The 41,893-nt window shown below is 68.2% G+C and carries 46 protein-coding genes and 1 other RNA gene; 14 read left to right on the top strand and 33 right to left on the bottom strand.

Annotated elements, in window-relative coordinates; translation table 11 throughout:
• The 8 genes from V6M56_RS10845 to V6M56_RS10810 all read right to left on the bottom strand — a co-directional run.
• Positions 1–555: malonyl-CoA decarboxylase N-terminal domain-containing protein (locus tag V6M56_RS10845; RefSeq protein WP_332683573.1), on the bottom strand; the 555-nt coding region annotated here is incomplete at its 3' end.
• A 68-nt stretch (positions 556–623) separates the two neighbouring features.
• Positions 624–1,472 (bottom strand): pyridoxal kinase PdxY, encoded by an 849-nt coding sequence (pdxY, locus tag V6M56_RS10840; RefSeq protein ID WP_332683572.1) that lies wholly within the window; start codon positions 1,470–1,472, stop codon positions 624–626.
• Positions 1,473–1,569: 97 nt separating this feature from the next.
• Complete coding sequence (locus tag V6M56_RS10835; RefSeq protein WP_332683570.1) at positions 1,570–1,977, bottom strand: nuclear transport factor 2 family protein; 408 nt, start codon at positions 1,975–1,977, stop codon at positions 1,570–1,572.
• Positions 1,978–2,222: 245 nt separating this feature from the next.
• Complete coding sequence (locus tag V6M56_RS10830; RefSeq protein WP_332683568.1) at positions 2,223–3,254, bottom strand: ABC transporter substrate-binding protein; 1,032 nt, start codon at positions 3,252–3,254, stop codon at positions 2,223–2,225.
• Positions 3,255–3,351: 97 nt separating this feature from the next.
• Complete coding sequence (locus tag V6M56_RS10825) at positions 3,352–3,852, bottom strand: hypothetical protein (protein WP_332683566.1); 501 nt, start codon at positions 3,850–3,852, stop codon at positions 3,352–3,354.
• A 10-nt stretch (positions 3,853–3,862) separates the two neighbouring features.
• The gene (locus V6M56_RS10820) at positions 3,863–4,651 is read right to left on the bottom strand and encodes an ABC transporter permease (protein ID WP_332683565.1); all 789 of its coding nucleotides are present in this window, start codon (positions 4,649–4,651) and stop codon (positions 3,863–3,865) included.
• Positions 4,648–5,523: an ABC transporter ATP-binding protein gene (locus tag V6M56_RS10815; protein WP_332683562.1), complete on the bottom strand. Its 876-nt coding sequence runs from the start codon at positions 5,521–5,523 to the stop codon at positions 4,648–4,650. The genes V6M56_RS10820 and V6M56_RS10815 overlap by 4 nt, the downstream gene beginning before the upstream one ends.
• A 313-nt stretch (positions 5,524–5,836) precedes the next feature.
• The gene (locus tag V6M56_RS10810; protein WP_332683561.1) at positions 5,837–5,959 is read right to left on the bottom strand and encodes a hypothetical protein; all 123 of its coding nucleotides are present in this window, start codon (positions 5,957–5,959) and stop codon (positions 5,837–5,839) included.
• On the opposite strand from V6M56_RS10810, the gene V6M56_RS10805 reads away from it, so the two are divergent.
• Positions 5,958–6,494, top strand: coding sequence for a DedA family protein (locus V6M56_RS10805; protein WP_332683559.1), 537 nt, complete (start codon positions 5,958–5,960; stop codon positions 6,492–6,494). The genes V6M56_RS10810 and V6M56_RS10805 overlap by 2 nt on opposite strands.
• A gap of 220 nt (positions 6,495–6,714) precedes the next feature.
• Positions 6,715–7,083, top strand: a complete 369-nt coding sequence (locus tag V6M56_RS10800) for a ComEA family DNA-binding protein (RefSeq protein ID WP_332683558.1) — start codon at positions 6,715–6,717, stop codon at positions 7,081–7,083.
• Positions 7,084–7,410: 327 nt separating this feature from the next.
• On the opposite strand, the gene V6M56_RS10795 is transcribed toward V6M56_RS10800, so the two are convergent.
• The 4 genes from V6M56_RS10795 to V6M56_RS10780 all read right to left on the bottom strand — a co-directional run bounded on the left by V6M56_RS10795 (position 7,411) and on the right by V6M56_RS10780 (position 9,822).
• The gene (locus tag V6M56_RS10795; RefSeq protein WP_332683557.1) at positions 7,411–7,632 is read right to left on the bottom strand and encodes a hypothetical protein; all 222 of its coding nucleotides are present in this window, start codon (positions 7,630–7,632) and stop codon (positions 7,411–7,413) included.
• A gap of 35 nt (positions 7,633–7,667) precedes the next feature.
• On the bottom strand, positions 7,668–7,856 hold the full coding sequence (locus V6M56_RS10790) for a hypothetical protein (protein ID WP_332683556.1): 189 nt from the start codon (positions 7,854–7,856) through the stop codon (positions 7,668–7,670).
• Positions 7,857–8,007: 151 nt separating this feature from the next.
• Positions 8,008–9,027 carry a ketol-acid reductoisomerase gene (gene ilvC / locus V6M56_RS10785; protein WP_332683555.1) on the bottom strand — a complete coding sequence of 340 codons (1,020 nt, stop codon included), beginning with the start codon at positions 9,025–9,027 and terminating at the stop codon, positions 8,008–8,010.
• A gap of 126 nt (positions 9,028–9,153) precedes the next feature.
• Positions 9,154–9,822, bottom strand: coding sequence for a TetR/AcrR family transcriptional regulator C-terminal domain-containing protein (locus V6M56_RS10780; RefSeq protein ID WP_332683554.1), 669 nt, complete (start codon positions 9,820–9,822; stop codon positions 9,154–9,156).
• Between the two features lie 161 nt (positions 9,823–9,983).
• Here V6M56_RS10780 and V6M56_RS10775 point away from each other — a divergent pair, with 161 nt between their 5' ends.
• Positions 9,984–10,529, top strand: coding sequence for a DUF924 family protein (locus V6M56_RS10775; protein ID WP_332683553.1), 546 nt, complete (start codon positions 9,984–9,986; stop codon positions 10,527–10,529).
• A gap of 121 nt (positions 10,530–10,650) precedes the next feature.
• On the opposite strand, the gene V6M56_RS10770 is transcribed toward V6M56_RS10775, so the two are convergent.
• The 5 genes from V6M56_RS10770 to V6M56_RS10750 form a co-directional block, all read right to left on the bottom strand.
• Entirely contained in the window at positions 10,651–10,869 is a 219-nt protein-coding gene (locus V6M56_RS10770; RefSeq protein ID WP_332683552.1) for a hypothetical protein, read from the bottom strand.
• A gap of 7 nt (positions 10,870–10,876) precedes the next feature.
• Positions 10,877–11,413 carry an acetolactate synthase small subunit gene (gene ilvN / locus V6M56_RS10765; RefSeq protein WP_332683551.1) on the bottom strand — a complete coding sequence of 179 codons (537 nt, stop codon included), beginning with the start codon at positions 11,411–11,413 and terminating at the stop codon, positions 10,877–10,879.
• Between the two features lie 2 nt (positions 11,414–11,415).
• The gene (locus V6M56_RS10760; protein ID WP_332683550.1) at positions 11,416–12,123 is read right to left on the bottom strand and encodes a glutathione S-transferase family protein; all 708 of its coding nucleotides are present in this window, start codon (positions 12,121–12,123) and stop codon (positions 11,416–11,418) included.
• The gene (locus V6M56_RS10755) at positions 12,120–12,830 is read right to left on the bottom strand and encodes an aspartate/glutamate racemase family protein (RefSeq protein WP_332683549.1); all 711 of its coding nucleotides are present in this window, start codon (positions 12,828–12,830) and stop codon (positions 12,120–12,122) included. The genes V6M56_RS10760 and V6M56_RS10755 overlap by 4 nt, the downstream gene beginning before the upstream one ends.
• A gap of 175 nt (positions 12,831–13,005) precedes the next feature.
• Positions 13,006–14,769: an acetolactate synthase 3 large subunit gene (locus tag V6M56_RS10750; protein ID WP_332683548.1), complete on the bottom strand. Its 1,764-nt coding sequence runs from the start codon at positions 14,767–14,769 to the stop codon at positions 13,006–13,008.
• Between the two features lie 334 nt (positions 14,770–15,103).
• Between V6M56_RS10750 and V6M56_RS10745 the strand changes: the two genes are divergently transcribed.
• Positions 15,104–16,567: a GGDEF domain-containing protein gene (locus V6M56_RS10745; protein ID WP_332683547.1), complete on the top strand. Its 1,464-nt coding sequence runs from the start codon at positions 15,104–15,106 to the stop codon at positions 16,565–16,567.
• A gap of 10 nt (positions 16,568–16,577) precedes the next feature.
• Here the strand turns inward: V6M56_RS10745 and miaA are convergent, their stop codons facing one another.
• Entirely contained in the window at positions 16,578–17,522 is a 945-nt protein-coding gene (miaA, locus tag V6M56_RS10740) for a tRNA (adenosine(37)-N6)-dimethylallyltransferase MiaA (RefSeq protein ID WP_442881132.1), read from the bottom strand.
• 7 nt (positions 17,523–17,529) lie between these two features.
• On the opposite strand from miaA, the gene serB reads away from it, so the two are divergent.
• Positions 17,530–18,420, top strand: coding sequence for a phosphoserine phosphatase SerB (gene serB, locus V6M56_RS10735; RefSeq protein ID WP_332683579.1), 891 nt, complete (start codon positions 17,530–17,532; stop codon positions 18,418–18,420).
• Positions 18,421–18,541: 121 nt separating this feature from the next.
• Here serB and V6M56_RS10730 read toward each other — a convergent pair whose 3' ends face one another.
• The 8 genes from V6M56_RS10730 to V6M56_RS10695 all read right to left on the bottom strand — a co-directional run bounded on the left by V6M56_RS10730 (position 18,542) and on the right by V6M56_RS10695 (position 25,108).
• Positions 18,542–18,883, bottom strand: a complete 342-nt coding sequence (locus V6M56_RS10730) for a DHCW motif cupin fold protein (RefSeq protein WP_332683546.1) — start codon at positions 18,881–18,883, stop codon at positions 18,542–18,544.
• Between the two features lie 142 nt (positions 18,884–19,025).
• Positions 19,026–20,540, bottom strand: coding sequence for a DegQ family serine endoprotease (locus V6M56_RS10725; protein WP_332683545.1), 1,515 nt, complete (start codon positions 20,538–20,540; stop codon positions 19,026–19,028).
• A 270-nt stretch (positions 20,541–20,810) separates the two neighbouring features.
• Complete coding sequence (locus V6M56_RS10720) at positions 20,811–20,996, bottom strand: DUF2065 domain-containing protein (protein WP_332683544.1); 186 nt, start codon at positions 20,994–20,996, stop codon at positions 20,811–20,813.
• 24 nt (positions 20,997–21,020) lie between these two features.
• Positions 21,021–21,953, bottom strand: coding sequence for a protease modulator HflC (hflC, locus tag V6M56_RS10715; RefSeq protein ID WP_332683543.1), 933 nt, complete (start codon positions 21,951–21,953; stop codon positions 21,021–21,023).
• A complete protein-coding gene (gene hflK / locus V6M56_RS10710; RefSeq protein WP_332683542.1) occupies positions 21,950–23,122 on the bottom strand; it encodes an FtsH protease activity modulator HflK in 1,173 nt (390 codons plus the stop codon). The genes hflC and hflK overlap by 4 nt, the downstream gene beginning before the upstream one ends.
• A 165-nt stretch (positions 23,123–23,287) precedes the next feature.
• A complete protein-coding gene (locus tag V6M56_RS10705) occupies positions 23,288–23,803 on the bottom strand; it encodes a dihydrofolate reductase (RefSeq protein ID WP_332683541.1) in 516 nt (171 codons plus the stop codon).
• Between the two features lie 16 nt (positions 23,804–23,819).
• The gene (locus V6M56_RS10700) at positions 23,820–24,302 is read right to left on the bottom strand and encodes a GNAT family N-acetyltransferase (protein ID WP_332683539.1); all 483 of its coding nucleotides are present in this window, start codon (positions 24,300–24,302) and stop codon (positions 23,820–23,822) included.
• Positions 24,299–25,108, bottom strand: coding sequence for a thymidylate synthase (locus V6M56_RS10695; RefSeq protein ID WP_332683538.1), 810 nt, complete (start codon positions 25,106–25,108; stop codon positions 24,299–24,301). The genes V6M56_RS10700 and V6M56_RS10695 overlap by 4 nt, the downstream gene beginning before the upstream one ends.
• A gap of 232 nt (positions 25,109–25,340) precedes the next feature.
• Here V6M56_RS10695 and V6M56_RS10690 point away from each other — a divergent pair, with 232 nt between their 5' ends.
• From V6M56_RS10690 to V6M56_RS10665, 6 genes are all read left to right on the top strand, one after another.
• The gene (locus V6M56_RS10690; RefSeq protein WP_332683537.1) at positions 25,341–25,613 is read left to right on the top strand and encodes a PepSY domain-containing protein; all 273 of its coding nucleotides are present in this window, start codon (positions 25,341–25,343) and stop codon (positions 25,611–25,613) included.
• A 142-nt stretch (positions 25,614–25,755) separates the two neighbouring features.
• Positions 25,756–26,142, top strand: a transfer-messenger RNA (tmRNA) gene (ssrA, locus tag V6M56_RS10685).
• Between the two features lie 170 nt (positions 26,143–26,312).
• Positions 26,313–26,939, top strand: coding sequence for an SspB family protein (locus tag V6M56_RS10680; RefSeq protein ID WP_332683536.1), 627 nt, complete (start codon positions 26,313–26,315; stop codon positions 26,937–26,939).
• A gap of 10 nt (positions 26,940–26,949) precedes the next feature.
• Positions 26,950–28,344 carry a class II fumarate hydratase gene (gene fumC / locus V6M56_RS10675; RefSeq protein ID WP_332683534.1) on the top strand — a complete coding sequence of 465 codons (1,395 nt, stop codon included), beginning with the start codon at positions 26,950–26,952 and terminating at the stop codon, positions 28,342–28,344.
• Positions 28,345–28,347: 3 nt separating this feature from the next.
• On the top strand, positions 28,348–28,548 hold the full coding sequence (locus tag V6M56_RS10670) for a DUF4169 family protein (protein WP_332683533.1): 201 nt from the start codon (positions 28,348–28,350) through the stop codon (positions 28,546–28,548).
• On the top strand, positions 28,545–28,787 hold the full coding sequence (locus V6M56_RS10665; protein ID WP_332683532.1) for a ribbon-helix-helix domain-containing protein: 243 nt from the start codon (positions 28,545–28,547) through the stop codon (positions 28,785–28,787). Before V6M56_RS10670 ends, V6M56_RS10665 begins: the two co-directional genes overlap by 4 nt.
• Here V6M56_RS10665 and V6M56_RS10660 read toward each other — a convergent pair.
• Positions 28,771–29,679: a LysR family transcriptional regulator ArgP gene (locus V6M56_RS10660; protein ID WP_332683530.1), complete on the bottom strand. Its 909-nt coding sequence runs from the start codon at positions 29,677–29,679 to the stop codon at positions 28,771–28,773. The genes V6M56_RS10665 and V6M56_RS10660 overlap by 17 nt on opposite strands.
• A gap of 93 nt (positions 29,680–29,772) precedes the next feature.
• Here V6M56_RS10660 and V6M56_RS10655 point away from each other — a divergent pair, with 93 nt between their 5' ends.
• Entirely contained in the window at positions 29,773–30,381 is a 609-nt protein-coding gene (locus tag V6M56_RS10655) for a LysE/ArgO family amino acid transporter (RefSeq protein WP_332683528.1), read from the top strand.
• A 95-nt stretch (positions 30,382–30,476) separates the two neighbouring features.
• Here the strand turns inward: V6M56_RS10655 and V6M56_RS10650 are convergent, their stop codons facing one another.
• Positions 30,477–34,064, bottom strand: a complete 3,588-nt coding sequence (locus tag V6M56_RS10650; protein WP_332683527.1) for an AsmA family protein — start codon at positions 34,062–34,064, stop codon at positions 30,477–30,479.
• Between the two features lie 104 nt (positions 34,065–34,168).
• Positions 34,169–35,590, bottom strand: a complete 1,422-nt coding sequence (locus V6M56_RS10645; RefSeq protein ID WP_332683525.1) for an FAD-binding oxidoreductase — start codon at positions 35,588–35,590, stop codon at positions 34,169–34,171.
• 198 nt (positions 35,591–35,788) lie between these two features.
• Here V6M56_RS10645 and V6M56_RS10640 point away from each other — a divergent pair, with 198 nt between their 5' ends.
• Positions 35,789–36,349 carry a thioesterase family protein gene (locus V6M56_RS10640; protein WP_332683523.1) on the top strand — a complete coding sequence of 187 codons (561 nt, stop codon included), beginning with the start codon at positions 35,789–35,791 and terminating at the stop codon, positions 36,347–36,349.
• Between the two features lie 118 nt (positions 36,350–36,467).
• Here the strand turns inward: V6M56_RS10640 and V6M56_RS10635 are convergent, their stop codons facing one another.
• Genes V6M56_RS10635 through V6M56_RS10625 form a run of 3 tightly spaced genes read right to left on the bottom strand, consistent with a single transcriptional unit; the run spans position 36,468 to position 39,242 of the window.
• Positions 36,468–37,265: a potassium channel family protein gene (locus V6M56_RS10635; protein WP_332683521.1), complete on the bottom strand. Its 798-nt coding sequence runs from the start codon at positions 37,263–37,265 to the stop codon at positions 36,468–36,470.
• Positions 37,266–37,311: 46 nt separating this feature from the next.
• Positions 37,312–37,926 (bottom strand): class I SAM-dependent methyltransferase, encoded by a 615-nt coding sequence (locus V6M56_RS10630; protein ID WP_332683577.1) that lies wholly within the window; start codon positions 37,924–37,926, stop codon positions 37,312–37,314.
• 44 nt (positions 37,927–37,970) lie between these two features.
• Complete coding sequence (locus tag V6M56_RS10625; protein WP_332683519.1) at positions 37,971–39,242, bottom strand: BtaA family protein; 1,272 nt, start codon at positions 39,240–39,242, stop codon at positions 37,971–37,973.
• Positions 39,243–39,444: 202 nt separating this feature from the next.
• Between V6M56_RS10625 and msrB the strand changes: the two genes are divergently transcribed.
• Positions 39,445–39,870 carry a peptide-methionine (R)-S-oxide reductase MsrB gene (gene msrB / locus V6M56_RS10620; protein ID WP_332683575.1) on the top strand — a complete coding sequence of 142 codons (426 nt, stop codon included), beginning with the start codon at positions 39,445–39,447 and terminating at the stop codon, positions 39,868–39,870.
• Between the two features lie 191 nt (positions 39,871–40,061).
• On the opposite strand, the gene V6M56_RS10615 is transcribed toward msrB, so the two are convergent.
• Entirely contained in the window at positions 40,062–41,708 is a 1,647-nt protein-coding gene (locus V6M56_RS10615) for an acyl-CoA dehydrogenase family protein (protein ID WP_332683518.1), read from the bottom strand.
• Positions 41,709–41,893: the final 185 nt, after the last annotated feature.

Here is a 41,893-nt window from a genome sequence, read left to right as displayed (position 1 = left end):
GAACAGCTCCTGCCGGCGCGGCTCGGAAGCAAGGTGGAGCTGCGCCACGGCGGCCGCGTCCGGCGTTTCGCGATAACGCGCCAGCGCCGCCTCGAGCCGGGCGTGATCGGGACCGAAGCTCTCTTGCAGCATCTGGAAGAAGGCGAGCCGGCCGGCGGCGTCGAGCCGCTCCCATTCTTCGAGCACGGCCTGCGCCAGCGCCATGCCGGAGGCCTCGCCACGGCCCGAAAGCAGATGCTCGCAGAGCTTGGCCAGCGGCTCGCGTCGGCCTGACGAGAAGCGCTCGAAGTTGATCAGCGCCCGGCCGCGGTCGGCGACGGTCGTCAGGAGATCACCGAGAAACGCCATGTCCATGCCTGCCCCCGCTTCGATCCGCCCGTATCCTATACGAGTTTCCCGCAGTGCAAACGCGAGCGCCGGCGCCGAAGCCTTCGCAAGGAAGCACCACGTCTTTCCGGACTTCGCGTCAGCGAAGAGCCCGGAACCCATGACCACGAGCTTGCAGGGAGAAGCGCCGCTGCGGGGAAGCGTTTCCTGACGACCCGTCGTGTTCATGGGTTCCGGGCCCGCTGCTACGCAGCGTCCCGGAATGACGGCTGAGGTCGCGGCGGATTTTCACGGACCTAGACCGGCTCGGGCGCGAACTGGTGCGAGGGCGTCACGAACTCGTCCTGCGCCGCGACCGTCAGGATTTCGCGCGAGCCGGCCTCCTTGGTGCGCTTGAGCAGCCCGTAGATCGAGGCGGAGGCCTTGGCGAGCGCAGCCGCGGCCGAGCCCTCGCGCAGATAATGGACGTAGAACAGGGCGGCGACCGCATCGCCCGCGCCGCTGACGCTGAGGTCGATCTTCGGCGTGCGGACCCGGAAGGAGCCCTGCGCATCGGCGGCCATCAGGTCGATCGCATCGTCCGGCGTCTCGTCGGTGATCAGCGAGGTCACCAGCACGACCTTCGGCCCGGCGTCGCGCAGCGCCTCGACGGCGCGATGGGCATCGCTCATGTTCCGGACCTCGACATCGGTCAGCAATTCCAGCTCGAACTGGTTCGGCGTCACGATATCGGCGGCCGGCACGGCCTGCTCGCGCATGAACTCCGGAATGCCCGGGCGCACGAAGATGCCGCGCCCGACATCGCCGATCACCGGGTCGCAGCAATACATCGCCTTGGGATTGGCGGCACGGACGCGCTCGACGGCCGAGAGGATCGCGTGGCCGATATCGGCCGAGCCCATATAGCCGGAGAGCACGCCGTTGCAGGACGGCAGCACGCCGCGCTCGGCGATGCCTTCCATCACCTCGTCGATCATGCCGCCGTCGAAGACCCGGCCCTTCCAGTCGCCATAGCCGGTATGGTTCGAGAACTGCACGGTATGGATCGGCCAGACCTCGACGCCGAGTCGCTGCATCGGGAACACGGCGGAGGCATTGCCGACATGGCCATAGGCGACGTGGGACTGGATCGAGAGGATGTTCATGGGGCCAGGCAGGCTCGTGGCGGGAGGCAAGGTCTAGCCGCTCGCCACCCCGGACCGCAAATCGAAAGCGCTGATGGCCGGGATCATGCTCGGCCGCTCACGCCGCCGTCAGCCGGGCGACGCCAGCCGTGTCGGTGAACTGCGTCACGCTCTTGAGCTTGCCGTCGGCGAAGGTGAAGACGTCCATGATCTCGAATGTTCCCATCCGGCCGGTCGGCGTGCAGGCGACGTCGGCGCGCCAATGCAGCGTCGCGGTGTCACCATCGACCGTCATCGCCAGCTCTTCGATATTGCTGAAGACAAAGGTCGCGATCAGCCCGGCCATCTGCTCGCGCACGGCGGCTTGCCCGTCGGGCCGCATGAACATCGGCGCGGCATCCGGACCGCCGGCAAGCCGATAGCTGCAGTCGGGGTGGAAACAGTCCATCAGCGCATCGAGATCGCCGCGGTGGCGGGCCGCATAGGCATCGCGGATCAGGGCTTCGACGACGGCGCGCTCGACCATGGCGGCTCTCCTTACGTCAAGCCTGCCAGTCTGACCCGCCTCCCGGTGCAAGTCCAGCCTGTCCCGCGCAGCTACAGCGCGAGAGCAGGATGCGAAAAAAGCGGGAGCCGGCTTTCGCGACGATCCTGCTCCGATGTCCTAGAGCACGCGCCGATCAGATTGCTGCGCACTGATCGGCGCGTTCTCTATCATCAGTTTAGGCGCGGATTCCCGATCGGGTTGCTTCAACCTGATCGGAGCCGGCTCTAGGAGCCGGCCGCCGCCTTCTTGGCGAACGTGTCGATGAAGGTCGTCTTCAGGTCGACCTCGGACTTCGCGATCTCGGGATCGAGCAGCTTCAGCGAATCGTACATGCTCTTCATCGCCTCGGGCGTCGCGATGCCGGTGCGCGAATAGCTCTCCTGCGAGTTCTTGACCGCGCGCAGATAGAGCGGCTTGTCGCCGAGATGGTATTCCGGCGGAACGAGATCGGCGACGTCCTCGGGCTTGGCCGTCTCCAGCCATTTCAGCGACTTCATCAGCGCGTTGACCAGCTTCTGCGTGGTCACCGGATTCTTCTCGGCGAACTCGTTCTTGAGATAGAGCACGGCGGCCGGGTTCGCGCCGCCGAACAGCGCCTTGGTGCCGGCCTCGGTGCGGGTATCGATCAGCGCGACGACATCGCCGTCCGCCTCGAGCTTCGAGGTCACCGGATCGAGATGCGAGATCAGGTCGACCTGCTTCTGCTTGATCGCCGCGACCGCGCTGGCGCCGGCGCCGACGCCGATGATCGGCGCATCGGTCGCCTTCAGCCCGGCCTTGACCATGGCGTATTGCGCGGTCAGCGCCGTCGAGGAGCCGGGCGCCGTCACGCCGATCTTCAGGCCCTTGAAATCGGCCGCCGTCTTGACCTTGTCGGCGAGGTCCTTGCGAACCGCGATGGTGATCGCCGGGAAGCGGCCGAGCTCGATCACCGCCCGGATGTCCTGGCCCTTGGCCTGCATGCGGATGGTGTGCTCATAGGCGCCGGTGACGACGTCGACCGAACCGCCGATGAGTGCCTGCAGCGACTTGGCGCCGCCGCCGAAATCGTTGATCTCGACCTCGAGCCCCTCATCCTTGAAGAAGCCCTTCTTCTCCGCGACCGTCAGCGGCAGGTAGTAGAGCAGCTGCTTGCCGCCGACGCCGAGCGTCAGCTTCGGCTTTTCGGCATTCTGGGCGAGAGCGCCATGTGCCGAGAAGCCGAGCGCGGTGGTGACAGCGAGCGCGGCGAGCGCCGTGCGGCGGGAAAAGTTCATGGGTTCCTCCGGGTTGTCGGTGAGCGCTTCTGAGAGGCGCGTTCGGGCAGGACGATAGGCGGTATCAACGGCTGGCGGCAAGCGTCGGCACGCCGCTTCATGTCGGGCACAGTTCGCGGAAACGCCGGACCTCGGCACCGACGGCAGCGAGGTCGAAAGAGGCTGTGTAGCGACCGCGCACGGCAAAGCCGATCGAGCCCGCGGCGAGCAACGGCTTGAAAGCCGCGATCGCCGAGCGTCCGCCGAGCGTCAGATATTCGTCGCGCACATCCATCCGCCGGGTGAGGTCCTGCGCGCCGTCCTGCGAAACCCGGACGCTCTCGCCTTCGATGTTCCAGATCGGGCCCGCCCCGAGATCGAGGGCAACGCCATAGGTTGCCGCATTGTCGACGCGGCAGGAGATGACCAGCATCACGTCGCGCCCGTCGGCGGCGCGACTGGTGAGGGCCAACCGATGCCGGTTCGCCCCGGCCCGGCCATCGGCATTGACCTGCAGCATGGCCTTGGTCTCGGCGACGGCGCTTGCCGTGCCGACCGGACAGGACAAGGCGAGCGTGACGGCCGCCGCAGCAACCCGGCCGCTCCGGAGCGCGATCACCCGCCCGTCCTCAGGTCGTCGTCGAGCTCTGCCCTGGCCGCCAGACCAGGAGCCGGTTCTCGACCATGGTGACCAGCGAGTCGATCAGGATCACGAACAGCGCCAGGATCAGCATCCCCGAGAACACGCCGGTGACGTCGAAGACGCTCTCGGCCTCGTGGATCTTGTAGCCGAGCCCGGCCGAGGAGCCGAGATATTCGCCGACCACGGCGCCGACCAGCGCAAAGCCGACGGAGGTGTGCAGCGAGGAGAACATCCAGGTCAGCGCCGAGGGCCAGTAGACATGGCGGAAGAGCTGGCGCTCGTTCATGCCGAGCATCCGGGCATTGGCCAGCACCGTCGGCGAGACCTCCTTGACGCCCTGGTAGACGTTGAAGAAGACGATGAAGAACACCAGCGTGAAGCCGAGCGCGACCTTCGACCAGATGCCGAGCCCGAACCAGAGCGCGAAGATCGGCGCCAGAACGACGCGCGGCAGGGCGTTCGCCGCCTTGATATAGGGGTCGAACACCGCCGCCAGCAGCGCATTCCTGGCGAAGGCGAAGCCGAAGAAGATGCCGGCGGCCGAGCCGATGACGAAGGCCAGCACCGTCTCGGTCAGGGTGATGCTGAGATGCCAGTAGATCTCGGCACCGGTGAGCTGTTTCCAGGTCCGTGCCAGCACGTCGATCGGCGTCGAGAAGAAGAAGCGGATCGTCTTGACGTCGCCGAAGATCGGGAAATTGCTGATCACATGCCAGATCGCCAGGCAGGCGACCATCACCATGACCTGCAGCAAAAGCAGCTTGAGCCGGCTCACGGGCTCCCCTCCCCGACCAGTTCCTTGCCTTCGCCCATGGCGTAGGCCTTCTGCACCTCGACCCGCAGCGACGACCAGATGTCGCGATGGATCTCGTGGAAGGCCTTCTCCAGCCTGATCTCGGCGATATCGCGCGGGCGCGGCAGCGGCACCCGGTAATCGGCGACGATGCCGGCGGCGGGGCCGGCCGACATCACCACGACCCGGTCGGAGAGCGCGATCGCCTCCTCGAGATCATGGGTGATGAAGATCAGCGCCTTGCGGTCCTTCGACCAGAGCTCGAGCAGGAGATTGCCCATGATCTGGCGGGTCTGCGCGTCGAGCGGCCCGAAGGGCTCGTCCATCAGCAGGATCTCGGGATCGCGGATCAGCATCTGCGCCAGCGCCACGCGCTTGCGCTGGCCGCCCGAGAGCATGTGCGGATAGCGCTCGGTGAAGGCGCGCAGGCCGACGCGCGCCAGCCAGTCGCGGGCGCGCCGGTCGGCCTCGGCATCGGACACGCCCATCGGCTCCAGAGCCACCTTGACGTTGTCGAGCGCCGTCTTCCACGGCATCAGCGCATCCTGCTGGAAGAGATAGCCGGCCCGGCGGTTGAGGCCGGCAAGCGGCTTGCCGAAGATGTCGACCTTGCCGGCCGAAGGGGCCAGCAGGCCGGCGGCGGCGTTGAGCAGGGTCGACTTGCCGCAGCCGGTCGGGCCGACCACCGAGACGAACTCGCCGCTGGCGACCGAAAGGTCGATCGCCTTCACCGCCTGGTATCGGGAGCCGCCCTGCAGGTGGAAGGTGATGTCCAGCCCCGCCAGGCTGACGGCCGGTGCCGCGGCGGCGTTCCCCGCGCCCGCCGCCTCCGGCGGGCTGTCTTTAGGCTGCATCGATCTCGCTTCCCCTGCCGGGTGGAGCGTCGCGCCCTCGAGCGCCGCCCTCCCGGTCGTTTCCCCGTTCGGCGGGACAGTAGGCGATCATCCGGCGAAGGCAACCCGCATGGCGAGGCCAGAGTCTGTTGTTTTCTCGCGGAACCACTGCCGTCATCCTGGGCGAGCGAAGCTCGGCCCGGGATCCATCATAGGGCGCCGGCGCCCGACGATGGATCCCGGATCTACGCCGCTTCGCGGCTTGTCCAGGATGACGGCGGTGGTTCCGAGTAAAGGTAGCAGGCTCCAGGCGGGACTGAGCAGCCTTCTCTCATCAAGAAGCTGGAGCAGGATCGTCGCGAAAAGCCGGTGCCACCTTTTTCGCATCCGCCTGGCGAAACGCCGGCGCTTCTGGTGTATCGCTGCGCGCGCTTACAGGAGAATAGCCGTTGATCATGTCGCCGCTCGACCAATGGATGCCGGCCCTCGTCGAGTTCATGCGCGCCAACCAGCAATGGGCGCTGCCGATCGTCTTCCTCGTCGCCTTCGCCGAATGCGTCGCGCTGTTGTCCTGGGTCGTCCCGGCGACCGTCTTCTTCACCGCCTTCGGCGCGGCCGCCGGGGCCTCAGGCCTGGACCTGCTTCCGCTCTCGCTTGCAGCCTCGCTGGGTGCGGCCTCGGGCTTCTGGGCTTCCTACTGGGTCGGCCTGCTGCTCGGCCCGCGCGTCGACCATTACTGGCCGCTGCGCGACAATCCGGCACTGCTCCAGCGTGGCCACGACTTCTTCGAGAAATGGGGGGTACTCGGCGTCGCCATCGGGCATTTCTTCGGGCCGGTGCGGGCGGTGGTCGCGCTCGTCGCCGGCATCGTCAAGATGCCGTTCTGGCCCTTCCAGCTCGCCAATTTCGGCGCCTCCTTCGCCTGGGGCTTCGGCCTGCTCTATGGCGCCGGGCGCGCGACCGAAATGATGATGCAGTTCACAGGGCGCTAGAGCCGGATCCGATCAGTTTGCAAGGCAAGCTGATCGGATCCGGCTCTGACCGACATTGCGCTGAACGCGCCATTCAGGGGGCATTCAGCCCGCCGGGCCCAGACCTTGTGACGTCGCGACAGGCCTGCAGCACCGATGGTGCAAGCCCGTCGCGGCGCGCAGCGGACAGCCCGGCATCCGCGCGCTCTCCCCCGCCGGGCGGGACTTCAGGAGTCCAGTCATGACACTGTCTCGTTTCGCTCTCGGCCTCGCCGCGCTCGCCATCGCCGCCGGCCCTGCCCTCGCCCAGACGACGCAGCCGGCAACGCCGGCCAAGCCGGCCGCCCCGGCGACGATGCCTGCAGCCCCCACCGCGCAACCGGCCAAGCCCGCAGCTCCGGCCGCCGGCCAGGCGCAAGCCAAGAAGGTCAACATCAACACCGCCAGCGCCAGCGAACTCGATATGTTGAAGGGCATCGGCGAGGCCCGCTCCAAGAAGATCATCGAGGAGCGCGCCAAGGCCAAGTTCAAGAACTTCGACGATCTGGTGAAGCGCAATGTCCTCCCGGCCAATGTCGAGGCCGACATCAAGGACAAGATCACCTTCTGAACGCCCAGAAGCCGGCCGTCGCGAGGACGGCCGGCTTCCTGCCTTTCGGCATGTCGTTCCTATCGGTGTCGCTCTGCGGTCCTCGTAGCGTCTCGCAAGCCGCGGCTCGCGCTCACAGCACGCCGAGCACGATCACGACCAGCAGGGCGAAAGAGGCGCCCAGCGCCAGGTGCGCCAGGGTGAACTGAAGGCCGTGATGGACGTCATGCAGGCTTTTGACCGGTTCCATGGCCGCCTCCATTGCTGGTGATCCGTTTCGTTCGATCCAGTCCCGTCCTAGGCCAGTCCCTCAGGCGTGGCCGAAAGCCGGCAGCGGCCGGCTTTCGCTCAATAGGCGATCATCTCGACGGCGATCCAGGCGACGACCGTCAGCACCAGCCCCCAGATCAGCACCATCAGCACCGGCTTGCCGAGGAAGCCCTGACGCGCCTCGACTGCGGTTTCGACCGCCGGCTCGGCGTTCGAATGCGTATCGGCCCGCATCGGCGGAATCGGCTGGCCGCCTTCCGTCGGAATGCGGGCTTCCCGTTCCCTCACATCCTCTGCCATCGTCGTCTCCCTCGTCGGCGGCCTGACGGCCGCGTTCAGCCCGTCACCAGGCGCAGCATCGCGCTCGCGACCAGCGTCAGGCCGAGACAGCCGCCGAGCAGGGCGAAAAACAGACGCTCCTGTCGTGACGGCCAGTTTGCGGCGGCGGACTTTCCCTTGCCGGGAGGATGATGCGGCCGGCCTTCCCGGGCTTCCCGCTGCGTCGGCGCCTGTTCGCGGATCATCGGACGCTCCTGCTGTTGTGGCTGAAGCATCAACGCCGGACGGGCGGCCGGGTTCCCGTCACCGGCGATCCAACGTCAAACGGGCGCCCTCGCGGGCGCCCGTCTTCGTCTTCGTCTATCGCGGGCGGCGACGTGCCCGCCGCTGGCCGGATCAGTTCTTCGACTTGTCGACCAGCGCCTTGGCCTTGATCCAGGGCATCATGTCGCGCAGCTTGGCGCCGACTTCCTCGATCGGATGGGCGGCATAGCGGGCGCGGGTCGCCTTGAACGAGGTCTGGTTGACCTTGTTCTCGAGCATCCAGTCGCGGGTGAACTTGCCCGACTGGATGTCGGCCAGGACGCGCTTCATCTCGGCCTTGGTCTCCGCCGTGATGATGCGTGGGCCGGTGACGTACTCGCCGAACTCCGCCGTGTTGGAGATCGAGTAGTTCATGTTGGCGATGCCGCCCTCATAGATCAGGTCGACGATCAGCTTCACTTCGTGCAGGCACTCGAAATAGGCCATTTCGGGCGCATAGCCGGCCTCGGTCAGGGTCTCGTAGCCGGCCTTGATCAGCTCGACCAGGCCGCCGCAGAGCACGACCTGCTCGCCGAACAGGTCGGTCTCGCACTCTTCCTTGAAGGTGGTCTCGATGATGCCGGCGCGGCCGCCGCCATTGGCCGAGGCATAGGACAGGCCGAGATCATGGGCATTGCCGGTCGCATCCTGGTGGATCGCGATCAGGGTCGGCACGCCGCCGCCGCGCTGGTACTCGGAGCGCACGGTGTGGCCCGGGCCCTTCGGCGCGACCATCAGCACGTCGAGATCCTTGCGCGGCTCGATCAGGTTGAAATGGACGTTGAGGCCGTGCGCGAACAGAAGGGCGGCGCCCTCCTTCATGTTGCCATGCAGCTCGTCGCGATAGATGTCGCCCTGCAGCTCGTCGGGGGTCAGCATCATCATGATGTCGGAAACCTTGGCGGCCTCGGACGGGGTCATGACCTTGAAGCCGGCGTCCTCGGCCTTCTTGCGGGTCGCCGAACCGGCCTTCAGGGCGATGATGACGTCCTTGACGCCGGAATCGCGCAGGTTGAGCGCATGCGCATGGCCCTGGCTGCCGTAGCCGACGATGCAGACCTTCTTGCCCTTGATCAGATTGATGTCCGCGTCGCGGTCATAATAAACGCGCATGGGATGCGTCCTTCCTTGGTTTGCGTGGTTTCTTCAGGCTTTCGGTACAGGCTGGCGCGCTTTCCGTTCGACCGGAATCGGTCGAACGAAAGGAATTCGCGCCAAATCAAAAGATTGAGCATGTTCTTATCGCAAAAGTGGTCTCCACTTTTGCGGAACATGCTCTGCCCGCCCGTGAAGTGCGAGGAACTGGTCGGCCGCCCTTGCGGCGTCGCGCTCGATCTCAACGCCGCTGAGCTTCAGCGCATCGCCGAGCAGCAGGCGGATCTGCACGTCGCGACCGACAAGGCCGAAGAAGCTGCGGAAGGCCGTCTCCGGATCGTCGAAATCGAGCAGCCCGGCCTCGCGCCCGGCCTCGAGCAGCGGCCGCAGCCGCTCGCCGATGGCAAAGCGCCCATTGGCCAGCACGATGCCGCCGAGATTGCTCTCGCGCGTTGCGGCATGGCTGATGGCGAGGCGGTTGAGCGCGATCGAGGTCGGGCTCGAGATCACCTCGAGCCAGTTGGCGGCAAAGCGGATCAGACTGTCGCGCAGCGACAGGGCATCGAGCTTCTGGCGGTCGTAATTGCCGGCCCGGACCTTGGAGGCCTGCCATTGCACGGTCGCGGTCAGCAGGCCATCACGGTCGCCGAACCATTTGTAGAGCGTCTCCTTCGAGCAGCTCGCCCGCCTTGCGACGGCGGCCATGGTCAGCTGGTCGCCCTTCTCCACCATCAGCCCGAGCACGGCATCGAGCACGGCGAGCTGCCGTGGTGTCAGCGCCTCTGCTTGCCTGTCGGTTGCGGGATCGGCCATGGCTCGGAACAGTACCGTACGTTACGGTTCCGTCGTCTATAGCAGCCCTTGCCGGCGTGCAAGCGGAAAGCGGCAAGCCGCCGACCTCCCATGGTGGTGGAGCGTGGCCTATATAATCGGCACGTCCTCTGCCCCGCAGAAAGCCCGATCGGAGCCCGCCCATGACCGCGCCTGCCGCCACCGCAATCGTCGATTTCTGGCGCAAGGCCGGCCCGGAAAAATGGTTCGTCAAGGACGAGCCCTTCGATGCGGAGATTCGCCGGCGCTTCCTCGCCGGAGTCGAGGCAGCCGCCCGCGGCGAGCTCAGTGACTGGGAGGCCACGCCCGAAGGCGTCTACGCCCTGCTGCTGCTGCTCGACCAGTTCCCGCGCAACCTCTACCGCGGCGCGCCGCAGGCCTTCGCCGCCGACGCCCTGGCGCTGTCCGTCGCCGAGCGCGCCATTGCACGCGATTTCGACCAGGCTTTCGAGAACCCGGAACGGCGCTTCCTCTACATGCCGTTCATGCATTCCGAGGACCTCGCCGACCAGCAGCGCTGCGTTGCGCTCTGCGAGGCCGCCGACGACCCGGAAGGCGTGAAGTTCGCCGAGATTCACCGCGACATCATCCGCGACTTCGGTCGCTTCCCGCATCGCAATCCGGTTCTGGGACGCCGGACGACGCAGGAGGAACAGGCCTTCCTTACCGAGGGCGGCTTCAGCGGCTAGATCGCCGCGCGTCCTATCGGGCGCGAAGTGGCGATCTATCTCTTTGTCAAAGCATCGAATTCTTCCGAAAAGTGGATTCCACTTTTCGGTCCGATGCTCTAAGGCCGGGCGTCGACGGCGGTCAGCCGCCCGCCTGCTGCGCCGCGATGCGCTGCAGGAAGATGGCGACGATGGTCAGCACGAAACCGGCCCACCAGAGCGGCGAGCGCAGGCTCTTGCCGCTGCCGAGCGGCTCCGAGGCGGCGCGGCCCGAAAGGCGCTGCACGATCGGGAAGGCGAAGCAGGCAAAGCCGACGCCGCCGCAGGCGAGCGCGATCAGGTTGAGCGTTTCGGGGCTCATCTACCGATCACATCGCGTCGGGGCCGCGGCTCATCGCCGCGATGCCGGTGCGCGAGACCTCGGTCAGGCCGACCACCGTCATCAGCTTGATGAAGCGCTCGATCTCCTCGGTCGAGCCGGTCAGCTCGAAGACGAAGGAGGTCAGCGAGGCGTCAAGCGTGCGCGCCCCGAAGGCCGCGGCCAGTCGCATCGCCTCGACGCGGTGATCGCCCTTGCCGACGACCTTGAGCAGGCAGAGCTCGCGCTCCAGCGCCTCGCCCTGCAGGGTCAGGTCGACGACCCGGTGCACCGGCACAAGCCGGTCGAGATGCGCCTTGATCTGGTCGATGACATTGGCAGTACCGGAGGTGACCACCGTGATGCGCGACAGGTGCTTCTCGTGCTCGGTCTCGGAAACCGTAAGGCTCTCGATGTTGTAGCCGCGGCCAGAGAACAGCCCGGCGATGCGGGCAAGAACGCCGGGTTCGTTGTCGACGATCACCGCCAGCGTATGGCGCGCGATCGGCTGGGCGGTCGGGGCGGTCGGATAATGCGTCGTGTTCATCGTTAGGCCCTGCTGCGGCTGAGATGGGGGCGGAAATCAGTGAGGACCGGCTCGTCGATCTCGTCCTCGGCGACGATCCAGCGCTCCGTCAGCGCGGCCTCGCGCCAGGCCCGGAAGCCGGCCGTGCCTTGGACGGCCTCGACATAGGCGGCGCTGACGGGGTCGAGCGCGATGGAATAGGTAGTGAAGCGGGCCGTGACCGGTGCGAACATGGCGTCCGCCGCGCTGAAGCCGCCGAACAGGAACGGTCCGCCCGCGCCGAAGCGCTGCCGCGCCTCGCGCCAGATTCCGGTGATGCGGGCAGCGTCCGCCGCCACCGCCGGGCCGCGCTCGCGCGGCGGATGGATCCAGGCGAGGTTCATCGGGCAGGCATTGCGCAGCGCGCCGAAGCCGGAATGCATCTCGGCGCAGATCGAGCGCGCCATCGCCCGCGCTTCCCGGTCGCGCGGCCAGATCGCAAGGTCGGGGTATTTTTCGGCGAGATATTCGAGGATCGCCAGCGAATCCCAGACTGTGATCGGCCCGTCGACCAGCGCCGGCACCTTGCCGGCCGGCGTGAAGGCCGAGACCGCGCGCTTCCAGTCCGGATCGTCGAAGGTCGGACCGAAGGGCACCAGCTCCTCGGTGAAGGCGATGCCGAACTCCGTCAGCGCCAGCCAGGGCCGCAGCGACCAGGACGAGTAGTTCTTGTTGGCGATGACCAGTTTCACGCCGCCTCCCGCGCCAGCTCGGCGGCGAAATCGAGCGCGGCCTCGACATGCAGCGCCGTGGTGTCGAAGGCCGGCACCGCGAAATCCGCCTGCGAGACCAGCAGCATGATCTCAGTGCAGCCGAGGATGACGCCGTCGGCGCCCTGCTCGCGCACCGCCCGTGCGACGATCTCGCGGTAGCGCGCCTTTGAGGCGGCCTCGACCCGGCCGCGGCAGAGCTCCTCGTAGATGATGCGATGCACCTCCGCCTGCTCCGCCTCGTCCGGCACCAGCGACTCGACACCGAAGGCGCCAAGCCGATCGCGATAGAACCGCTGCTCCATCGTGAAGCGGGTCGCCAGCAGCAGGGGCCGGCGGCTTTCCGTCCGACGGATCGCCTTGGCCGTAACGTCGGCGAGATGCAGGAACGGCAGATTCGTCGCCTGGGTGATCTGGTCGGCGAGCTTGTGCATGGTGTTGGTGGCGAGCACGATGCAGGAGGCGCCGCCGCTTTCCAGCCGGCGAGCGCTGTTCGCCATCGCCGCGCCGGCAGCCGCCCAGTTGCCGGATGCCTGCATCTCGGCGATCGGCGAGAAGTCGAGCGAATGCAGCAGGATGTCGGCCGAGTGCAGGCCGCCGGCGCGCTCGCGCACGCCCTCGTTGAGGAGGCGGTAATAGACCGCCGTCGATTCCCAGCTCATTCCGCCGATCAGGCCGATGGTCGCCATGTGGTCCCCCAATATCGCGCCGATGCCGTCATTCTCGGGCGAAGCCCTCGGGTCCGACCTTTGGCCGGCCCAAGGATAAACTCCACGCAGTCCCGAGAATCTCCTGACGAGAAAGCGCCTGCCGGCGCCCCCCGCCTGAGATGCTCGGGTCAAGCCCGAGCATGACGGTGCCTCATCAAACCAGCTGCTTGCCCTTGGCGTCGATGATCTCGCCGGTGTCGCCCTCGAAATCGGGCAGGATCATCTCGTTATGCGCCTTGCCCGACGGGATCATCGGGAAGCAGTTCTCTTCCTTCGCCACCAGGCAGTCGAAGATCACCGGGCCGGGCGTCTCGATCATCTGCATGATCGCGGCGTCGAGATCGGCCGGGTCGGAGCAGCGGATGCCGTGGCCGCCATAGGCTTCCGCCAGCTTGACGAAGTCCGGCAGCGAGGCCGAGTAGCTCTCCGAATAGCGCCCGCCATGCAGCAATTCCTGCCACTGGCGCACCATGCCCATGTATTCGTTGTTGAGGATGAAGACTTTGACCGGCAGCCGGTACTGCACCGCCGTCGACATCTCCTGCATGTTCATCAGGATCGAGGCCTCGCCGGCGACGTCGATGACGAGCGCATCCGGATGCTTCATCTGCACGCCGATCGCCGCCGGCAGGCCGTAGCCCATGGTGCCGAGCCCGCCCGAGGTCATCCAGCGGTTCGGCTCCTGGAAGCGCAGATACTGCGCCGCCCACATCTGGTGCTGGCCGACTTCGGTGGTGAAGTAGGTATTGCGGTCCTTGGTCAGCTCGTAGAGCCGCTCGATCGCGTATTGCGGCTTGATCACCGTGCCGGACTGCTTGTAGCCGAGGCTGTTCCTTGCCCGCCAGCCGTCGATCTGGGTCCACCAGGCGGTCAGCGCCGTCTTGTCGATCTGCGGCGAGGTCTCGCGCCAGATCCGGACCATGTCCTCGAGCACATGGGCGCAGTCGCCGACGATGCCGATGTCGATCTTGACGTTCTTGTTGATCGAGGACGGGTCGATGTCGATGTGGATCTTCTTCGAGCGCGGCGAGAAGGCGTCGAGCCGGCCGGTGATGCGGTCGTCGAAGCGCGCCCCGATATTGATCATGACATCGCAGTCATGCATGGCGAGGTTGGCCTCGTAGGTGCCGTGCATGCCGAGCATGCCGAGCCATTGCCGGTCGGCCGCCGGGAAGGCCCCCAACCCCATCAGCGTCGAGGTCACCGGGTAGCCGGTCAGCCGCGCCAGCTCGCGCAGCAGCGCCGAGGCGTGCGGGCCGGAATTGATGACGCCGCCGCCGGTATAGAACACCGGCTTCTTCGCCTTGGCGATCAGCTCGACCGCGGCCTTGATCTTGTTGAGGTCGCCCTTGACCGTCGGCCGATAGGTCTTGTGCTGGTTGTCGCGCGGTCGGCTATAGGCGCCGGTGGCGAACTGGATGTCCTTGGGCACGTCGATCACGACCGGGCCGGGCCGGCCATTGGCCGCGACATAGAAGGCCTCGTGCAGGATGCGTGGCAGGTCGGCGATGCTCTTCACCAGATAGTTGTGCTTGGTGCAGGAGCGCGTGATGCCGACCGTGTCGCATTCCTGGAAGGCGTCGGAGCCGATCAGATGGGTCGGGACCTGGCCGGTGATGACGACGACCGGGATCGAGTCGAGCAGCGCGTCGGTCAGGCCGGTGACGGCGTTGGTCGCGCCGGGGCCCGAGGTGACGAGGACGCAGCCGACCTTGCCGGCGCTGGAGCGGGCATAGCCCTCGGCCGCGTGGACCGCCCCCTGCTCGTGCCGGACGAGCACATGCTTGACCTTGTCCTGCTGGAAGAGCGCGTCATAGATCGGCAGCACGGCGCCGCCGGGATAGCCGAAGAGATGTTCGACGCCCTGGTCCTGGAGGGCACGAACGACCATTTCGGCGCCGGTCATCATCTCGCTCATAACGGTCTCCTGCGCGGTCTGTCTTGTCGGGGTCGGGCGGAAAAAAGGCAATAAAAAAGGCCCTCGGAGGGGCCTGGGCGTGCGCTGGCGTCGGGGACGCGCGGTTTGTGAAACCGGCCCCTACCAGCGCACCTTTACGAGAATGAGCTTGCGCATGTCGCGCCCTTGCAGTGAACGAATTTGGCGGAGGCTAGACGAGCGCCGCCGGCCGGTCAAGCGGCGCGCCGCGCGAAATCGCGCTGCCGCCGGCAATTTACCAGCGGTTTTGTTGCCGTAAGGGAACACTTTCTCAAGACCCCTCTGCTAGCGATCCCGGAGACGGAAGCCGGGGCCGATGTATCAGGAAGTCCATACCCACAACATCGTCGAGAGGGCCTACGCTCCCGAAGTCGCCGACCTGCTGCGTCGCTTCGACCGCAGCGCGCAGGCCGCGTCCGGCGGTGCCCTCTTCGAGGATTTCAGCGCCGAACTGCTCTCCTTCTGCAGCCGTGACATCATGATCATGGCGCCGACCGGCACCGGCGACTACGTCTACGAGCATTTCGGCCGCGACATCGCCCGCCATGTCGGCGGCGACCGCACCGGCGAGCGCGTCTCGAACATGCCGCCGCAGACCGCCCGTTTCACCATCGCCTGCTATGACGGGGCGCTGGCCAGCGGAAAGCCGCTCTACTCGATCCACCGTGCCGTCAAGACCGTCCGCGTCAGCCTCTGGGAGCGCCTGGTGCTGCCGACGACCTCTGCCGACGGCCAGCGCCGCCTCATCGTCTTCAGCAAGCCGCTGCATTTCCATGAGGAGCTGCTGACCACGGTGCTCGACACCTCGCCGGCCGGCATCGTCGCGCTGCGTGCCGTGCGCGACGTGGAAGGCAATATCGAGCGCACCGTCATCATCACCGCCAACCGCCGCGCCGCCGCCATGGCCGGCGCGCCCGAGGGCACGCTGATCGACGCGGAGGGGCGCCAGGCCCTGCCCTTCCTCGCCGACGACACGGTCTGGCGCCGCTGCCTCTATGTCATGGAGCTGCGCCGCGGCGACATGTTCGAGACCCGCCATGCGGTCGACGGTCGCGAGGTCTGGCTGCAGATCGCGCTCGCGCCGCTCGGCGACGGGCTGGTGATGACGCTCACCGACATTTCCGAGCTGATGCTCGCCAACCTCACCTTGCAGAGCCGGGCGGCCACGCTGGCGCTCGAGATCGGCAAGGAGCGCGCCACGCGGCGCGCCCTCTCGCACGAGATCGGCCAGCGCGAGGAGCGTGAGCAGGAATTGCGCCGCCTGGCCGAGATCGACCCGCTCACGACCCTGCTCAACCGCCGCTCGCTGATCGAGAAGGCGAATGCCGAGATCGCGGCGGGCGAGGCCAGGGGCGAGGAGACCTCGCTCTTCATCATCGACCTCGACCATTTCAAGCAGGTCAACGACAATCACGGCCATGCCGCCGGCGACGCGGTCATCCGCGCCTTCGCCGACCTGCTGCTGAGCCAGATGCGCCTCGGCCAGGACCTGGTCGGGCGCCTCGGCGGCGAGGAGTTCGCCGTCGTGCTGCCACGGACGGGAGCGCGCGAGGCGCAGCGCATCGCCGAGCGCCTGCGGGAAGCCCTGCATCGGACCCATCTGCCGGTTTCGGAGGCGCTCGATCTCCAGGTCACGGCCAGCATCGGCGTCGCCACACGCCAGCCGGGCGAGGGCTTCGCCGCCTTCGTCGCCCGCGCCGACAAGGAGCTCTATCGCGCCAAGAATGAAGGTCGCGACTGCATCCGCTGCGCCGAAGGCGACATCGCCGCAGCCGCCTGACGCGAACCGCTCAATCCGGCCGGGCAAGTTCGGCGAGCGCGAAGGCGAGGCCCGCCTCCGGCGCCACGGCGTGCCAGCCGGTCATCTGATGGCGGAACCAGGTCATCTGCCGCTTGGCATAGGCGCGCGTATCGGCCTTAGCCCGCGCCACCGCCTCGTCGAGCCCGAGCCTGCCGTCGAGATGGGCGATCAGGCCGGGCACGCCATGCGCCCGCATCACCGGCAGCAGCGGGTCGAGGCGCCTTGCCCGTAGCGCCGCGACCTCGTCCAGCGCGCCCTGCGCCATCATCTCGTCGAAGCGCCGGTCGATCCGCTGCCGCACCAGCGCGCGCTCCGGCGCCAGGAATATCTGCAACAGCCTCTGGCCGGAAAGCGGCCCCGGCTCGCGCTCGCCCTGGAAGCTGGCGAGCGAACGGCCGGTCGCCGCCAGCACCTCGAGCGCCCGCATCACCCGCAGGCGGTCGCTCGGGCGCAGCCGCGCCGCCATCTCCGGATCCTTGCCGGCGAGCTCGGCATGGAGCTCGCCGGTCGCGCGCTGCGCCGCATGCTCCCGGAACCGGAGGCGGACCTCCTCGGGCACCGGCGGGATCGCCGAGAGCCCCTCGGTCAGCGCCTTGAAATAGAGCCCGGTCCCGCCGACCAGCACCGGCAGGCTCCCCTGCCCCGCCAATGTATCCAGCAGCGCCGCGGCCTCGGCGGCATAGGCAGCGACCGAATGGTTCGTCGCGCCATCGACATGGCCGTAGAGACGATGCGGCACATTCCCCATCTCCGCCGGCGTCGGCCGCGCCGTGATCACCGCGAGGTCGCGATAGACCTGCATGGAATCGGCGTTGACCACGGTGCCGCCGAAGCGCTCCGCCAAGGCCAGCGCCAGCGCCGACTTGCCGCTCGCTGTCGGACCTGCGATGAGCACCGCCCTGAACGTCACCCCGGCTCCGGTTCCCAGGTCCATCGTCGCCATGTCGCTCGTCGCCACGCTCGTTTCCGCCCACGGCCAGGCCCTGCTCGACGAGGCGCTGCTGGCGCGCCTGCGCGCCGCATCGCCCTGGCCGGCGACCCTGGCGCGCCTCGATGGCGAGATCGCCGCCGACCTCTTCGCGGAAGCGCAGGGTCCGCGCAAGCTCGAAGCGGCCCTGCGCGCCGCGCTCGACGGCGCGGCCGTCGACATCCTCGTCCAGCCGGTCGCGGCAAGGCGCAAGCGCCTGTTCCTCGCCGACATGGATTCGACCATGATCGGCCAGGAATGCATCGACGAGCTCGCCGCCTATGTCGGCTTGAAGGAGAAGGTCTCGCAGATCACCGAGCGCGCCATGCGCGGCGAGGTCGCCTTCGAGCCGGCGCTGCGCGAGCGCGTCGCCTTGCTCAAGGGCGTGCCGCTCGCCGTGGTCGAGGAGATCATCGCCGAGCGCATCACGCTGACGCCGGGCGGCGCGGCGCTGGTCCGCACCATGCGGGCGCAGGGCCATTACACCGCGCTGGTCTCCGGCGGCTTCACCGTCTTCACCGGGCCGATCGGCAAGGCGATCGGCTTCGACGAGGATCGCTCCAACACCCTGCTCGGCACCGGGGCGCTCCTCAGCGGCGAGGTCGCCGAGCCGATCCTCGGCAAGCAGGCCAAGCTCGACGCGCTGGTCGAGCTGCGCGGCCGCTTTGGCCTGCCGCACGAGGCGACGCTCGCCGTCGGCGACGGCGCCAACGACCTCGCCATGCTCGGCGAGGCCGGGCTCGGCGTCGCCTTCCGGGCCAAGCCGGCGGTCGCCGCCGCAGCCGATGCAAGGCTCGACCATGCCGACCTGACGGCGCTGCTCTATGCCCAGGGCTATCGCGGCGAGGAGATCGTCAGGAATTAGCGCCTGCGGATCGGAGTGTCCCCACCGTCGTCATTGCGAGCAAAGCGAAGCAATCCAGGCGGGCTCGCACAACGGCCCCTGGATTGCTTCGTCGCTGACGCTCCTCGCAATGACGAGCGATCTAATCCACGATGAACAGCCGCGCGCCCTTGGGCGCCCGCGAACGGTGCGCTTCGGCGCCATCGGCGACCTGGTAGCTCATCCCGGCGCGCAGCAGCATGACCCGCCCGTCGGCGAGCGTGGTTTCGAGCTCGCCCTCGAGGCAGAGCAGGATATGCCCCTTCTCGCACCAATGGTCCGAGACATAGCCCGGCGAATACTCGACCATCCGCACCCGGATCGCGTTCTCGCCCGGCCCGAAGCGGCGCGTGCGCCAGCTCGCCTGCCCCTGCTCCCCGGCATGGAACTCCGGCTCGATCGTCGACCAGTCGGTCGTCCCGAACGGAATCTCGCTCATCTGCATCTGGCAGTCCTCCCGCAGCCGCGCGAATTCTGGCCGCTGCCGGCGCCCCTTGCCAATGCAAAAGGCTGATGGCGGTGATCACTCACGCAAAAGGGGCGGCCTCGCGGCCGCCCCTTGCGATCTGCGCCGGGAGAATGGCGGCTCAGTTCATCGAGACCGCGACGAAGCGGACCTCGCCCTGCCCGTTCGAGACCAGCAGCAGCGCCGACTTCTTGCCCTCCTTCTTGAGGGCGTCGAGGCGCTTGGTCACGTCCTCGGGCGAGTTCACCGCCTCCTGGCCGACCTCGACGACGAGCTCGCCGACGAGGATGCGCTTGTCGGCGGCGTTCGAGTTGCTGTCGACCTTGGTGATGACGACGCCCTTGAGCCCTTCCTTGATCGAGTAGCGCTTGCGCAGCTCCTCGCTCTGGGCCGAGAGCTCGAGGCCGAGCGCCGAGGTCACCGCCGGCTTGGCGGCCTCCGGCGCTGGCTTGGACGAGGCCGGCTGGACCTTCTCGCCGTCCTCGAGCCGGCCGAGCTTCACCGTCTTGGTCAGCTCCTTGCCCTTGCGCATGATTTGCATGGGCACGTCCTTGCCGACCGGGGTCCCCGCCACGATGCGCGGCAGATCGCGCGAATCCTTGACGTCCTTGCCGTCGAACTTGACGATCACGTCGCCGATCTCGAGACCGGCCGGCTTGGCCGGGCCCTTGTCGTCGACGCCGGCAACGAGGGCGCCGCGCGCCGCGCCGAGGCCGAGCGCCTCGGCGGTAGCCTCGTCGACGTTCTGGATGCGCACGCCGAGCCAGCCGCGGCGCGTCTCACCGAACTCCTTGAGCTGATCGACGATATTCGTGGCCAGCGAGGACGGCACGGCGAAGCCGATGCCGACCGAGCCGCCGGTCGGCGACAGGATCGCGGTGTTGATGCCGATGACCTCGCCCGCCATGTTGAACAGCGGACCGCCGGAATTGCCCTTGTTGATGGCCGCGTCGGTCTGGATATAGGTGTCGTAGGGACCCTGCTGGATGTCGCGATTGCGGGCCGAGACGATGCCCGAGGAGACCGAGCCGCCGAGGCCGAACGGATTGCCGATCGCCATCACGGGGTCGCCGATGCGCATCTTGTCGGAATCGCCGAACTTGACGAAGGGCAACGGCTTGTCGTGCTTCACGCGCAGCACGGCGAGATCGACCTTGGTGTCCTTGCCGACCACCTCGGCCTTGAGGCGCAGCCCGTCACCGAACACGATCGTGATCTCGTTGGCGTCGCCGATGACGTGGTTGTTGGTCACGACGATGCCCGATGGATCGATGACGAAGCCCGACCCGGCCGATTGGGCCCGGCGCTGCTGCGGCGCCTGGCGCTCGCCCTGCTGGCCCTGGCCGCGGCGGTTGAAGAACTCCTCGAACAGGTCGCCGAACGGCGTGTCCGGCCCGAGCTGCGGCAGTTGCGGCAGGGTGCGGCCGCGCGTCTCGCTGGTCGTCACGGCGGCGATGTTGACCACCGCCGGCATCACCCGCTCGGCGAGGTCCGCCAGCGAGATCTGGCCCTGGACCAGCGGCGCAACGGCGGTCGCCTGGCCGAAGGCCGGCGCTGCCAGCGGGACGCCGAGCGCGAAGCCGGCGACGACCGCGATGCGCGTCAGACGGGAGCCATGGGAAAGTTTGGTTGCCATCGATGTCCTCGTATGAATGTCGCGCCTTGCCGGGCGGCGCCTTTTGCCGGGCCACGCCTTGCCAAGCATTGCAGCGCAGCCGAAATCCGAACGCAACTCAGAACGCCAAAATGCGGCGGAAGGGCGACGCGAGATCGCGTTATCACGCGCTTGTGGCCGCGGAATTGGGCGCGCATCCCCGGCGGGCCGCCACTTGTCCGCCAGAGCACGCGCCGCTCGGATTGCTCGGCAACCTGACCGGATCCGGCTCTACCTCATGCGGGGCATAGCTCAGCCCCGCACGAACCAGACCAGCATGACGCCGACGACCGCTGAGACGATGCCGATCAGGCGCATGCGATCGGGCGGCGTCTCGGCGGCGCTGCGCAGCGCATCCTTGGCGAGATGCGGAATCGCGGCGAACAGGATGCCCTCGATCGCGAAGACCAGGCCCAGTGCCGCGAGGAAATCCGTCATGCCGCCCCCGCCGCCCGCTTGCGATCAGGGCTGGGCGGGGCCGGCCGCCGGGGCAGCGCCGGACGCTGCCGGCGCTGCTCCCGACCTGCCGCCCGCGGGGTCGTTGAAGAAGCGGAAGAAGGGCGAGTCGGGCGAGAGCAGCATCCGCGTATCGCCAGCCTTCAGGCTCGCTTCATAGGCCTGCATCGACCGGTAGAAGGCGAAGAACTCCGGAGCCTTGCCGAAGCCTTCGGCGAAGATCCGGTTGCGCTCGCCTTCACCCTCGCCGCGGATCTCGTCCGCCTTGCGCTGCGCTTCGGCGACGATGATCGTCGACTCGCGCTCGGCGCGCGCCTTGATCTCCTGCCCCTGCTGGGCGCCCAGCGCGCGTGCCTCCGCAGCCTCGCGCTGACGCTCGGTCTGCATGCGCTGGAACACCGCCTGGGAGTTCGCCTGCGGCAGGTCGACCCGGCGCAGGCGGACATCGACGACGGTCATGCCGAAGCGGGCAGCCTCGCGGTTCACGTCGTCGCGGATGCGGTTCATCAGCCGCGAGCGCTCGTTGCGGACCATGGCGGTGAAGGTCGCCTCGGCGAGAACCGAGCGCACCTGGCCGTTGACGATCGAGGCGAGCTGCGAATTGGCGCGCGGGATGTTGTTCACCGCCTGATAGAAGCGCAGCGGATCGGAGATCCGGTAGCGCGTGAAGGCATCGACCACGAGACGCTTCTGGTCGGAAGCGATGATCTCCTGCGCCGGCAAGTCGAGGTCGAGGATGCGGTTGTCGAGATAGGTGACCTGCTCGAACGGCGCCGGAAGCTTGAAATAGAGCCCCGGCTGGGTGACGACCGTGCGCACCGCGCCGAAGCGCAGGACGATGGCGGACTGGGTCTGCTGCACCACGAAGGTCGCGGCATAGAACAGGACGGCGGCCGCGCCGATGATGACGAGCGCGCCGACACGAAGAATGCCGCTCATCGCACTGCTCCCTGCGGGGCCGGGCCGGCCGGACGGCGCGGTCCCAGTTCGCTGAGGGGAAGATAGGGCACGACGCCCTGCCCCTGGCCGTTCTGGTCGAGGATGATCTTGTCCATGCCGCCGAGGACGCGCTCCATGGTTTCGATGAAGAGACGCTCGCGGGTGACTTCCGGCGCGCTCTTGTACTGCTCGAAGACCGCGTTGAAGCGGCTGATCTGGCCGAGCGCCTCGTTGACCGTCTGCGCCTTGAAGGCTTCGGCCGCCTGGGTGAGCTGGGCCGAACGGCCACGCGCTTCCGGCACCACGCGGTTGGCGTAGGTCTCGGCCTCGTTGCGCAGACGCTCCTGGTCGGCGCGTGCCGCCTGGACGTCGCGGAAGGCGTCGATGACCTGCTGCGGCGGGTCGACCTTCTGGAGCTGCACCAGCCTGATCTGCACGCCGGCGCGATAGGTGTTGAGGGTATCCTGCATCAGCTGGCGGACTTCGCTCTCGATCTGGCCGCGGTCGGTGGTCAGCACCGGCTGGATGTTGCGCCCGCCGATGATCTCGCGCATGGCGCTTTCGGCCACGGCCTTCACGGTGCCCGGCGGGTCCTGGATGTTGAAGACATAGGCCTCCGGCGCGCCGGGATCGATCTGCCACTGCACGATGAAGTCGATGTCGACGATGTTCTCGTCGCCGGTCAGCATCAGGCTCTCCTCGCCGACGTCGCTCTGGCGCGAGGCGCGCACGGATTCGACGGTACGGAAGCCGACCTCGGTGGTGATGACGTTGGTGACCTGGGGCTTGACCACGCTGCCGATCGGATAGGGCAGGTTGTAGTTCAGGCCCTGTGCCGTCTTGCCGACGAACTTGCCGAAGATCAGGTTGAGGCCGACCTCGTTCGGGCGGACCGTGTAGACGCCGGTCGCGAGCCAGACCAGCACGAGGCCGAGGCCGATCAGGAGCGCGCCGCGGCCGCCGAGATTGCCGCCGGGCATGAAGTTCTTCAGCCGGTCCTGGCCGCGCCGGATGATCTCCTCGAGATCGGGAGGGGTGCCGCCGCCCGACGGACCGCCGCCCCAGGGGCCGCCGCCGTTGCCGCCGCCGCCGCGCTGGCCCCAGGGACCACCTCCGCCGCCGCTTCCGCCACTTCCTCCGCTACCGCCGCTCTGGTTGCTCCAAGGCATTCTTCAGCCGTTCCTCGCTCTGGTACCGACCGTGCAATAACCGAACGGCAGTTCATTGTCAGCGCCGGGCGGCGCGATGGGCTGTGAATTGGGCATCGGCCACGGATTCGTCAACGGCGCAACCCCTTTCGTCTTACGCCATTCGTCGGGCATATCGGCGCAGGCTCAACGTCGGCGCTCGAAACTGGCGAAGCTGAAGGCGTACTCGTCCTCCGCCGTGGCAGGATGGTCGCTGCGCGCCGTCTCGCGAAAGGCTTCCCGGCCCCAGGAAGGGAAGAGCGCATCGCCCTCCGGAGCGGCATGGACGAAGGTCAGTTCCAGCCTGTCGACGAGCGGCAGGGCCAGGGCATAGATCTCGCTGCCGCCGCCGACGATCACGGCGCGTGCGCCCATCGCCGCGCCAAGCTCCTGCGCCATCTCCAGCGCCCCTTCGAGCGAGGACGCGGCATGGACGCCTTCGGCCCGGAACAGCGGATCGCGTGTCAGCACCACGGTCTGGCGGCCCGGCAGCGGCTTGCCGATCGAGAGGAAGGTCTTGCGGCCCATGATGATCGGGCAACCCATCGTCAGCGCACGGAAGCGCCGCAGATCGGTCTTCAGGCGCCAGATCAGCCGGTTTTCGCTGCCGATCACGCCATTATCGGCGATCGCGGCAACCAGGACGACCGGCAGTTTCGCCATGCCCTCGGCCACCTCTTCAATCACCTCGGGCCAGCTTTGCCAGCGCCTCGCCGTCGAGCCGCTTCACCGTCCATTCGTCCTGCGCCACCGCCCCGATCGAGCGGTAGAACACGCGCGAGGGCTCGTTCCAGTTCAGCACCCACCAGGCGAAGCGCGACAGCCCCTCCTCGAGGCAGCGTTTCGCCAGCCGCACCATCAGCGCCTTGCCGAGGCCGCGCCCGCGATGCTCCGGCCGGACATAGAGGTCCTCGAGCCAGATGCCATGGCGGCCGGTGAAGGTCGAATAGGTGTAGAACCAGATCGCGAAGCCGGCGGGCTCGCCGTTCCATTCGGCGATGTCGCAGAACACCTTCGGCTCGGGCTCGAACAGCGCCGAGGCGATCTCCGCCTCGGTCGCCGTGACCTCGTGCAACAGCTTCTCGTATTCGGCGAGCTCGCGGATGAAGCCGAGCACGAGGCCGGCCTCGTCGGGCCTGGCGGGACGGATGGCGAGAGTCATATCGCGATCGGCGCCTTGATCGCCGGGTGCGCCTCATAGCCTTCGATCGTCACGTCCTCGAAACGGAAGTCCTCGAGCTTCGCCACTGCCGGATTCAGCTTCAGGATGGGCAGCGGCCGCGGCTCCCGGGAAAGCTGCAGCTTCGCCTGGTCGAGATGATTCACATAGAGATGGGTGTCGCCGAAGGAATGGACGAAATCGCCGACGCCGAGCCCCGTCACCTGCGCGACCATATGGGTCAGCAGCGCATAGCTGGCGATGTTGAAGGGCACGCCGAGGAAGACATCGGCCGAGCGCTGGTAGAGCTGGCAGGACAATTTGCCGGGCCCCTCGGCTGAAGGCTGAACGAAGAACTGGAACAGGCAATGGCAGGGCGCCAGCGCCATTTTCGAGATGTCGGCCGGGTTCCAGGCCGAGACGATCAGGCGGCGCGAATCCGGGTTGCGGCGGATCTCGTTCACCAGCCAGGCGATCTGGTCGATCGTCGCCCCGTCGGGTGCCGGCCAGGAGCGCCATTGCCGGCCATAGACTGGCCCGAGATCGCCGTTCGCATCGGCCCACTCATCCCAGATGCTGACGCCGTTCTCCTGCAGGTAGCGCACATTGGTGTCGCCGCGCAGGAACCAGATCAGCTCGTGGATGATCGATTTCAGGTGCAGCTTCTTGGTCGTGACCAGCGGGAAGCCGGCCGCAAGGTCGAAACGCATCTGGTGGCCGAACAGGGCGAGCGTGCCGGTGCCGGTGCGGTCGTCCTTGCGGACGCCTTCGTCGAGAACCCGCTTGAGGAGGTCGTGATACTGGCGCATGCCGGCATCTAGCCGGATTCGAGCGCGCTCCAAAAGAGCCGCCGGCACGCCGTCCAGAGACGATTTCGCATGGCGGCCGTCGACAGGGCGCGGCGGCTCACGAGAACGGCATCGCCTGTGACCGAGTGTCCTGCTGCAATGCCGAACCATCGCCCCAATCTGAATGCTCGATGAAGACAAGGGGCGCTTCGGGCCTGCGCATAATACGGCCCGTGCTGATGAGGATTGAATCATGAGCAGAACGAAACTGCTGGCAGCCGCGATCGTCGCGGCGCTGATGGCTGGCGGGGCCCTCGCCGCCTCGACCGAACCGCCGGAAGCCACGCTCGCCGCCATGGGCAAGATCAGCGAAGCCCGGGCCCGTGCGATCGCCTTCGACCATGGGCTCGTCCATGTCGAGGAGATCTCGCTGTTCGAGGGGCGCTGGGAACTCGCCGGGCGCGACCGCTCGGGCGACGAACTGGTGATCGATCTCAACGCCAGGGACGGCTCGCTGCTGCGCTGACGGCCACCAGGGAACGCGTGATCCGATCAGGTTGTCTCACCCTGATTGGATCCGGCTCTGGCTTGGAAAAGCCGCAAACCAGCGTCTCTTTCCGGCAACCCTCGCAGCGCTTCGCGATAAATGAGCCGGGAAACCGTACTGCTCTCTTTCCCCCCGCGCGCACAGCGCCTATATTCCCGGTGCCGCTCGCAAGAACGGCTATGGCGATAAACGGACGTCGGAATAAGCCTTTCGGACCCGGGGGCGGTACCCGGCGCCTCCACCAAAGCTCTGCCGAATCTGCGGCAGGCCTGTCTCGCGGCGCGAGCGGCAGAATTTTGGCGGGGGCGAAATAGGATCGACGAGGGTGTAAAGGTCGTTCTTTTGCTCGGCATGGTTCCGCCGTTATCGGGCCAAAAGCATAGTTGCCAACGACAACAATGCTCGGGTTGCTGTCGCCGCGTAAGCGGTGCTGGTTCCCAAACCAAAGCCCTTGCGCTTAGCCGCGTAAGGCGGGGCTCGGAGGCGCCTGGCAACAGAAGCCTCCACTTTTTTTGAATGAAGGGCGGCATGCCCGATAGAGCGTTGCGCGATGGCGGGGACCGGTTTTTCGCCCGAATGCTGCTCTAAAGTGATGGATCGGATCATGTTTCTTCGCACTCGGGCGGCTCCGTCCGGAGACGAAGGACATGATGGACGCCGAAACGGAATCCGGACGCGATGACGAAGGACATTCTCCGCTACGACCTGATGGTGCAGGACGCGCTCAAGGGAGTCGTGCGCAAGATCCTGTCCGAGGCGGGCCGCGACGGGCTGCCGGGCGACCACCATTTCTACGTCACCTTCCGTACCACGGCCCCTGGCGTGCGCGTCTCGCAGCGTCTGCGCGACAAGCATCCCGACGAGATGACGATCGTGCTTCAGCACCAGTTCTGGGACCTGAACGTCAGCGACCACGCCTTCGAGGTCGGCCTCTCCTTCTCGGGCGTGCCGGAGCGCCTGCTGATTCCCTATGACGCGATCACCACCTTCTTCGACCCGTCGGTGCAGTTCGGCCTGAAGTTCGAGACCCAGGATACGTCCGGCGAGACCGCCGACGAGCCGGCCGAAGCGGCCCGGGCGCCGCGCGGCGCCGGCTCCGAGCCGAATGTCGTTCCGGCGGCACCGCTGGCGCTCGCGGGCAAGGCCCCGCAGAAGGCGCTGCCGGCCGTCAAGCTCAAGCCCGCCGCGGCAGCGAAGACCAGCGATACGGACGCCCCCGTCGACACGGCGGAGAAGCCCGCCGACGCCGAGGAGGAGGGCAGCGCCCAGGTCGTCAGCCTCGACGCCTTCCGCAAGAAGACCTGAGACCCCCGCCATGACCGAGTACCGCAGCGAGACCGATTCCTTCGGTCCGGTCTCCGTCGCCGCCGATCGCTACTGGGCGGCGCAGACCCAGCGCTCGCTCGAGAATTTCCGCATCGGCGGCCCGGCCGAGCGTCTGCCGCTGCCGCTCGTCCACGCGCTCGTGCTGGTCAAGAAGGCGGCCGCCATCGTCAATGCCCGGCTCGGCCTGCTCGACCGCAAGATCGAGGCCGCCATCGTCCAGGCTGCCGACGAGGCGCTCTCGGGCCGGTTCGACGAGCATTTTCCGCTGGTCGTCTGGCAGACCGGCTCCGGCACCCAGTCGAACATGAACGCCAACGAGGTCCTGGCCAACCGGGCCAACGAGATCCTCGGCGCCGGCCTCGGCGCCAAGAGCCCGGTCCACCCGAACGACCATGTCAACAAGGGCCAGTCCTCCAACGACAGCTTCCCGACCGCGATCCACATCGCCGCGGCACTCGTCGTCTCGCGCGATCTGCTGCCGGCGCTGACCCGGCTCAAGGACGCGCTCGACGTCAAGGCCAGGGCCTATGCCAACCTGGTCAAGATCGGCCGTACCCATCTCCAGGACGCGACGCCCGTCACGCTCGGGCAGGAATTCTCCGGCTATGTCGCGCAAGTTCAGCTCGGCATCGCCCGCATCGCAGAGACCCTGCCCGGCCTGCTGGCCCTCGCCCAGGGCGGTACCGCCGTCGGCACCGGCCTCAATGCCCATCCCGATTTCGCAAAGGCCTTCTCGGCCGAGATCGCCCGCCTGACCGGCCTGCCCTTCCGCACCGCCGACAACCTGTTCGAGGCGCTGGCGAGCCATGGCGCGATCACCTACAGCCATGGCGCGCTGACCGCGCTCGCCATGGATCTGTTCAAGATCGCCAACGACATCCGCCTGATGGGCTCCGGCCCGCGCTCGGGCCTCGGCGAGATCAGCCTGCCGGAGAACGAGCCCGGCTCCTCGATCATGCCCGGCAAGGTCAACCCGACCCAGGCCGAGGCGCTGACCATGGTCGCGACGCGGGTGCACGGCAACCAGGCGACCATCGCCTTTGCCGCCAGCCAGGGCCATTTCGAGCTCAACGTCTTCAAGCCGGTGATCGCCCAGGCCTTCCTGCAATCGGCCCGCCTGCTCGCCGACGCGGCCGAGAGCTTCCGCCTGAACTGCGTCGAGGGCATCGAGCCCAATCGCGAGCGGCTGGAAGAACTGCTCTCGCGCTCGCTGATGCTGGTGACGGCGCTCGCCCCCGCGATCGGCTACGACAAGGCCGCCGCCATCGCCAAGGCGGCCCATCACAACGGCACCACGCTGCGCGAGGAAGCGCTCAGGGCCGGCGTCGACGGGGCGCTGTTCGACCGCACCGTCGTGCCCGGGCACATGCTCGGCCCGGCCTGAGCCATGGCCGAGATCGTCAATCTCCGCCGGGCGCGCAAGGCCAAGGGCCGCGCCGAAGCCGAGGCGCAGGCCAGCCAGAATCGCATCACCTTCGGCCGGACCAGGGCCGAGCGCGAGCAGGCGGAAGCCGAGAAGGCGCTCCAGACGGCGCGCCTGGACGGCCATCGCCTCGACGCGGGCAAGGACGGCAAGGACGAGACGTGAGCGGCCTGCGCAAGCGCTCGCTGGCCATTGCCGGGCACCGCACCAGCGTCTCGCTCGAGGAACCGTTCTGGGATGCGCTGAAGGAGATCGCCGCCGGCGAAGGCCGCCCGCTCGCCAGCCTCGTCGCCGAGATCGACCTTGCCCGCGGCGAGGCAAATCTCTCCTCTGCCCTGCGCCTGCGCGTGCTCGCACATTATCGGGCGCGCGCCGAGGCGGTGAGAGTTATCCCCGCGGAGTGACGAGAAGGCGACGCGCCGTCTCGACGACCGCTCGTGTCAGATCGGCGAGCCGGTCCGCCGCGATCCGGTTGACCTGCCAGAACAGCGGAATGTCGAGCGGCGTGCCGGGAACGAGCTCGCGCAGCCGCCCGGCGGCGATATGGTCTCTCACGAGCAATTCGGGATTGGCGCACCAGCCGATTCCCAAGAGGCTCGCATCGACGAACCCTTGCGTCGAAGGCACCCAATGGACGGGGTGGTCAGGGCTCTCGCCGAGCGCGAGTTGCATCCACTGGCTCTGCAGCCGGTCCTTCTGGTTGAAGATCAGCGATGGCGCCCGCGCAAGCGCCTGGGCCGTTACTCCCTCGGAAAAATAGGTCGTCATGAACTCCGGACTTGCGGTCGCCAGATAACGGAGCGAGCCGAGCGGGATGACGCGGCAACCTTGAATGGGCTTTGCCAGTGCCGTGACGGCGGCGAGCACGCGCCCTCGCCTCAGCCACTCGGCGGTATGCTCCTGATCGTCGACGGTAATGTCGAGGAGATGCGTGCTGCCGTTCGCGAAGGCCGCCACGGCGCCGAGGAACCAGGTGCCGAGGCTGTCGGCATTGGTGGCGATCCGCAGCGTCACGCGCTGTCGCGTCGCGCCCGGCTCGGCGAGCGCCGGGAGCCGTGCCATCAGGTCCCCCTCGAGGAGGCCGACCTGCTCCATATGGCGACAGAGCCATTCTCCCCTCTCGGTCGCCATGCAGGGCTGCCCCCTGATGATCAGCACGGTCCCCAGTCGTTCCTCGAGCTGTTTGACGCGTTGCGATACCGCCGACGGCGTGACGCTCAAGGCTTGCGCCGCCTTTTCGAAACTGCCCGTCCTGACGACGAGCGAAACGGCCTGCAGGGCCGGATAGTCCAGCATGACATTAGCCTTGCTTAATCAGAATTATGATATTTAACTACACTAAGGTGGATGCAACGCCTAGACGTGACGGCGCAAATGGGATCGCCGCTCATGCCTGTCTCCGTCTATTTCACCGGGCTGACCATGGGTCTGAGCCTGATCGTCGCAATCGGCGCCCAGAACAGTTTCGTGCTGCGGCAGGGCCTGCGTAACGAACATGTCTTCGCGGTCTGCCTCGCTTGCGCACTTTCCGATGCGCTCCTCATCCTCGCCGGAGTGATGGGCTTGCGGCAGGCCACGGCGATGCTGCCCGTGCTCGAGCCTGCGCTACGCTATGGCGGCGGCGCCTTCCTCATCTGGTATGGCGTCCGCAGCCTGCTTTCGGCCCTGCGCTCATCCGCCGTTCTGGCGGCCGGCGCCGCAGGCAGCACGAGCCTGTCGGCCAGCCTCGCCACCTGCGCCGCGCTGACCTGGCTGAACCCGCATGTCTATCTCGACACGGTCCTGCTCATCGGCAGCGTCGCGAGCCAGTTTCCCGGGGAGGAACTGGTCTTCGCCGCGGGCGCCATGACGGCCTCTTTCCTGTTTTTCTTCGCCCTTGGCTACGGATCTCGCTGGCTGCGGCCGCTTTTCGCCAATCCGGCAGCCTGGCGCATTCTGGACGGCGTCGTCGCAGTCACCATGTGGGCGATCGCCTTCAAGCTGCTCCGAGGCGGCTGAGCCAACCACAAAGAAAAACCTTATCGTTCAACGCTTTGCAGCAGAAAAATGATTCAACGCCGGAACCACTTGAATCAGTGTGCCAGCAGCTTGAATCAGTTCTGCAGCGGCGAGCGCGACAGTGGCCGTGGCACCGATTGGATCTCGAGCGGCGGCGCCAGCGGCGGAGCGTCTCCCGCCGGGGTGGCGGCGCGCGGCGCCCCGGGCAGGACGAGCGGCCCCGGCGGCGTGCCCTGGATCGCGGCCCGGATCGCCGCCTGGCGGGCGCGCTCCTCGGCCTCGGCGCGCCGTCTCTCATCCTCTGTTTGGCGACGCAGCTCCTCGACGCGGCGCGCCTCTTCCAGCCGCCTGGCCGCCTCCGCCTTGCGGAGCTCCTCGGCGAGCCGCGCTTCCTCTATCCGCCTCTCCTCCTCCGCCCGCTTCTCCTCGGCGATACGGCGCTCCTCCTCGGCCTTGAGGAATTCGGCGAGCTTGCTCTCGTTGTCGCGCATCTCGCGCTCGGCCCGCAGCCGCCGTGCATGCATGCCGCGTTCACGCGCATCGGCCTCGAAGGCCTCGACGCGCTCGATCTCGCGCGCCAGCGCCCGCGCCGCGACGACGTTCGCCAGCGCCCCGACATCGGTCTCGCGCTGCGGCGCCGCCAGCGGCCCGCGCCAGGCGACGCCGACCTGCGGCAATTGCGCCGGCCAGCCCTTGGGCGGCGTTCCGAGCGGGCGCAGCGCCAGCCTCAGATCGACGTTCAGCGCCCGCCAGTCGACACTGCCCGTCGCCTCGGCCCGCAAGCCGGCCCGCTCGATCGTCACCGGCTGGACCCGCAGCACGCCGCCGGCCTGGGTGAACGGCACCGTGACCTCGCCCAATGGCCAGTTCGCCTTCTCCAGCGCCTCGGCGATCCGGCCCTGCAGCCGCGCCGTCTCGCTTTCGGAGGCGTCCTCGCCGGTCGCGGCGATGACGCGCGACAGTGCTGCCGGGTCGAAGCGGCTCATCCCTGCCCCGCTGACGCTGATCGAGCCGGCGCCGCCGAGCGCGGCGATCAGCCGGGCCGGGCTTTCGCCCGAACCGCCGGCCTCGAACCGGCCGGAGAGCTTTCCGGTCAGCGCGCCGCCGGTCAGCGTCGCCAGGTCGAGGCCCGCGAGCCCGAGCCGGCCCGAGACCTGCGCCAGCCCGCCTTCGCGACGGGCCGAGAGCCGGCCGCTGACCTCGCCGCCGGCGTGGCGGCCGCTCAAATTCTCGATGACGAGGCCGTCGACGCCGGCCGACAGGTCGAAGCGCGCCTTGTCGAGGCCGATCTGCTCGCTGAGCGCGAGCCGCTCGGCCGCGATCGTTATCCTGATCTCGCCGAGGCCCGGCGCCGGCTGGAAGCGGGTGGGCGACCAGACGCTGCCGGCGGCCGGCGGAGCGGAGCCGAGCGTGGCCGCGATCAGCGGCTGCAGCGCCAGCGAGGGCAGCGCGAGCCTGCCGCCGATGCGTCCATCGGCGCCGAGCGCCAGCGCGCCGCGAGCCGTGCGCCCGCCGCTGTTGACGACGAGGTCGTCGAGCCCGCTCTCCTCGCCGAGCCGCACCCGGCCGGAGGCGTCGAGCACGCCTTGAGGCAGCAGGCGCGCCAAGCTCTCCGGCATCACCTGGCCGGGGCCGTCAGCCTGGAGGGTCAGCCGCGCCGCCTCGCCCGCCCCTTCCAGCACCAGGGCAAGCCCCGGCCCGATAAGCGAGCCGACCGGACCGCCGGCGCCGAAATCCAGCCGCAATTCGCCGGGGCCGCCCTGGGCCGGACGCGGCAGGCCGAAGGCGGCGAAGGCGCGGCGGCGATCGTCGAGCGCCAGGCGCAGTTCGCCGCCGGTCCATTCGCCGGCGACGCCGAGATGTCCGTTGAGGCTGAGCCGCCCGGCCTGCGCCGCCCCTTCGGCGACAAGGCTGGTCTCGCCGGTCGCCGCACGGGCCAGCCTGAAGCTGGCGTCGAGCCCGGCAAGCCCGTCCTCGATGCGCGGCAGGACGCGCCTGGCCTGGTCGGGCAGCAGCGGCCCGGCGAGAGCCGCCAGCGCGGCGAAGCGCGGCGCGCGCACCCGGCCCCTGATCTCGCCGCCACCCGGCAGCAGCGCGCCCTCGCCCTCGACGCGCACGCCGCCGAAGCCTTCGACGGAAAGCCGGCTGAGCCGCCAGTCGCTGCCCTCCCGCTTCACGGCGAGCCGCGCCGAACCCGGCGCGGTGGCGCGATAGCGCACCCCGCCCAGCGTCAGGTCGAGCGCAAGATCGCGCCGCCCCGCCAGCCCGCTCAGGCTCTCGCCGGGCGGCAGATTGGCGAGGTCGAGCCCGTCCAGCCGCAAGGTCGCTTCGAGCTTGTCGGCCGTGACCGCCACCGAACCGGCGAGGCGCTGTCCCGAGCCGGTTCGGGCGGCCAGACGCTCGATGCCGAGACGCTCATCGCTCCAGTCGAGCGTCGCTGACCCTTCGAATTCGCGAAACGCCGCGAAGCTGTCGGCCAGCGCCGGCTCGACGCCGAGCCGCGACAGGGCCAGTGCGGCCCGGCGCGCATCCGGCGCCTTCAGCGACACCGCGCCGCGAAAGCCGCTCTCGCCGACCTCGCCGGTCGCTTCGAGGGTTGCATTGGCGATGCGCACCGCCGCGCTCGCGCCCGACAGTCCCGCCTCGCTCAGCCGGCCGCGCAAGGCAAAGCCGCTCAGATCCTCGCCGCGCCAGGCGATCTGGTCGAGATCGAGCGTCAGGTCGAGTGCGCCCGGCAGGGCCTGGAGCGCGCGCGCAAAGCCCGGACGCTGGCCGAGCGCCTCGATCAGCGCATCGGCATCGACCCGCCGCGCCCTGAGCTGGAAGGCGCCGGTGCTTGCGGCAGGGAGCAGCCGCCCCTCGCCTTCGAGCCTTGCCGCACCGCCGGCGATATCGAGCGCGAGCCCGGTGAAATCGAGCTGGCGATGGTCGCCGCTGACCGTTCCGGACAGGCTGAGCGCGCCGCCGGGCGTCATGGTGAAGCCGCCCTGCAAGGCCGGCCGCAACCGCCCCTCAACCAGCGGCAAGGCGAACGAGCCGTCGAAGGAGACCTGGTTCTGCTCGCCGGTGATGAAGATCTTGGTCCGCAGGCGCCCGTCGGCCTCCGCCTCGCCGGTGGCGAGGCGCAGCGACGTTCCCGCGACCTCGCCCTCGATGCGCCAGGGACCGCCGAGGCCGACGGCGGCGAGATCGACCGCGATCGGCGCCAGCACCTGCGCCGGCTTGCCGGGCTCGCGCCAGATGATGGCCGAGCGGCGGATGGTGAAGCGGTCGATCGAGGTCGCGGCCGGCAGGCCCGTCCCCCGGCGCGGCGGCATCAGCACCGCCCCTGCCGCATCGGCGACCAGGGTGAGCGCCATGCCGTCGGCTTCCGCCTCGGTCAGGCGGAATTCCCCGCGCGCCAGCGAGGACAAGGCGAGTTCGACTGTCAGCCGCTCGATATTCGCCGCGCTGGTCGCGCTATCCGGGCCGCCAAGCCTCACCCCCCGCAGCGTCAGGCGCGGCGAGGGCAAAAGGCGCAGGCCGATATCGCCGGCGATGCGCGTCTCCAGTCCGAGGGCGGCACCGATGCGCTGCTCGAAATGGGGACGGTACTCGCGCCAGTCGACGAAGCCCGGCCCGAGCAGCGCCGCCAGCAGCGCCGCCACCAGCAGCCCGGCCAGAAAGGTCAGGGCCTCACGCACGGTCTCGCATCATTCCTCTTCATCACGCGCGCGATCATGCACGCAAGTCGCGGCAGGATCACGACATTCCTGATGACGATTACGCGCCTGCCGCCGCGGCGCCGTCAGAGCGCGACGACCTTGCCCGGGTTGAGGATGTTCTGCGGGTCGAGCGCGCGCTTCAGCAGCCGCATCACGTCGAGCGCCGGGGCGCCATGCTCGGCCTCGAGATACTTCATCTTCTTCTGGCCGACGCCGTGCTCGCCGGTGCAGGTGCCGCCCATGGCGAGCGCGCGCTTGACCAGCCGGTCGATGAACGCCTGGCAGCGCGCCATTTCCTCGGCATCGGCGAGATCGACCAGCGGCTGGGTGTGGAAATTGCCGTCGCCGACATGGCCGACGATCGGCGCGATCAGCCCGCTCGCCTCGATGTCGCGCTTGGTCTCCTCGACGCAATCGGCCAGCCGCGAGATCGGCACGCAGACATCGGTCGCGACCGATTCCATGCCGGGCCGCAGCGTCCGCGCCGCCCAATAGGCGTCGTGCCGCGCCTGCCAGAGCCGGGAGCGGTCCTCGGCCCTGGTCGCCCAGTCGAACGGCCCGCCGCCGAACTCGGCGGCGATCTCGCCGAAGCGCTCAGCCTGCTCCTTCGCGCCGGCTTCCGAGCCATGGAACTCGACGAAGAGCATCGTCGTCTCCGGCAGGCCGAGCTTGGAATGCAGGTTGACGCCGCGCATCATCACATCGTCGACCAGCTCGATCCGGGCCACCGGCAGGCCCGACTGGATCGTCACGATGGTCGCGTCGCAGGCGGCTTTTACCGAAGGGAACGGGCAGACGCCGGCCGAGATCGCCTCGGGAATGCCGTGCAGCTTCAGCGTCACCTCGGTGATGATGCCGAGCGTGCCTTCCGAACCGACGAGCAGCCGCGTCAGGTCGTAGCCGGCCGAGGTCTTTCGGGCCCGGCTCGCCGTCTTCACGATTGCGCCATCGGCCATCACCGCCGTCAGCGAGACGACATTGTCCTTCATCGTGCCGTAGCGCACGGCATTGGTGCCGGAAGCGCGCGTCGCCGCCATGCCGCCGATCGAGGCGTCGGCGCCGGGATCGATCGGGAAGAACAGGCCCTGGTCGCGCAGATGCTCGTTCAATTCCTTGCGCGTGACGCCGGCCTCGACGACGCAGTCGAGATCCTCGGCATGGACGGCCACGACCTTCTTCATCATGCTCATGTCGATGCAGACGCCGCCATAGGGCGCGTTGACATGGCCCTCGAGCGAGGTGCCGGTTCCGAACGCGATCACCGGAACACCATGCGCCGCGCAGAGTTTCACGATTGCCGCCACTTCCTCGGTGCTCTGCGGGAAGACGACCGCGTCCGGCGGCTGGTTCGGGATCCAGGTCAGGGTGTGGCCGTGCTGCTGGCGCACCGCCAGGCTGGTGACGAGCCGGTTGCCGAAGCTGGCCGCCAGTTCCCGCGTCACCGCGGCGACGGCCTCTGCCGAAGGCGGCAGCTCTGCGGCAGGAGCAGGGGGGGTCTGAGCCATCGCGGCAGGAGAGCGCATTGTCATAGCTTGAGAGTATCGCCTAGTCTGGAATTGTTCGGCTATCGAGCGGCCGTCGTCGCGTTGTTTTCCCGCGCCGCGCCGGCCACGGCAAGTGCCAAGCTGCGAAGCCGGGCAGGTCTGTAGCGCAGGGCTCCGGGCAGGCTCGCAATCGCGACCCGAGAAAAGGAGGACGCGCCCATGCAAGACGAGACCCGCACGACCGCCCTTTTCTTCGCCCCGTTCGTCTCGTCGAGCCTGCGCGTCGAGCCGGAATGGATCGACTATAACGGCCATCTCAACATGGCCTATTATCATGTCCTGTTCGACAGGGCCGTCGACGAGGTGTTCTCGCTGGTCGGGCTCAACCAGAACTATACCGAGACCCGCAACGCCTCGTTCTTCGCCGCCGAGTGCCACATCCTCTACAAGCGCGAGCTGACCGAGAGCGACCAGGTCCGCGTCACCGCCCAGCTCATCGCCTTCGACGAGAAGCGGCTGCATTTCTATCTCGAGATGCGGCACGCCAGCGAGGGCTGGCTGGCGGCGACCTCCGAGAACCTCTCGCTGCATGTCGACATGACGACCCGCAAGGTCGCGCCCTTCCCGGCCGACATCCTCACCGGCCTGGCGCTGATGAAGGCCGCCCATGCCCGCATGCCGCTGCCCGCGACCGTCGGCCGGATGATCGGCATGCCGGAGAAGACCGCGATCACCGTCGAGGCGATGAGCGGCGAGCGCGAGAAGGAAACGCGGCACTAGAGCCTGCTGATTTTCGGCGGAACCGCCTCGTCATCCCCGGGATGACGGTGCGGTTTCCAGAAGGTCCCGCATGATCTCTGGCATCGACGCTCGGGAGCCGAAGCCCCCGGCTGCCGGCCTATTCGTCGTCGTCCGGGATCTTCAGCAGATGGCCGCAGGCCTTGCAGTGCACGGCGTCGGGGTCATGGCGCTGCAGCGCGCATTGCGGGCAGGAAAAGGTGACCTTGTGCGGCCGGAAGACCGCCTGCGCGAGGCGCACGAACAGCGAGATGCCGATGATCATCACCGCGATCGAGGTCAGCTTCCCGGCGATGCCCGGCAGGGTGACGTCGCCGAAGCCGGTCGTCGTCACCGTGGCGACGGTGAAATAGAGCGCCTCGACATAGCCTTCGAGCCCCGGCCGTCCCATGAAGAAGAAGGTGTAGACGAAGCCGCTGACCACCAGCAGGAAGGTCAGGAGATTGACCAGCGCCCGGCCGATATCCTCCCAGTCGCGGTAGCGCGTCTCGCGCAGTTGCGCCCAGACCAGGCCGCGCTGCGACAGCGACCACAGCCGCAGGATGCGCAGGAAGCCGAAATTCTCCAGCCATTGCGGCGCCAGCAGGGTCGCCAGGATGAAGAGATCGAGGATCGTGCTGGGCTGGCGCAGCAGCCGCAGCATGTTCGAGGAGGCCAGCATCCGCGCCACGAACTCGGCGAGGACGATGGCGGCGACCGTATAATCCAGCCAGAGGAATTCCGGGCGGTGGCGGATCAGGGGCGTCGCGACGAAGAAGCCGATGATCAGCAGGTCGACGACCAGCCCCACCAGGCGCAGCCGCAGCGCTGCCGGCGTCCGCCCATGGTAGAGCTGGCGCAGGCGGTCGCGCAGCGCCGGACGTCCTTGCTCCGCGAGTGCTTTGTTGTCCCGGCTCATCCCGCTGGCGTATCAGCGCCATGGCGCCGCCGTCCAGAGCCCGGCGTCACGGTTTCGTGGCGATTGCCAGGACGGCATAGCCCCGGAACAGGCGCGTGGTTCGACCCGATGCGCCTGCCTCGCGGCAGAGCGCCGCCAGCGCCTCGCCGAGCTCGGGCCGCGGCGTGACCTGGAACAGCGCCAGCCAGCGGTCGAGCGCGGCCCTGAAGACCTGCGGCAGCCCGGCCTGGTCGCCGAAGTCGACGATGTGAAGCGAGCCGCCCGCCGCGAGCGCCGCCAGCGCCCTTGCCAGCGCCGCACGCCAGGGCGGGATCATCGACAGCGCGTAGGAGATGACGACCCGGTCGAAATCCTCCCGGCCGAACAGGGCGCGCGGCTCGAAATTCGTCGCATCGGCCTGCGCCAGCGTGATCCGGCCGGAGAGCCCCGCCCTCGCAATCGCTTGCCGGGCCGTGACCAGCATCTCCTCCGAGACATCGAGCCCGTAGCAGCGCGCCTGCGGATAGGCCCGCGCGATCCGGATCAGGTTGCGCCCCGTGCCGCAGCCGATTTCGAGCACGCTGCCGCCCGGCGGCGGCTTCAGCCCCCGGACCAGCCCGTCGCGGCCGAGCAGGTAGAATTTGCGGGTCGCGTCATAGAAATGGCGCTGCCGGCGATACATCCGGTCCATGCGGCCGGCGGCGCTCCCGGCGTCATCGAGCCCGTTCACGCCGGCTGGCCTCCACATGTCTCTTGGCCTCCGCGCGTGTAGAGATGGAAAGCGCCGTAGATCGAGGAACGGTCGCGCGCGGCGAACTCGCGGCTGCGCGCCTCGTGATAGTGCCATTGCGCCAGGATCGCCTCGGGCAGCCGGCCGGGCAGCAGGCGCTCATCCGCCGCGGTGCGGAAGATGACGCGCGCGCCGGGCGCCGCCGTCCTGGTAATCTGCGTCCACAGCGCCGTCAGCTCCGCATCGTTCATCCAGTCCTGGGCGTCGAGCAGCACATAGGCATGGCAACTCGCCGCGGGCTGCTGCGCCAGATGGGCCGTGATCGAGCCCTGGTGATAGCCGACGCGATCGGCCCGCGCCCGCACCGTCGCGAAATGGCGCTGCTCCAGATAGGGCGGCACCGAGGCGTCGGGGCCGGGGCCATAGCCCTGGCCGAAGGCCTGCCAGGCGAAATAGTTCGACTTCAGGTCGAAATCGCAGGCCAGCCGCTCGAGCCGGCCGCGCAGCACGCTGAGGATCCCGGCATCGCCATCGGCCGCCAGCGCCTCGTACTGCGCCGGCGGAATCCCGAGCCCGTAGAGCGAGGCCGGCTGGCGAACCAGCCAGCGCACCAGCCGCTTCTCGAAGACCGGCGCGATATGGCGCTCGAACAGCACGCGCTGCTCCTGCATGTCGCGGGCCTGCAGCATGATGCGCGGGTCGCAGCCGAGCCGGCGGCCGAGGAAATGGCCGGCGCCGATGAAGCGGCCGAGCAGGCCGTAGCGATAGAAGTTGCGGGCGAAGGCGTCGATCCGGCGGCGGCCGGTCAGGCTTCGCCCTTCCCAGTAGGCCCGCGAGACCGCGTCGAGGCCGGGCGCGATCAGCCGGTCATAGGTCTCGACATTCGCCCTGGACCGCGCCTGTCCGAAGAAGCGCCGGAAGCTCTCGTGATCGCCGAGCTGCCGCAGCGCCGCGAGCTTGAGATGGCCGAGCGCGATATGGGCGCCGTTAAGGTCGACGGCGCTGATCCTGGCCGGGCCGGCGGTGAGATAGGACAGGATGTTGCAGGAGCCCGACGCGATGGCGACGAGATGATCGCCCGGTTGCAGCGCCAGCGCCGCCATGTCGACGACCGGGTCCTCCCAGATCTGCGGATAGACCAGGCCGGAGAAGGCCAGCGTGAACATCCGCTCCAGCAGGCCGGCGCGCGACAGCGCCTTGCTGCGGTGGACCGCGCTGTTGAGCCCGAGGCTGGTGGTGCGCTTGACCGCCCGTACCGTCTGCGTCACGCCAGCCTCGATCCGCCCGTTGCGATGGCGAGCCGACTAGTGGAGTCGCGTGACGGTTGGGTGACGCAGCCCGGCCTGCGTCGCTGCCGCCCTCGACATCATCGTGATCGGGCTTACCCTGCAGGCAGGCTGCAATCGCGGTGGCGGATCGCCATATCGGGGCGGAGCCGCTGAAAGGAGCATCGACATGGGCCTGACGAGCATGTTCGCCAAGGAGAAGAGGCAGGACCACGAATTCCCGTTCCAGCTCTCGGACGCCGAATGGCGCGCCAGGCTGACGCCGGAGCAGTACTACGTCCTGCGCGGCCACGGCACCGAAAGGGCCGGCTCCTGCGCCCTGAATTTCGAGAAGCGCGCCGGCACCTTCTCCTGCGCCGGCTGCGACAACGAGCTGTTCCGAGCCGGCAAGAAGTTCGAGAGCGGCACCGGCTGGCCGAGCTTCGACCAGCCGCTCGAGGGCGCGGTCGAGACCAGCGAGGACGGCAGCTTCATGATGAGCCGCACCGAGGTCCACTGCGCCAATTGCGGCGGCCATCTCGGCCACGTCTTCCCCGACGGCCCGCCGCCGACCGGCCTGCGCTACTGCATCAACGGCGTGGCGATGAATTTCGAGCCGGAAGCGGGCTGAACACCAGTCAGGAAGCCGGAGTGCGGGGAACCCCTCTCCTGGGAGGAGAGGGGCAGGGGTGAGGTGTTCGGGAGGGGTTTCGTTAGCATGAGCCCCACCGCGCGGTGAGTGCGGCGCCTCGCTGGTCCAGTAGCCATCCCGTCACCCTGCCCTCTCCCTCCGGGAGAGTGTTCCCCGCGCTATCCCGAGCCCTATCCGACCTCCGGCACCGCCCGCCTCGCCAGCGCCGCTGCGTCCACCCCTGCCGGCAGATCGCCGAAATGCCCCGACCAGCGCCCGCCCAGCCGCGTCGCGATGAAGGCGTCCGCGACGGCATGCGGCGCATGGCGCAGGAGCAGCGCCCCCTGCAGCATCAGCGCCAGCCGCTCGGTGAGCCGGCGCGCCTGGCCCTCATGGCGGATGAGCTCGGGCAGGTCGCTTTCCAGCGCCGCGAGTTGCGCGTCATAGTGGCGGTCGGCCCCCGACGCCTTGCGCAACTCGTCGAGCAGCGCATGGAGCGAACCGGGCTCGCGCTCGAGCGAGCGCAGCACGTCGAGGCAGATGACGTTGCCCGAGCCCTCCCAGACCGAGTTGAGCGGCGCCTCGCGATAATGCCGCGCCATCGGGTTCTCCTCGATGAAGCCGTTGCCGCCATGGCATTCCAGCGCCTCGACCAGAACGGCGGGCGTGCGCTTCGCCACCCAGTATTTCGCGATCGGCGCGCCGATCCGCGCCAATAGCCGCTCCCCTTCCGACTGCTCCTGCCGGTCGACCGCCGCAAACAGGCGGAAGGCGAGCCAGGCCGCCGCCTCCGCCTCGACGGCAAGGTCGGCGAGGACGTTCTGCATGATCGGCTGGTCGATCAGCGCCCGCTGGAAGGCGTGGCGATGCCTGGCATGATGGGCGGCGAGGCAAACCGCCTGCCGCATCAGCCCGGCGGAGGCCGCGGCGATGTCGAGCCGCGTATTGTGGTTCATCGAAAGCCCGGTGCGCAGGCCCCGCCCCGGCTCGCCGAGCATATGGCCGACCGCGCCGCGGAACTCGACCTCGGACGAGGCGTTCGAACGGTTGCCGCATTTGTCCTTGAGCCGCTGGATCGCGATGCCGTTGCGCGCGCCATCCGGCTGCCAGCCCGGCACGACGAAGCAGGAGATGCCTTCCTCGGTCTTCGCCAGCGTCAGGAAGACGTCGGAATGCGGCACCGAGAAGAACCATTTCTGCCCATGCAGCGAATAGGTGCCGTCGCGGTTGTCATAGGCGATGGTCTGCGTCTGCCTGAGGTCGGAGCCGCCTTGCGTCTCCGTCATCGCCATGCCGACCGTGGCCCCGGTCTTGCCCGCCGCCGGCCCCTGCCGCTTGTCGTAAGCCGTCGACGAGATCAGAGCGCCCCACTCGGCCCAGCGCGCTCGGTCCTGCTTCAGCACGGGGATCGCCGAATAGGTCATCGAGATCGGGCAGCAGATGCCGCTCTCGCAGCCATACCAGAGATATTGCAGGGCGGCCCGCGCCACCTGCGCCCCGGCCTGGGGCCGGTTCCAGCACAGCGCATGGGTCTCCTGGCCGATGGCGCGCGTCATCAGCGCATGCCAGGCCGGATGGAACGCGATCTCGTCGATGCGGTTGCCGAAGCGGTCATGGCTGCGCAGTTCCGGCCCGTGCCGGTTGGCGAGCCGCGCCATCTCCTGCGTTTCGGCCGCGCCGACGCTCCGCCCCGCCTCGTGCAACCGCTCATCGGCCCAGCCGGCATCGAAAGCCACGACTGCAGCCTTCAGCACCGGATCGGCGGCATAGGCGTCGTAGTCCTGCAGCGGCGGCACCTGGTTGGTGACCTGATGGGAGGAACTCGGTCGGTCGATCATCGTGCCTGTCCCGATCTCACAAGCGCCGTCATTCCGGCCGCAGCGAAGCGGAGCGCAGGAATCCATCATAGAGCGCGTCGCCCTTCGATGGATCCCGGAGCGGCGCCGCATTCGCGGCTTGTCCGGGATGACGGCAGAGGGTCGCGAGCGACCGCACACATCTCCACAGCATGATCCAGCAATCA

Origin of the sequence: Allobosea sp. (assembly GCF_036675845.1) — a bacterium.
Taxonomy (GTDB): Bacteria; Pseudomonadota; Alphaproteobacteria; order Rhizobiales; family Beijerinckiaceae; genus Allobosea.
The sequence above is the reverse complement of the archived record's forward strand: the minus strand, read 5'-3'. Positions and strand labels throughout refer to the sequence as shown.

What these genes read in the sequence shown, in the direction of transcription:
- V6M56_RS10720 (WP_332683544.1), bottom strand. Translation starts at nt 20,996, where the DNA reads ATGACGGATTTCCTCGCGGCACTGGGCCTGGTCTTCGCGATCGAGGGC.
- V6M56_RS10680 (WP_332683536.1), top strand. Translation starts at nt 26,313, where the DNA reads ATGACGAAGGACATTCTCCGCTACGACCTGATGGTGCAGGACGCGCTC.
- miaA (WP_442881132.1), bottom strand. Translation starts at nt 17,522, where the DNA reads ATGGACCTGGGAACCGGAGCCGGGGTGACGTTCAGGGCGGTGCTCATC.
- V6M56_RS10640 (WP_332683523.1), top strand. Translation starts at nt 35,789, where the DNA reads ATGCAAGACGAGACCCGCACGACCGCCCTTTTCTTCGCCCCGTTCGTC.
- V6M56_RS10730 (WP_332683546.1), bottom strand. Translation starts at nt 18,883, where the DNA reads ATGCAGATGAGCGAGATTCCGTTCGGGACGACCGACTGGTCGACGATC.
- ilvN (WP_332683551.1), bottom strand. Translation starts at nt 11,413, where the DNA reads ATGAACACGACGCATTATCCGACCGCCCCGACCGCCCAGCCGATCGCG.
- V6M56_RS10695 (WP_332683538.1), bottom strand. Translation starts at nt 25,108, where the DNA reads ATGCGCCAGTATCACGACCTCCTCAAGCGGGTTCTCGACGAAGGCGTC.
- V6M56_RS10635 (WP_332683521.1), bottom strand. Translation starts at nt 37,265, where the DNA reads ATGAGCCGGGACAACAAAGCACTCGCGGAGCAAGGACGTCCGGCGCTG.
- V6M56_RS10655 (WP_332683528.1), top strand. Translation starts at nt 29,773, where the DNA reads ATGCCTGTCTCCGTCTATTTCACCGGGCTGACCATGGGTCTGAGCCTG.
- V6M56_RS10700 (WP_332683539.1), bottom strand. Translation starts at nt 24,302, where the DNA reads ATGACTCTCGCCATCCGTCCCGCCAGGCCCGACGAGGCCGGCCTCGTG.
- V6M56_RS10770 (WP_332683552.1), bottom strand. Translation starts at nt 10,869, where the DNA reads ATGAGCCCCGAAACGCTCAACCTGATCGCGCTCGCCTGCGGCGGCGTC.
- fumC (WP_332683534.1), top strand. Translation starts at nt 26,950, where the DNA reads ATGACCGAGTACCGCAGCGAGACCGATTCCTTCGGTCCGGTCTCCGTC.
- V6M56_RS10630 (WP_332683577.1), bottom strand. Translation starts at nt 37,926, where the DNA reads ATGTATCGCCGGCAGCGCCATTTCTATGACGCGACCCGCAAATTCTAC.
- V6M56_RS10815 (WP_332683562.1), bottom strand. Translation starts at nt 5,523, where the DNA reads ATGCAGCCTAAAGACAGCCCGCCGGAGGCGGCGGGCGCGGGGAACGCC.
- V6M56_RS10705 (WP_332683541.1), bottom strand. Translation starts at nt 23,803, where the DNA reads ATGGCGAAACTGCCGGTCGTCCTGGTTGCCGCGATCGCCGATAATGGC.
- ilvC (WP_332683555.1), bottom strand. Translation starts at nt 9,027, where the DNA reads ATGCGCGTTTATTATGACCGCGACGCGGACATCAATCTGATCAAGGGC.
- V6M56_RS10615 (WP_332683518.1), bottom strand. Translation starts at nt 41,708, where the DNA reads ATGATCGACCGACCGAGTTCCTCCCATCAGGTCACCAACCAGGTGCCG.
- V6M56_RS10660 (WP_332683530.1), bottom strand. Translation starts at nt 29,679, where the DNA reads ATGCTGGACTATCCGGCCCTGCAGGCCGTTTCGCTCGTCGTCAGGACG.
- V6M56_RS10755 (WP_332683549.1), bottom strand. Translation starts at nt 12,830, where the DNA reads ATGGCGACCATCGGCCTGATCGGCGGAATGAGCTGGGAATCGACGGCG.
- V6M56_RS10835 (WP_332683570.1), bottom strand. Translation starts at nt 1,977, where the DNA reads ATGGTCGAGCGCGCCGTCGTCGAAGCCCTGATCCGCGATGCCTATGCG.
- V6M56_RS10780 (WP_332683554.1), bottom strand. Translation starts at nt 9,822, where the DNA reads ATGGCCGATCCCGCAACCGACAGGCAAGCAGAGGCGCTGACACCACGG.
- V6M56_RS10795 (WP_332683557.1), bottom strand. Translation starts at nt 7,632, where the DNA reads ATGGCAGAGGATGTGAGGGAACGGGAAGCCCGCATTCCGACGGAAGGC.
- V6M56_RS10830 (WP_332683568.1), bottom strand. Translation starts at nt 3,254, where the DNA reads ATGAACTTTTCCCGCCGCACGGCGCTCGCCGCGCTCGCTGTCACCACC.
- V6M56_RS10800 (WP_332683558.1), top strand. Translation starts at nt 6,715, where the DNA reads ATGACACTGTCTCGTTTCGCTCTCGGCCTCGCCGCGCTCGCCATCGCC.
- V6M56_RS10775 (WP_332683553.1), top strand. Translation starts at nt 9,984, where the DNA reads ATGACCGCGCCTGCCGCCACCGCAATCGTCGATTTCTGGCGCAAGGCC.
- V6M56_RS10745 (WP_332683547.1), top strand. Translation starts at nt 15,104, where the DNA reads ATGTATCAGGAAGTCCATACCCACAACATCGTCGAGAGGGCCTACGCT.
- hflK (WP_332683542.1), bottom strand. Translation starts at nt 23,122, where the DNA reads ATGCCTTGGAGCAACCAGAGCGGCGGTAGCGGAGGAAGTGGCGGAAGC.
- V6M56_RS10645 (WP_332683525.1), bottom strand. Translation starts at nt 35,590, where the DNA reads ATGGCTCAGACCCCCCCTGCTCCTGCCGCAGAGCTGCCGCCTTCGGCA.
- V6M56_RS10805 (WP_332683559.1), top strand. Translation starts at nt 5,958, where the DNA reads ATGTCGCCGCTCGACCAATGGATGCCGGCCCTCGTCGAGTTCATGCGC.
- pdxY (WP_332683572.1), bottom strand. Translation starts at nt 1,472, where the DNA reads ATGAACATCCTCTCGATCCAGTCCCACGTCGCCTATGGCCATGTCGGC.
- V6M56_RS10790 (WP_332683556.1), bottom strand. Translation starts at nt 7,856, where the DNA reads ATGATCCGCGAACAGGCGCCGACGCAGCGGGAAGCCCGGGAAGGCCGG.
- V6M56_RS10750 (WP_332683548.1), bottom strand. Translation starts at nt 14,769, where the DNA reads ATGAGCGAGATGATGACCGGCGCCGAAATGGTCGTTCGTGCCCTCCAG.
- V6M56_RS10810 (WP_332683561.1), bottom strand. Translation starts at nt 5,959, where the DNA reads ATGATCAACGGCTATTCTCCTGTAAGCGCGCGCAGCGATACACCAGAA.
- V6M56_RS10725 (WP_332683545.1), bottom strand. Translation starts at nt 20,540, where the DNA reads ATGGCAACCAAACTTTCCCATGGCTCCCGTCTGACGCGCATCGCGGTC.
- V6M56_RS10690 (WP_332683537.1), top strand. Translation starts at nt 25,341, where the DNA reads ATGAGCAGAACGAAACTGCTGGCAGCCGCGATCGTCGCGGCGCTGATG.
- msrB (WP_332683575.1), top strand. Translation starts at nt 39,445, where the DNA reads ATGTTCGCCAAGGAGAAGAGGCAGGACCACGAATTCCCGTTCCAGCTC.
- V6M56_RS10670 (WP_332683533.1), top strand. Translation starts at nt 28,348, where the DNA reads ATGGCCGAGATCGTCAATCTCCGCCGGGCGCGCAAGGCCAAGGGCCGC.
- serB (WP_332683579.1), top strand. Translation starts at nt 17,530, where the DNA reads ATGTCGCTCGTCGCCACGCTCGTTTCCGCCCACGGCCAGGCCCTGCTC.
- hflC (WP_332683543.1), bottom strand. Translation starts at nt 21,953, where the DNA reads ATGAGCGGCATTCTTCGTGTCGGCGCGCTCGTCATCATCGGCGCGGCC.